This is a genomic window from Streptomyces sp. NPDC101191, assembly GCF_044767915.1.
Classification (GTDB): domain Bacteria; phylum Actinomycetota; class Actinomycetes; order Streptomycetales; family Streptomycetaceae; genus Streptomyces.
Map to the genome: position 1 here is coordinate 595,561 of NZ_JBIWOU010000006.1, position 55,534 is coordinate 651,094.

Here is a 55,534-nt window from a genome sequence, read left to right on the forward strand (position 1 = left end):
GTGGGGAATCCAGGCTGGGAGCATGGATTCCCTGGAGCCTTTGGGCGGAGCCGAGTTCGCCCCGACGTCGACCTACCTCAACACCTCCGCCTGCGGCCTGCTGCCCCGCCGCACGATCGAGGCGGTCGTCCTGCTCGCCGAGGAGACCGCGGCCGGCCGGGCCGAAGGCGCCGGCAGTTTCGGCGTCGTCGACGAGGCCCGGGCCGCCTTCGCCCGCCTCGCCCACGTCACCCCCGACCGGGTCGCGGTCGGCAGCTCGGTCTCCGTGCACGTCGGCATGGTGGCGCAGTCCATGCCGGCCGGCGCCGAGATCCTCTTCCCGGAGGGCGAGTTCTCCTCCGTCATCACCCCGTTCACCGTCCGCGGCGACCTGAAGATCCGTTTCGTGCCGCTGGAGCGGCTCGCGGAGTCCGTACGGCCCGGGACCGGGCTCGTCGCCTTCTCCGCGGTGCAGTCGTCCGACGGGCGCACGGCCGACTTCGCCGCGATCCGGGCCGCCGCGGCCGCGCACGGCGCCCGCACCCTGCTCGACGCGACCCAGTCGGCGGGCTGGCTGCCGTTGTACGCGGGGGACTGGGACTTCACCGTCTCCGGCGGCTACAAGTACCTGCTCTGCCCGCGCGGCGCGTCCTTCCTGACCGTCACGGGGGAGGCGCAGGACGCGCTGCTGCCCATCCACGCCGGCTGGGTCACCGGTGAGGAGCTGTGGGTCAACAGCTACGGCCCGGTGCGTGAACTGGCCCGCTCGGCGCGGCGATTCGACGAGCCCCCGGCCTTCCTGTCGTACCACGGCGCGGCCCGCTCGCTCGCCCTCCTGGAGGAGATCGGCATCGAGCGCATCGAGGCCCACAACAAGGCCCTCGCCGCCCGCTTCCGGGACGGGCTCCTCGCGCTCGGCCACACCCCGGTCGCGGACGACTCGACGGTCGTCGGCATCCCGGGCCTCGGCGGCCGCCGCGAGGCGCTCGGCGAGGCGGGGATCCTGCTCTCGGCCCGTGACGGCAACCTGCGGGCCTCGTTCCACCTCTACAACTCCTCGGCCGACGTGGACCGGGCCCTGGAGGTCCTGGCCGGCTGACCCACGGCACCTCCCCGGCCCCGCCCACGGCACCTCCCCGGCCCCGTCCACGGCACCTCCGCGGCCTCGGCCGGGGCAGGCGCCCCGGCTGCCCGCGGAGCCTCCGTCACCTGGGCCGGGCGGACTCGGCCTGGGCGGCCGCCTCGGCCGCCTAGCCTCCGTGGCTCCGGCCCGGGCGGATGCCTCGGCCGCCTAGCCTCCGCCGCTCCGGGGCCCGGGCGGCCGCCTACGGAGCCTCCGCCGCCCCGGCCCGGGCGGGCGCCTGGGCCGGCTCCGGTACGCACTCGCCCGCCTCATGGCAGAGGTTCTCCTCCAGGCGGGCGAGGAGCCGGCCGAGGTCCGCGCGTTCGCCGGGGGTGAGGCCGGTCAGCGAGTGCTCCTCCAGGTCGCGCCAGACGCCCTCGACGCGGGCGCGCAGCGTTTCGCCCTCCTCCGTCGCCTCGACGAGCACGGCCCGCCGGTCGGCCGGGTCGGGACGGCGGCGGACGTGCCCGCACTGCTCCAGGCGCTGGAGCATCTTCGTCACGGTCGAGGGGTCGAGCCCGAGCGACTGGATGAGGACGGACTGCCGCACCGGCCCGCAGTCCCAGAGCGCCATCATCAGGAACTCCTGGCCCGGATAGAGACCCAGCTCCTTCAGCCGCCGACCCGCCGCGATCCGGTGCAGCCGGGCCACCCGGGACAGCGCGTGGCTCACCGGCCCGCCGCGGGCGGCGGAGGGCAGATGGTCCACCGGGGTGGTGGTACAGAAGGGGTCGTTTCCAGACATCGCGGGCTCACTCCTCGGGCGCGGTCTCGTCGTGCGAGCTCTTTCACCAAGATTACCTTGGCTGGCCAAGTAAATGGGTTACAGTGGCTTCGCGGCCAGATAGTTGGCCGACCACATAATTCCTGAGGGGACAGCCATGACCACCGCCTTCGACCCCGTCGACCTCGCCGGCACGCGCCTCGTCAACCGCATCGCCATGGCCCCCATGACCCGGAGCCGGGCCGAGGCCGCCCGCCGTGTCCCCACCCGGCTGACCGCCGAGTACTACGCCCAGCGCGCCTCCGCCGGCCTGATCATCACCGAGGGCGTCCAGCCCACGGCCGTGGGCCAGGGCTACCCCGCCACCCCCGGACTGCACACCGCCGAGCAGATCGCCGCCTGGCGCGAGGTCACCGACGCCGTCCACGAGCGCGGTGGGAGGATCTTCGCCCAGCTGATGCACGCGGGCCGGATCAGTCACCCCGACGTCCTCGGCGAGGGCCTCCACCCGGTCGGCCCGTCCGCCGTCACCCCCGCGGGGCAGCTCTTCACCGGTACCGGGCTCACCGACTTCGTCGCCCCGCGCGAGCTCACGGCCGACGAGGTGCTCGAGACGATCGAGGGCTTCGCCGCCGCCGCCCGCAACGCGGTCGAGGCCGGCTTCGACGGGGTCGAGGTGCACGGCGCCAACGGCTACCTCGTCCACCAGTTCCTCGCCACCGGCTCCAACCACCGTACGGACGAGTGGGGCGGCCCGGTCGAGAACCGCATCCGGTTCGCCGTCGAGGTCGTCAAGGCCGTCGCCGACGCCATCGGCCCCGAGCGCACCGCGCTGCGCATCTCCCCGGCGAACCCGTACAACGACATCGCCGAGAGCGACACCGACGAGCTCTACGCGGCCCTCGTCACCGCGATCGACCCGGTCGGCATCGCCTACCTGCACCTCACCGAGGCGGTGCCCGGCATCCGGGAACTGACCGTCGACCTGCGCAAGCGGTTCTCCGGCACCTTCGTGCTCAACCCGCACACCGAGGGCCCCACCGGCCCCGAGGCCCTCACCCTGATCGAGGACGGCACCGCCGACATCCTGGCCTACGGCGCCCTCTTCCTCGCCAACCCGGACCTGCCGGCCCGGCTCCTGGCCGGCGGCCCGTACAACACGCCCGACAGCGCAGGCTTCTTCGGCGGCGACCACCGCGGCTACACCGACTACCCGTCGCTGTAGCCGCCGCCGGGGCGGTCGCGCGGGGCTACCAGGCCTCCGTGACCGCCCGGCTCGCGCCCTCCAGGTCCACCGAGCGGCCCGTCTCGGCGAGCGCCGAACCCAGCGCCGCCAGCGAGGACCGCACGGCGCCCGGGGCCGCGTCCACGCCGTAGTGGTTCACCCGGATCATCTCCTTGGACAGCGCCCCGCCGCCCGCGATCAGCGGCAGCGACGGGTCCGCCGCCAGCGCCTTCGCCACCAGTTCGGAGGCGTCCACGCCGGCCGGGACGCGCAGCGTCGTCGCGACCGGCGCCGCGTCCACCGCCCTGTGCACGTACGGCTCCAGCCCGCCGCCCAGCGCCAGCGCGCCCGCGCGGGTCGCCGCCGCGGCGGAGGCGTGACGGGCCATCAGGGCCGCCGGCCCCTCCGTCTCGATCCGCTCCAGGCAGGCCTCCAGGGCCAGCATCTCCAGCTGCGCCGGAGCGTGCAGCAGCGCCTTGCGGCCCCCGTCGATCCAGCGCTCCTTCCAGTCCAGGAGGGAGAGGTACGAGCGGCGCGGCGCGGCCGGGTTGGCGGCGAAGCGCTCCCAGGCCCGCGGGCTCACCGACACCGCGGAGACGCCCGCCGGGCCGCCCATCGCCTTCTGCGCGCCGATGATGCACATGTCGACGCCCCAGGCGTCCGGCAGCACCGGCTCGGCGCCGATCGACGCCACCGCGTCCAGGTAGAACAGCGCGTCGTGCGCCCGCACCACCTCACCGATCTCCGCGACCGGATTGGTGTTGCCCGTCGCCGCCTCCGCGTGCACCAGCGACACGAAGTCGATCTCCGGGTGCTCCTCGAAGGCCCGCGCCACCTGCTCGGCCGTCACCGCCGCGTGGAACGGCACCTCCAGGTCCACGACCGTGGCGCCGCAGTCCCGCAGCCAGTTGCCGAAGGTCTGCCCGTACGGACCGGTGACCACGTTCAGCGCCGTCGAGCCCGCCCGCGCGCCGCTGCGGATGCAGCCCTCCAGCGGCAGCAGCGCCTCGCCCTGGGTGATCACCACGTCCTGCTCGGTGGAGAGCAGCGCGGCGACCCGCCGCTCGATCGTCGCGAACTGCGCGGCGGTCAGCGGGGCCAGGTCCAGGAGCGGGTGTGTCACGGTCACGGCGGTGCCTTCTTCGGAGTCGAATGCGTGTTGCGTACATCGGGATCGAGCTGGTGCCAGCGTAAGGGCTCCGCCCGCCGCCGGGCGGGACGCCCCGACCGCCGCAGGCCGCGGGCCCGGACCGCCGCAGGCCGCGGACGCCGGGACGCCCCCGCCGTCACGGCGCCGTCCGGAACGTGTCACAGAGCGCGTACCGGCGGGCTCCGACGCTTCCCCCGGGGCTCCGCCGGTGGGATGTTGCGGTCCGGAGCGGACCCGCGGGGGGCCGCCCGGAGCGAACGGGGTGGACGCCATGGTGCGGAGCAACGGCAGAACCGGCAGAACCGACGGATCCCACGGTGCCGGCCGGACCGGCGCGAACGGCCGGCAGCGGGCGCGCCGGACGGCCCTGATCGCCGCTGCGCTCGCCGTCACCGCACCGCTGACCCTCGGCGCCGCGTGTGCCGCCGGAGCCGAGGGCGGACCGGGGACGGCCGCCGTTCCGACGGCGGTGCGGGCGGCCGCCGGGCCCGGCGTACCGCGGCCGGCCGTGGACCGCCCGATCGTCTTCGCCCGCTACAGCGCGGCGGCCTCCATCGAGGACCTGTACGCGATCGCCCCGACCGGCGGCGCGCCCGTCAAGCTCACCCACACCCCCACCGTCAGCGACGTGATGCCCAGCTGGTCCCCGGACGGCAAGCGGGTGGCTTTCCTCCGCTACGGGGCCGGCGGCGCGATCGACGGCATCTGGACGATGAAGAGCGCGGGCGGCGACCTGAAGCCCGTTCCCGGCACCGAGGGCGCCTCCGACCCCGCGTGGTCCCCGGACGGCAAGCGGATCGCCTACTCGCGGCCGGTCGGCACCCAGCGCGAGATCTACGTGGCCGACGTCGACGGCACCCCCGCCACCCGGCTCACCCACACCGCGGCGGACGAGTTCCACCCGACCTGGTCGCCGGACGGCGGGTACCTGGCGTACAGCCGCGCGGACGGGACCGGGAACAGCAGGCTGATGCGGATCCAGGTGTCCACCCTGGTGCAGACCCCGATCACCCTGGCCGGCTCCCACGACTGGACGCCCGACTGGTCGCGCGGCAACCGGATCGTCTTCAGCCGGGTCGACCCCACCGGTTTCGCCCACCTCTACGTCGTCCGCCCCGACGGCGGGGGAACGCACCGCATCACCTCGGCCCGCGCCAACGACAAGAACCCCTCCTGGTCGCCGGACGGCAGGCGTCTGGTCTTCACCCGCGGCGGCACCGACGACGCGGACCCCGAGCACCTCTTCCTGGTCCGGGCCGACGGCACCGCGCTCACCCAGCTCACCAAGGCGGACACGCACGACCTGCAGGCCGACTGGCGCCCGTAGGAGCCCCGGCCGGCCCCGTGCGAACGTGACGCACACCGCCGCCCGGGTCCCGGGCGGCGGCTCGTAGAGTGCGGGTATGAGCGATCACGTGGTGCTGCATGTGAAGGGGCGGGTGCTCGTCGGCCCGGAGGACGTCCGGGACGAACTGTGGTGCGTCGACGGGCGCGTCACCTTCGAGCGGCCCGCCGGCCCGGCCCGGGACGTCCTGACCGTCGAGGGCTGGGTGCTGCCGGGTCTCGTCGACGCCCACTGCCACGTCGGACTCGACCGGCACGGACCCGTCGACGAGGCCACCGCCGAGAAGCAGGCGCTCACCGACCGGGACGCCGGCACCCTGCTCATCCGCGACGCGGGCTCGCCCTCCGACACCCGCTGGATCGACGCGCGCGAGGACCTGCCGAAGATCATCCGGGCCGGCCGGCACATCGCCCGCACCCGCCGCTACATCCGCAACTACGCCCACGAGATCGAGCCGGACGAGCTCGTCGCCTTCGTCGGGCGCGAGGCGCGGCGCGGCGACGGCTGGGTCAAGCTGGTCGGCGACTGGATCGACCGCGACCTCGGCGACCTGGCCCCGTCCTGGCCGCGCGCCGAGGTCGAGGCGGCCATCGCCGAGGCGCACCGGCTCGGCGCCCGGGTCACCGCGCACTGCTTCGCCGAGGACTCGCTGCGCGACCTGGTCGAGGCGGGCATCGACTGCATCGAGCACGCGACGGGCCTCACCGAGGAGACCATCCCGCTCTTCGCCGAGCGCGGGGTGGCGATCGTCCCCACCCTCGTCAACATCGCGACCTTCCCGCACCTCGCGGACGGCGGCCAGGAGAAGTTCCCGCGCTGGTCCGCGCACATGCGCCGGCTCCACGAGCGCCGCTACGACACGGTCCGTGCCGCCTGGGACGCGGGCATCCCGGTCTTCGTCGGCACCGACGCGGGCGGCTCCCTCGCGCACGGCCTGGTCGCCGCGGAGGTCGAGGAGCTGACCAAGGCGGGCATCCCCGCCCTGGACGCCCTCGCGGCCACCGCCTGGCGCGCCCGCTCCTGGCTGGGCCGCCCGGGTCTGGAGGAGGGCGCCCCGGCAGACCTGGTCGTCTACGGCGAGGACCCGCGCGCCGACGTCCGCGTCCTCGCCGCGCCCCGGCGGGTGATCGTCAACGGCCGGGTGATCGGCTGAGCCCCACCCGGACCCGACCCGGAGCCCCACCCCCGGCCACCCCGGCCCCACCGGCCACCCGGAGCCCCGCCCGCCGGCCGGGGGGCGGCCCAGGCGGCGGGGGCGGTCCCGGGACGTGCGGCACCGGGCCGCGCGGCAGCGGCCGGGCTCAGGTCAGCCCCTGCTGTAGAAGGCCAGTCGCGCCTTCTTCGCCGGGATGAACACCTCCGGCAGGTCCACCTCCGGCAGCACGACCTCAGGGCCCAGCTCGAACCCGGCCCGCACGAGCCGGGCGATCGCCTTCTCGTTGGCGGCGTCCGGCTCGCCCACGATCCGGGTGCGCCCGGCCAGCGCGAAGTCGATCAGGGCCGTGAGCATCCCCTCCGTGAAGCCCGGCTCCGGGGCGGCCGAGGGCGCGACGAACAGGTGCACACCGATGTCGCCCGGCCGTGCCTCGTAGCACTCGGAGACCCGGTCCGCCTCGGGGTCGTAGGTCTGGAAGATCCCGACCGGCTCGTCGTCCCGGTGCACCAGGAAGCCGTGGTGGGTGGTGAGCGAGTCGAGGTGCGCGTAGATCTCCCGCACCTGCTCGACGGTCGTGCCGTTCATGCCCCAGAAGCGGGCGCGCTCCTCGTTCACCCAGCGGTGGACGAGTGCGGCGTGGCGTTCCGGGTCGATGCGGTCGACGCGGACGGTGCCGAAGCCCTCGACGGCCTGGACGTGCTCAGTTCTGCTCATGTTCTTCCTTCACGAGGTCGTTCCAGTCGGTGACGACGGGGGCGAGTTCGCCCCGCAGCCAGAGAGGCAGCTGGTCGCGGTGGTGCGGGTCGCCGGGCACCCCGGAGGCGCCGAACGGCACGACCCACAGGCTCCGTTCGCGGTCCGCCAGGTCCCACACGTAGCGGGCGGCGGACGCGCGGGCGCTGCGGTCGGTGAAGCCGGGGACGCTGGACGTCGACAGCACGCAGTCGTGGTCGCCGGCGAGGCCCGGCCACCGGGCGTCGTCCTCGTCCTCGTCCGGCAGCGCCTGCCAGGGCGCGAGCCGGTGCGTCACGCCCCACGCGGGCGGGGCGTCGGCGGCCCCGACCTCCTCCAGGGACTCGCGCACGATCCGGCGTACGTCCCCGGGCGGTACGGGCCCGGCGACGAGCAGCGTCTCCAGGGCGTACGCGACCCGCGCGCCGAGCGCCAGCCAGGGCCGGAACACCTCGGGGTACGGCTCCGGTTCGCGGAGCGCGACGAACGCCTCGTGCGCGGCGAGCCGGCGGACGACCGCTCCGCGCACCGCGGCGTAGAGACCGGCATCCGTGCTGTCGGCGTCCATCCGCCGGTCCCAGGCGAGCAGCGTGCCGCGCACCGCCCGGGCGCCGGCGGACAGCCCGTCCTCGGCGGTCTCCTCGACCGCCCGGAGCAGCCGGCGCGCGGACGGGACGTCGGTGTCGGTGTGGACGGCGGCCGTCGCGGCGGGCGTCCAGGACGCGGAGGCGTCCAGCAGGTCGGCGATCCGCCCGGCCCGGTGGGGCGGGGCGAACTCGACGCCCAGGGGCGCGGCGAGCCCCCGCTCGTTGGCCATCACCGCGTACCCCTCGACGTCGGCCCGGGGGGTCGGTGCGGGCCGCGGTGCCCACGCGTGGCCCGCCTCCCAGGCGGGCACGACGCGCAGGGAGTTGGCCCGGTCGCGCACGGGCACCCAGCCGGCGACCCGGTGCAGCAGCCCGCCGTCGGCATCGGCCGCCTGCACGACGTTGACGGGTTCGACCCACCGGTCCTGGGCCCGGTCCACGTCCGCCACCGAGCGCGCGGCGAGCAGCGCGGGCAGCACGGAGAACCCCAGTTCGCCGGTGACGCGCGGCGGGTGGCGCAGGCTGATCGCCTGCCACTCGACGATCTCGCCACCGGGCTCGCCGACGGCGCCACCGGTGTCGGGGCCCGGGCCGCCGCCCGCCGCCGTACCGTCGCCCCCGGCACCGATGATGACGGGCCCGCGCGCCGTCTCGACCACCTCGATCCGGACCGGCACGTCGGCGTCCTTCACGCGCACCGACTCGGTGTGCGTGGTGGCCGGTTCCCAGCCCTCCGGGCCGAGGGCCTCCACGCGGCCGTCGGGGTGGCGGCGGAGCCGCTCGCGGTAGAGGTCCTGGTAGTCGGCCATCGCGTTGGTGATGGCCCAGGCGACCCGGCCGGTGTGGCCGAAGTGGGCGAGGCCGGGGATGCCGGGGACGGCCAGGCCGAGGACGTCGTACTCGGGGCAGGCGAGCCGGATCTGCTGGTAGACGCCGGGCGCCTCGATGAAACGGTGCGGGTCGCCGGCCACGAGCGGCGCGCCGCTCGCCGTGCGGCTGCCGGAGACGACCCAGCCGTTGGAGCCGGCGGTGCCCGGGCCGTCCGTGGCGAAGAGCTCGGTCCACTCCTCGCCGAGCCGCCGCGTGACCTGCTCCCGCCACAGCTTGGTGGGGAATCCGGCGAAGAGGATGTGGGTGGACAGCCACACCGCGAGCGGGGTCCAGGGCTCCCAGCCGCCCGGTCGCAGACCGGTGCGGGCGAACTCGGGCGCGCGGGCGGCGCCGGCCGCCAGGCCCTCGTTGACGCCGTCCACGTACGCCCGGACCCACGCCGCCGTGTCCGGATCCAGCCGGTCGTGGCAGCGGCGCGCGGTGTCGGCCAGCCGGGCCTGGCGTACGAAGGTGTCCCAGCCGGTCTCCGTCTCGCCGAGGAACTCCGCCGTCGTGCCCTGGGCCCGGTGCCGCTCGACCTCCAGCTGCCAGGCCCGGTCCCGGGCGGTCACCAGGCCCTGGGCGCGGGCGAGTTCGCGCGGGTCGGCGGCGCGCAGATGCGGGACGCCCCAGGCGTCCCGGTGGACCTCGATGCTCACTGCGTACCGCCCGATCGGCTCATGGTTTCTTAGGTTAGGCTGACCTAAATTAATCTACAGGACCTCCGGGGGAGGGGAGCGCGGTGGTCGCACCGGTCACGGCTGGGAGGGCCTCGTCCTCGTCGAAGGAGCGGGTGCGTGTCCTCGGCTACTGGCGGCCGCCCCGCGAGGGCGCCGCGTCGCGTGCGTCGGGTTGACGGTCCGTTACCCCAGCCCGCCGCCCGTCGTTTCCCACTTCTCCCAGGTGGGCGCCCTGGCGGTCGGAGATGCCGCGACGTACGGGGCGTGCGGGAACGCCTGTGTCGTTAGATTCGAAAATGAGCACGGAAACCACCCTTTGGGGTGAACTCACGCCGGGTGTCTGTCAGTTCACCCACAGTGCGTAAAGATTCCGGTGTCTCAAGTCGCCGGCGCCGCGACGACCCACAGTCCCCGTGGCGAGCGGCCGGCGACGCCAATGTCTCTCGTGGGGGTTCCACGTCGTGAACAGCAACACCTTCCGCCTGCCCGCGCGCCGTACCGCCGCCGCGGCCGCCGTCGCCGCCCTCGCCGCGGGCCCCCTGGCCCTCGCGGCCCCGACCGCCCACGCCACGGGCGGCACCGGAGGCGAAGGCCACGCCACCGCGGTCGTCCTGCGCACCACCCTCGACGTCGACCTGCTCGACAAGACGGTCAACGTCCCCGTGCGCGCCTCCCTCAACGAGGTCGAGGCCCCGGCCAGCGCCGAGAAGACCGCGCTCAGCGTGAAGGTGAAGGGAGCGGAGGAAGGGCAGCCCGTCGACATCCTCACGGCGGACGTCGCCACCTCCGAGGCGACCGTCGGGGGGACCACCGCCAAGGGCTACGTCAACCTGGCCAAGGCCCGGATCCACGTCCCCGGACTCCCGCTGCTCTCCCTGATCGAGCTGGAGAAGGTCACCTCCCAGGCCGTCTGCGAGGCCGGCAAGCACCCGGTCGCCGAATCCAACCTGCTCGGCCACGTCACCGTCCTCGGCAAGAAGACCACCCTCTCGACCGGCGGGCAGACCAAGGTGGCCGTGCCCGGCGTCGGAGAGGTCGTCCTCGACCTCTCCCGTACCTCCACCACCTCCCGCACCGCCGCCGCCACCGCGCTCGAACTGTCGGTGGAGGTCAATCCGCTCAAGCTCAACGTCGCCGAGGTCAAGGGCAAGGTCACCCTCGCCGAGGCCACCTGCACGACCCCGGCCGGGAACAGGCCGACCCAGCGGCCCAGCGAGCAGCCCTCGCAGCAGCCGTCCGAGCAGCCCACGACGCGGCCCAGCCACGCCACCGGCGTGACCACGAACAACGGAGGCACCACCCCCACCGAGAACCTCGCCGCGACCGGCGGCAGCTCCATGACCCCGTACCTGGCCGGCGGCGCGATCGTGCTGCTCGGCGTGGGCGGCGGCGCCCTCGTTCTGGCCCGCGGCCGGGCCCGCGCCCGCGGCTGACCGGCCCGAGGGGACAGCAGGACCAGGGGGACCAAGGGGAACGGCAGAGGGGCGGCGCCGTACGGCACCGCCCCTCGTCCCCGCCGGCGACCTCCGGTCAGCCCAGCAGCAACAGCGCCTGGTCCAGTGCCTGCAGGAACCGGTTCGTCGTCACCCGGTCCCGCACCGCCAGCCGCAGCCAGTTCCGGTCGAGCCCCGGGAACGTGTCCCCGCGCCGCGCCGCGAAGCCCAGCGACCGCAGCCGCTCCCGCACCGCGTCCGCGCCCTCGATCCGGACCAGCACGAACGGCGCCTCGGCCGCCGCCACCACCCGCACCTCGTCGAACTCCGCGAGGCCGGCGAGCAGGTGCGCCCGCTCCACACCGATCCGGTGCGCCGCCTCCTCCGCCTCCATCAGCGCCAGCGGCGCCATGCAGGCCTCCGCCGCCACCAGCGCCGGCGTCGACACCGGCCACAGCGGCTGGACGCGCTCCAATGCGGCGATCGTCTCCGGCTCGGCCAGTACGTAGCCGATCCGCAGCCCCGCGAGGCCCCAGGTCTTCGTCAGGCTGCGCAGCACCACCAGGCCCGGCACGTCCGTCCGCGAGGCCAGCGACTCCCGCTCGCCCGGCACCGCGTCCATGAAGGCCTCGTCGACCACCAGCCACCGCCCGGGCCGGGCGAGCGACGCGATCGCGGCCGCCGGGTGCAGCACGGAGGTCGGGTTGGTCGGATTGCCGATCACCACGAGATCCGCGTCCTCCGGCACCGCCGCCGGATCCAGCCGGAAGCCGTCCTCCTCGCACAGCAGCACCCGCTCCACCTCGTGCCCGGCGTCCCGCAGCGCGGCCTCCGGCTCGGTGAACTGCGGATGCACCACGACCGGCCGCCGCACCGGCAGCGCCCGCGCGAGCAGCACGAACGCCTCCGCTGCGCCCGCCGTGAGCAGCACCCGGCGGGCCGGCAGATCGTGCCGCTCGGCCACGGCCGCCCGCGCCGCCCGGCCGTCCGGATAGGCCGCGAGGCCCGTGAGGGAGTCGGCGATGCGCTCCCGCAGCCACTCCGGCGGTGTGTTCGTCCGCACGTTCACCGCGAGGTCGATCAGCTTCTCGTCCCGGACCTCGGCGTCGCCGTGGTGTCTGAGATCGTGCGCGTCAGCAGAAGTGTGGGTGTCCATGGCCGCCGTCGTGTGGGGGGTGGGGATGGGGATGGCGCGTGTGGGGGATGTCTGGCGCTCGCCACCGATGTACCCGTGAGTATCGGGCAACAACCGTGCGGTTGGGGAGACTTCGTTCGGACGAAGTGGTACGGATCGGGCAATGGCGCAGGTCACACGCCTGCTCTTCCGCTTCGGCACCAGCAGCACCGCACCCGGCCCGGCCCCGCGCAGCGCCGCGGCCTCCGCCACCGACGCCGTGCCCGTCGCCGCCAGCGACCGCCCGGACGGATGCGGCACGTCCACCGCCGCCAGCTCCGCGCTCCCGAACGCCCGCACCGGCACCCCGAGCCGGGCCGCCGCCCCGGCGATCCCCGGCTCCGCCGCCCGCGCGTCGAGCGTCGCGAGCGCCTTCACGTCACCGGCGGTCACCCCCGCCTCCCGCAGCGCCGCCCCGACGAGGTCGAGGACCTCGGCCGCGGCCACCCCCGACCGGGCCCCGACGCCGACCACGACCGGCGCTGCGAGGTGCGCGGGAGAGGCGCCATCCGATAGCAAAGGCCCATGGCTGTAGTCGTCGCGCTCGGCGCGTTCCTCATGACGCTGTTCGGCGGCTGGACGGCCCAGCGCGTCACCGACCGCCGCCACCTCGTCCTCGGCCTGGCCGGCGGACTCATGCTGGGAGTCGTGGGCCTCGACCTGCTCCCCGAGGCCCTGGAGGCCGCCGGCGGGACGCTCTTCGGCGTCCCCGAGGCCCTGCTGCTCTTCGTCGGCGGCTTCCTCTTCGCCCATGTGGTGGAGCGGCTCCTCGCCGTCCGCCGCGCGGCCCACGGCGTCGAGGCCGGGGACCGGGTCCCCCAGGTGGGCCTCACGGCGGCGGCCGCCATGGTGCTCCACAGCCTCATGGACGGCGTCGCGCTCGGCGCGGCCTTCCAGGTCAGCGGTGGCATGGGCGTCACCGTCGCGCTCGCCGTCATCACCCACGACTTCGCCGACGGCTTCAACACGTACACGATCACGACGCTCTACGGGAACGCCCGCCGCAAGGCCGTCGCCATGCTCGTCGCCGACGCCGTCGCCCCGGTCGTCGGCGCCGGCCTCGCCACCCTGTTCACCCTTCCGGAGGAACTGCTCGGCGCCTATCTCGGCTTCTTCGGCGGTGCCCTGCTCTACCTCGCCGCCGCGGAGATCCTCCCCGAGGCCCACCACGAACACCCCGCCCGCACCACCCTGCTGTGCACGGTGGCGGGCGTGGCCTTCATCTGGCTCGTGGTGGGTCTGTCCGGCGGCTGAGCTCACCCGCAGCGCTCCACGAAGCGCGCGGCGGCCGCCGGCGCTCCCGCCCAGTGGGTGTGCACGTAACTGGCGTGCACCCCGCCCTGGACGAAGCCCTCGACCCTCGGCTCCGGCTGCCGCAGCCCCCACGCCGGCTGCGCCCCGGCGCCCGGCTCGATCACGGTGCGGTGGAACTCGTGCCCCCGCATCAGCGTCCCGGCGACCGCCAGCACGCCGTCGCTCACGGCGACCGCGTCGCGGTACCCGAGCGTCAGCCGCGAGGACATCCGGGCGTCCGCGTCGAGCACCCCGCACATCGGGCGCCCGTCCAGCGACCGCGCCAGGTAGAGCAGCCCGGCGCACTCGGCGGCGACGGGCGCGCCGGACGCGGCGAGGTCGGCGACCGCCTTGCGCAGCGCCTCGTTGGCGGACAGCTCCTCGCCGTACACCTCGGGGAAACCGCCGCCTATGACGAGCCCGCGCGTCCCTTCCGGAAGGGCCTCGTCCCGGAGCGGGTCGAAGGCGACGACCTCGGCGCCCGCGGCGGTGAGCAACTCCGTGTGCTCGGCGTACGAGAACGTGAAAGCGGCCCCGCCGGCGACGGCGACGACGGGCCTGCGGCCCGGCCCGTCCGCCGTCCGCGGCGCGGTGGGCGCGTGGTGCCCACCCTCCTCCGGACTCCGTCCGGGGAGACCGCCGCCCTGCGGAACGCCTGCCACCGACGCGGCGGCGTCCCACGGTTCGGCGTGCAGCTCCGGGGCGCTCCGCGCAAGCGCCAGCAGCCCCTCCAGGTCGCAGCCCCGCCGCACCTGCTCCGCCTGCGCGGCCACCGCCTCGACCGCGGCCGCCTGCCGCTCGGCGACGGGCACCAGACCGAGGTGCCGCGACGGCGTGGCGACGGCGGGCGCGCGCCGCAGGACGCCGAGCACCGGCACCCCGGACTCCTCCAGCGCCTCCCGCAGCAGCGCCTCGTGCCGGTCGGTGGCGACCTTGTTGAGGATCACCCCGCCCAGCCGCACCCCCGGGTCCCAGGACGCGAAGCCGTGCACGAGCGCGGCGACCGACCGGGACTGCGAGGAGGCGTCCACGACGAGCACCACCGGCGCCCGCAGCAGCTTCGCGACCTGGGCCGTGGAGGCCAGTTCGCCCTGGCCCGCGGCACCGTCGTACAGGCCCATCACGCCCTCGACGACCGCCAGGTCGCAGCCCCGCGCGCCGTGCGCGAAGAGCGGCGCGATCCGGTCCGTGCCGCACATGTACGCGTCGAGGTTCCGGCCCGGGCGGCCGGTGGCGAGCGCGTGGTAGCCCGGGTCGATGTAGTCCGGGCCGACCTTGTGCGGCGAGACCGCCAGACCACGGCCGGCGAACGCGGCCATCAGGCCGGTCGCGACCGTGGTCTTGCCCGCGCCCGAGGAAGGGGCGGCGATGACCAGACGTGCTACCACTCGATGCCCCGCTGGCCCTTCTGACCCGCGTCCATCGGGTGCTTCACCTTCGACATGTCGGTCACCAGGTCCGCGAAGTCCAGCAGCTCCTGGGGGGCGTTGCGGCCGGTGATGACGACGTGCTGCCGACCCGGGCGGTCCCGCAGCACCTCGACCACCTCCTTGGTGTCGATCCAGCCCCAGTGCAGCAGGTAGGCGAACTCGTCGAGGACGTAGAACGTGTACTTCTCCTCGGCGAGGTCCCGCTTGACCTGCTCCCAGCCCTCGCGCGCCTTCTCCTCGTGCGACTGCTCGCCCTCGGCGACCTCGCGCTGGATCCAAGACCAGCCCTCGCCCATCTTGTTCCAGACGACCGTGCCGCCCTTGCCGGTCTCGCCGAGCGCCTTCAGCGCGTTCTCCTCGCCGACCCGCCACTTGGCGGACTTGACGAACTGGAACACCCCGATCGGCCAGCCCTGGTTCCAGGCGCGCAGCGCCATCCCGAAGGCGGCGGTGGACTTCCCCTTGCCGACGCCCGTGTGCACCATCACCAGCGCACGATTGCGACGCTGACGGGTGGTCAGTCCGTCGTCCGGAACGACGGTCGGCTGTCCCTTAGGCATTACGCGGCCCTCCTGGCAGAGTGATTGCCCTGTACGTCCCTGACGAGCCCGGCGATCGAGTCGGCGCGCAGCTCGTCCAGGGTGACGGCGGTGCCGTCCAGTTCACGGGCGAGGTTCCCGGCGAGGCCGAGCCGCACCGGTCCCGTCTCGCAGTCCACGACCACCGCGGCCGTGCCGTCGGCGGCGTGCAGGCGGGCCGCCCGCGCGGCCAGCGCCACCGGGTCGGCTCCGCCGCCGGTCGCCCGGCCGTCGGTCACGACGACGAGCAGCGGGCGCCGGGAGGGGTCGCGCAGCCGCTCCACGCGCAGCACGTCGTGCGCCTTGAGCAGGCCGGCGGAGAGCGGCGTACGGCCCCCGGTGGGGAGCTGTTCGAGCCGGGCCGCGGCCGCGTCCACGGACGAGGTGGGCGGCAGGGCGACCTCCGCGGTCCGGCCGCGGAAGGTGACCAGGCCGACCTTGTCGCGCCGCTGGTAGGCGTCGAGCAGCAGGGACAGGACCGCGCCCTTGACGGCGCTCATCCGCTGCCGCGCCGCCATGGAGCCGGAGGCGTCGACGACGAACAGGACCAGATTGCCCTCGCGGCCCTCCCGGGTCGCCTGCCGCAGGTCGTCCCGGCGCACCACCAGGCCCGGGCCCGAGCGCCCGCGGGCCCGCTGGTGCGGCGCCGCTGCCTGCACGGTCGCGGCGAGGTGCAGCTTCGTCAGCGCGCCCCTGGGGCGGATCGCACCGGTGGTCCGGCCGTGCTCCGTACGGGCCCGGGACCGGCGCCCGGCCGCGCCTTCGCCGAGTCCGGGCACGCTGAGCATCTTCGTACGGAAGGGCTCGGCGGCCTTGACGGCGGCGCGCTCCCCGGCCTCGGCGGCGTCGTTCCGGGGCGTGGGTGCGGGGGTGTTCCCGGGAGCGTTCCCGGGGACGTCGGAGGCGTCCTCGGGAGCGGGCCCGTCCCCCTGCGGCGGAATGCCACCGCCGCCGCCGGGACCCCCGTCGCCCGGGCCCTGCGGGTCCGGGTCGTCGTCGGGCTCGTCGTCGCCCGTGAACTGCTCCAGGGTCTCGTCGAGCTTGTCCTGGTCGAGGCCTGGCGCGTCGAAGGGGTTGCGCCGGCGTCGGTGGGGGAGGGCCAGCAGGGCGGCCTGGCGCACGTCCTCGGAGGTGACCTCCGTGCGTCCCGCCCAGGCCGCGAGCGCGGTCGCCGTCCGGGCCATCACGATGTCGGCGCGCATGCCGTCCACCTCGAAGGCGGCGCAGGTCGCCGCGATCTGCAGCAGCACCGCGTCCCCGAGCGTCACCTCCGGCAGCAGCGTCCGCGCGGCGGCGATCCGCTCGCGCAGCGCGGCCTCCTCCTCGGCCCACCGGGCGGCGAAGGCGGCCGGGTCGTCGTCGAACGCGAGCCGCCGGCGCACGACCTCCACCCGCTGCTCGGGCTCCCGGGAGGCCGCGACCTCCACGGTCAGCCCGAAGCGGTCGAGCAGCTGCGGCCGCAGCTCGCCCTCCTCGGGGTTCATCGTGCCGACCAGCAGGAAGCGGGCGGCGTGACGTACGGAGACGCCCTCGCGCTCGACGTACGAGGAGCCCATGGCGGCGGCGTCGAGCAGCAGGTCGACGAGGTGGTCGTGCAGCAGGTTGACCTCGTCGACGTACAGGATGCCCCGGTGCGCGTCGGCGAGGAGTCCCGGCTCGAAGGCCTTCACGCCCTCCGCGAGCGCCCGCTCGATGTCCAGCGCGCCGACCAGCCGGTCCTCGGACGCGCCCACCGGCAGCTCCACCATGCGCGCGGGCCGCGCCTCCCGCGCCCCCTCGCCGTGCGGGCCGTCCGGGCAGCCGGGGTCGGGCGAGGCCGGGTCGCAGCTGAAGCGGCAGCCCGCGACCACCGCGACCTCCGGCAGCAGCTCCGCGAGCGCGCGGACCGCCGTGGACTTGGCGGTCCCCTTCTCACCGCGGACCAGCACACCGCCCACCGCGGGGCTGACGGCGTTCAGCAGCAGCGCGAGCCGCAGGTCGTCCATGCCGACGACGGCGGTGAACGGATAGCGGGTACTCATCGGGTGGTCACTCCTTCGAGTCGTACGGGGATCGGGGCGGGCGGTGCGAGCGGGGCGGTCACGGCGCCCCCGGCGGCACGAACGGCAGCCCCTGCGGTGCGCCCCGCTCGATCAGGCGGAGCAGCGCGTCCGTGTCGGCGTGCTCCTCGATCAGGTCGCCGAGGCGGTCGAGCTGCTCCTCGCGGAGGGTGCCGAAGGAGGTGTCGGGAGCCGGGACGAAGCGGCGCCCGGCGGCCGCCGCGACCTCGCGGAGGAAGGCGCGGCGGAAGGCGTCGCTCTCCAGGGAGCCGTGCCAGTGGGTGCCCCAGACCGCCCCGACGCGGCAGCCGTCCAGGAACGGCTCGCCGCCCAGGACCTCGGCCACGCCGTGGTGGATCTCGTAGCCCTCGACCCGCTCGCCGAGTGCCTCGCCCACCGGCCGGGCCAGGGTCTTCTCCTGCGCGAAACGGACCCGCACGGGCAGCAGCCCGAGGCCGTCGACAGTGCCCGCCCTCGACTCGACCTCGTCGTCGATGCGCTCGCCGAGGGCCTGGAAGCCGCCGCAGATGCCGAGCACCGGGCGCCCTTCGGCGGCCCGCCGGGCGAGCGCGTCGGCGAGACCCCGCTCGCGCAGCCAGGCGAGCGCCTTGACGGTGCCCCGGGTCCCCGGCACGACGACCAGGTCCGCGTCGACGAGTTCCTCGGGCCGGTCCACGAAGCGGACGACGACGCCCGGTTCGGCGGCGAGCGCGTCCACGTCGGTGAAGTTGGACATCAGCGGCACGGCGCAGACCGCGACCCGCAGCACGTCCTCGCCCAGCGGCGGCGCCACGACCGACTCGCGCACGGCGCCCCGCAGCGAGACCCGCAGGCCGTCCTCCTCGTCGATGCCGAGACCGTGCGCGTACGGCAGGACGCCGAAGGTCCGGCGCCCGGTGAGGCCGTGCAGCATGTCGAGCCCGGGTTCGAGCAGGGTCACGTCACCGCGGAACTTGTTCACGAGATAGCCCGCGACGAGCTCCTGGTCCTCGGGTGAGAGCAGCGCCGTCGTCCCGAAGAACTGGGCGAACACCCCGCCCCGGTCGATGTCGCCGACCACCACGACGGGCAGCCGCGCGGCCCGCGCGATGCCCATGTTCACGATGTCCGTGCGCCGCAGGTTGATCTCGGCCGGACTGCCCGCCCCTTCGCAGATCACGGCGTCGTACGTGCCCCGCAGTTCCTCCAGGCATGCGAGGACCGGCTCGAACAGCTCCTCCCGCCGTCCTCCGGCCAGGCCCTTCCCGGAGGACGACCCTGCGGACTTCCCGAAGAACCCGCGCGCGCTGAGCTCGCCGACCGGCTTGCCCATGAGCACGACCTGGCTGGAGCGGTCGCTGCCGGGCTTCAGCAGCACCGGGTTCATCAGCGCGCTGGGCTCGACCCGCGCCGCCTGCGCCTGCATGGCCTGCGCGCGCCCGATCTCCGCGCCGTCCCGCGTGACGAAGGAGTTGAGGGACATGTTCTGCCCCTTGAACGGCGCGACCTTCACGCCCCGCCGGACCAGCCACCGGCAGATGCCGGCCGTGACGACGCTCTTGCCCGCGTCGGACGTGGTTCCGGCGACGAGCAGCCCCCCACCCCTCATACGTTCCTCCGCTTCCTCAGCGCACTCGCGATCATGCGGCCGCCCGCACAGGCGGCCAGGGTCAGCCAGGTCACCCGGCGGGACAGCGCGACGGCCCGGTCGATGTCGGCCACCTCGACGGCCCGCCCGGTCCCGTTGAGCACGGGCCGGTGCTCGACCCGCCCGCCGTACGACAGGGTCCCGCCGAGCCGTACGCCCAGGGCACCGGCGAACGAGGCCTCCACCGGCCCCGCGTTCGGGCTCGGATGCCTCCCGGCGTCCTCGCGCCAGGCCCTCACCGCCCCGCGCGGGTCGCCGCCGGCGACGGTGGTGAGGACGGCGGTGAGCCGGGCCCCCGGCCAGCCGGCGAGGTCGTCGAGCCGGGCCGAGGCCCAGCCGAAGCGCCGGTACCGGGCGGACCGGTGGCCGACCATGGCGTCCAGGGTGTTCACCGCCCGGAAGCCGAGCAGGCCGGGCACGCCCGCGACCGCGCCCCAGAAGAGGGCGCCCACGACGGCGTCGGAGGTGTTCTCGGCGACGGACTCGACGACCGCGCGGGCCATCGCGGGCCCGTCGAGCGCCTGCGGGTCGCGGCCGACCAGGTGCGGCATCCGCTCCCGGGCCACCTCCAGGTCACCGGCCCGGAGCGCCCCGCCGATCGCGCGGGCCTCCCGCCCCAGGGTCGTACCGCCGACGACGGCCCACACGGAGGCGGCGGTCAGGGCGACGGAGGCGGCGCGGCTGCCCCGCGCGGTACGGGCGGCGAGGACGCCGAGCGCCACGGTGCCGCCCGCGCAGACGGCGGTGTGCAGGGCGCCCCGGCCGCGGTCGTCGCGCCACAGCACGCGTTCGACGGCGCCGGCCGCCCGGCCGAACGCGGCGACGGGATGGCCACGGCGCGGATCGCCCACGAGCAGGTCGACGACGAGGCCGGCCGCCGCTCCGTACGCGAAGACGCGCGTGGCGGGGGCGGGCATGCGGGCACGGGAAGGTCGGGGGCCGCGGCCGGGCATGGCACTGTGTCCTCACTCAGGGTCCGCGCCCTGGCTCGACGTGACCGGCGGCGAGAGTTCCTGACTCCCGGCCCCTCGGGACCGGTCACAGTGGCGGGACCGTGCCGGATTCGCACCGGACTTCCTCTGCTTGCCGCCGTAATGGCCTCGGCAGTCCACCACGCCCCGCGAACAACCGTCAACTCACCCTTGACCTGCGTCGCGTCACTGTGCGAAGCACCACAAACACGGCGGCCGGGCGGCCCCGCACCCGAAGGTGGGGACCGCCCGGCCGGACGGTGCGCCGAGCGTCAGATGACGATCAGGTAGATGCCGTACGCCACGGCCGCCGCGCACAGGGCGAAGCAGAGGTAGGCGCCGGTGCGGGCCAGGGTGGCGGAGCCGCCGTTCGCCGCGGCCTCCTCCTGCTTGCCGAGGCCGACGACGCCGAGGGTGAAGAGGCCCACGAGCGCGACGGTGGCCACGAGGCTGACTCCGAAGACGGAGCCGAGAGCTGCCCAGTCGATCTTCATGCTTGGTTCCAGTTCCTTAGACCGCGGCGGCGGGGGCCGGGGGAGCGGCGGGGTCCGTCGGGCCCGGGGCGGGGATGGTGGTCTTCAGGTCCTCGTCCGCGACGGCGGCGACGGAGCCGGCCGGCGGCGGGGTGACGGCCGCGATGGCGGTGGTGACGACACCCGCGGGCTCGGTGTCCAGGTCGTCCGCGGTCACGTTGTGGTGGTCGACCGGCTTGCGGCGGGACAGCGACCAGATGACGCCGGAGCCCGCGACCAGGAGGACCGCGACGGCGGCGATGCCCCAGGTGCCCTGCTTGGTGAGGAACTCGGCGGCGGCGCCGACCAGGCCCGCGGCGGGCAGGGTCAGACCCCAGGCGACGAACATCCGGGTGGCGGTCGACCAGCGGACGACACCGCCCTTGCGGCCGAGGCCCGCGCCCATCACGGCACCCGAGCAGGACTGGGTGGTGGAGAGGGAGAAGCCCAGGTGGGACGAGGCCAGGATGACCGTCGCGGCGCTGGTCTGGGCGGCGAAGCCCTGCTGCGGCTGGAGGTCGGTGAGGCCCTTGCCCATGGTGCGGATGATGCGCCAGCCGCCGAGGTAGGTGCCGAGCGCGATCGCCATGCCGGCGGACACGATGACCCACATCGGGGGGTTGGAGCCGGGGGCGAGGACGCCGCCGGTGACCAGGGCCAGGGTGATGATGCCCATCGTCTTCTGGGCGTCGTTGGTGCCGTGGGCGAGGGAGACGAGACCGGCGGAGGCGATCTGGCCGGCCCGGAAGCCCTTGGCCGTGGCCTTCACACCGGGCTTGGCGCCGATGCGGTACGTCAGCTTGGTGGCGGCGGCCGCGGCGAGACCGGCGACGATCGGGGCGGCGACCGCGGGGATGAGGACCTTGGTGACGATGGTCGATCCGTTGACGGCCGACCAGCCGGCCGACATCACGGCGGCGCCGATGAGGCCGCCGAAGAGCGCGTGGGAGGAGCTCGACGGGAGGCCGAGCAGCCAGGTCAGGAGATTCCACAGGATGGCGCCGACGAGCGCCGCGAAGATCACTTCGGTGCGAATGCCCTCTTCGTTGATGATGCCGCCGGAGATCGTCTTGGCGACCTCCACGGAGAGGAACGCACCGACGAGGTTCAGCACGGCGGACATGGCCACCGCCGTCTTGGGCTTGAGAGCACCGGTCGAGATGGTCGTCGCCATCGCGTTGGCGGTGTCGTGGAAACCGTTCGTGAAATCGAACACGAGAGCTGTCACGACCACAATGGCGAGCAGCAGCGTGATGTGTTCCATTTACCCAGGCAATCGTTTGACGTCAGTGGCACGTTGAACGTAGGCAACCTGGGTGAACGGAAGGTGAACTGGGTCGGGCGACGTGGTGTCCCGAACCAGGTTCCGGAGATTCCGCTTACGGGTCGGGCGGACGCGCTGTCCACGATGTGGTCGCCTGCGACCCCGGGTAAACCGTGCCGTTCCGGGCCTCACGCAACGCGCGTAGCTTCCTCCCCTCTCGCCCCGTATCGCCCCGTGGACCACTTCAGCCGCACGGAGGACCCGGAAACGAGACCCACGTCACTCGAAGGATCCCCCGCCCGGTGGCGCGTCGCGGGCGGGCTGCCGACACTGGGAGCGTGCGCCCGGCTACAGCGACGGCAGTGGCCGTCACCACGGTGATCGGTCTCGGCGCGGCCGCGGTTGCGGCCGGCCGGTACGCCAGCGACGTCGCCCTCGGGGTGCCCTCGGGGCGCCCCTTCCCCGGCGATCCCAAGCTCACCGTGCACAGCACGGGACCGGGCCGGATCACCCTGACCCGCAGCCTGGCCTCGCTGCGCCCCGGCACGTACGGCATCGAGGCCGACGGTCTGCACGCGGTCGTCGGACCGGTCCTCGACCGCGTCCCGCACACCGCCGACACCGTCGTACGCCGCCTCGAACGCGTCGAGCTCGGCACCCTCGGCCCCGGCGTCCGGGTCCGCTTCACCCCCCAGCTGCACGTCGGAACCCCCGGGACCGCCCTCGGCCTCTCCTACGAGGACGTGGAGATCCCCGGCGAGCTCGGGGCCCTGCCCGCCTGGCTCGTCCCCGGGGCCCGCTCCACCTGGGTGATCGCCCTGCACGGCCTCGGCACCACCCGCGAGCAGCCACTGAACCTGCTCCCCTTCCTCCAGCGCCGGCAGATCCCCGTCCTCCTCCCCGCCTACCGGGGCGACGCCGGGGCGCCCGCCGCCCCCGACGGGCTCGGCCACCTCGGCGACTCCGAGTGGCGCGACGTCGACGCCGCCATCCGCTACGCCGTCCGGCGCGGCGCCGCCCAGGTCGTCCTGCACGGCTGGGGCTCCGGCGCCGCCATGGCCCTGCACGCCGCCGCGAGCTCCGGCGTCCGCGACCGCATCCGCGGTCTCGTCCTCGACTCCCCGGTCCTCGACTGGGAGGCCACCCTGCGCAACCTGGCCGCCGCCCACCGCGTGCCCGGCCCGCTGCTCCCGCTCGCGGTCCGCGCCGCCCAGGGCCGGACCGGATTCCACGGCGACCGCCTCCAGGAGGCCGCCGCCCCCGGCGCGCTGCGCGTGCCCACCCTGCTCTTCCACGGTCCCGACGACACCATCGCCCCCTGGGGCCCCTCGCAGCACCTCGCCGAGCTCCGCCCGGACCTCGTCACCCTCACCTCGGTCCGCGACGCCCCCCACGCCGCCATGTGGAACGCGGACCCCCTCCGCTACGAGGAGGCCGTCCGCCGCTTCCTCACCCCGCTCCTGTAGCGCACGGCCCCGAGAGGCGCCCCGGAGGCCGGGAGGGCTCCGTTCCGCCCGTCCTGGGCCCCCCGCCGGGGGCGAAGCCCCGGCCGTGCGGCGGCGTTGCGGATTCCGATTGGGCTTTCGGGCCGTCAGCGGGAAGACTGCCCCCGTGACGTCTCGAAAGCCCGATGAACCATTGGCGCGCAACTCCAGACTCCGACTCGTCCGTCCGCGGGCCCTCGCCACCGCGCGAAAGGCCGTGACGACCCGGCGTACCCGCCCGGCGCCCCGGCCGCCGGAGGGGACGCCGCCCCGCGCGGAACTGGCCCTCCAGGCGCGGGCCGTGCTCGCAGACGCGGTCCGGATCGCCCGCTGGGCGGCCGTCGACCGGCAGGCCGAGACCGCACCCCCGGACGGGGAACGGGCAGCCGCCGCACTGGATCTGACGCCCGGGCAGGTCAGGGCCGGCTGGGACCGGGCCCGGCTCGCCGGACTCGTCGAGCTGCACGGCGACACCGCCCGCCCCGGCTGGCGGCTGCAGGCCTGGGACCGGGACGACTCCGCCGTGCTGCGCGGCTGGGTCGCACTGTTCGACGCCTGGTCCCTGGTCCACCCGGCGCCCGAGGACGTGGCGCCGGGCGCCGTCGCCGAGGTCGTCGAGGCCGTCCCCCAGGTCCTCTCGCTGCTCCAGCTCTCCGCCGGGCCCGTGGCGGTGCCGAGCCTGCTCGACCTGCTCCGGCAGCGCGTCGACGAGCTGCGCGAGGAGCGCTGCGAGGTCCCGGTCCCCGACGCCGCCGTCGAGCCGGCCCCGGCCGCCGAGGGCCTGCCTCCGCTGCTCGACTGGGCCCTGGAAGGCCTCGCCGCCGTCGGCGCCCTGACCCTCGGCGCGACCCCGGAGGGCGGCCGGCAGGCCACCCTGACCCCGCTCGGCAACTGGGCGGTCTGGGTCAAGCTGGAACAGATCTGCGTCGCCGCCCAGAGCCCGGCCGGCAACATCGAGCAGTCCGCCGAGGACATGCTCCGCGGCTGCGCCCGGCTGACCCCGGGCCCGGCCCGCGACGAGTACCGCGCCTGGCTCGCCGCCCGCACGCTCTCCAGCGCGGTCGCCGAACTGCTGGCCGTCGCCCGCGGCGAGGACGCCCTGCTGCGCGGCCTCGCCTTCGAGGCCCTGCGGGTCGTCGGCGCCCCGGCCGAGCCCGAGGTCCGCGCCGCCGTCGCCGAGCCGTCCCTCCGCCCGTACGCGCTGCTGTGGCTCGCCGAGTACGAGGGCACCGACCCGGACGACGCCCCCGAGGTGCTGACCCGCGAGGAGGCCACCTGGCTCTGGGTGGACACCGCGGCGGCCGTCGCCGACCACGGCGAGAGTGCCCTGCTGGTGCGGCACCTGGACTCCGCCGTGCAGGGCACCGTGCCCGCCCTCCTCGACGAGGTCCGGGCCGTCGGCCATCCGCGCACCGTCCAGGTCCTGGTCGCCCTCGCCGCCGCCCACCCCGACCCGTCCCTCGCGAAGGCGGTCCGCCGGGCCGCCTTCCAGGTCCACACGGGCGGCGCCTGAGCCGCCCGGGGCCGTGAGCGGCCGGAGCTACCCCGGGGCGCCGGGGGCGTACGTCCCGAAACTCCAGACGTTGCCCTCGGCGTCGCGGGCCATGTAGTCCCGCGAGCCGTAGTCCTGATCGGTCGGCGGCATCACGATCTCCGCGCCCTGGGCGACCGCGCGGGCGTGGTGCTCGTCGACGTCGGTGACGCGGACGTAGACCCCGGCCGGCCCCGCGCCCCTCATCAGCTGGTCGAACCGGCTGCCCGTCCCCTTGCTGCCGAGCATCACCTTCCCGTTCCCGTAGGACAGCTCCGCGTGCATCACGCGCCCGTCCTCCCCCTCGTACACGGCGTCGGCGGTGAAGCCGAAGCCCTCGGTGAGCAGCCGGATCGCGGCCTTCGCGTCGTCGTACGTCAGCGTCGGACAGATGTCGGGGGACTCGCCCATCCCGATCACTTTCCTCTCTCCCGCGGGTGGTCCCGCGATGTGTCTGGCGTGCCTGGGGTGTGCTGGGGGTGTGCCGGGGGTCTGCTCCGGGTGCGCGCGGCAGGTGCCCCGCACCGGCGGCCCCCGCCGGCGGCGCGCCCGCGGGTCAGCGGAAGGTGTCGCAGCGCGCCATGTCGCCCGTGGTGTAGCCGGTGCGGAACCACTGTTGGCGCTGCGCCGCCGAACCGTGCGTCCAGCTCTCCGGGGTCACCCGGCCCTGGAACCGTTCCTGGATCCGGTCGTCGCCGACCGCGGCCGCCGCGTCCAGGCCGTCGCGGATGTCGTCGTCGGTGAGCCGGACGAGCAGCGGGCGGCCGGTCCTGTCGTCGGGCGCCGTGGTCGCGTGCCGGGCCCAGACGCCCGCGTAGCAGTCGGCCTGGAGCTCGACCCTCACGGCGTCGGAGTTCGCGCCGGTGCGCCCGTCCCGGGCGCGGGCCAGCGTCCCCGTCATGTTCTGCACGTGGTGGCCGTACTCGTGCGCCACCACGTACGCCTGCGCGAAGGGCCCGCCGGTCGCGCCGAACTTCGTGCGCAGCTCGTCGAAGAAGCCCAGGTCCACATAGACCCGCCGGTCGCCGGGGCAGTAGAACGGGCCGACCGCCGAGGTCGCCGAGCCGCAGGCGGTCGGGACCTGCCGGCTGAACAGCACCGTCGTGGCGTCGCCGTACCGCCCGCCGCGGCGCGCGTACTCGGCCCGCCAGAAGTCCTGCACGCTGTTGACGACCGCGACGATCCGGCAGTCCTCGCGGGTGTTCGCGTCGGAGCCGGTGCGGCAGCTCCGGTTCACCTGGGCGGCCGAGGAGGAGGTCGCGGCCGGCTCCTCGCCCCCGGGGGACAGGCCCAGCTGCTCGGGGCCCACCCCGAAGAGCAGGCCGAGGACCAGGGCGATGACGCCGATGATCCCGCCGCCGACAGTGGCCCTGCCGCCCGGGATGCGGCTGCCCCGGACGTCCTCGACCTCCGAGGTGTCCAGGTCGGCGTCGTCGTCGAACTGCATGGCCACCGCCCTCCGCGTCTCTGCCGAGTATTGATCGGCCCGGGGCGATCCACCCCTTTTGCGGGGCACGCGAGGTATGCGATGAGAGCGGCTGATGTCGGCAAAGGTGTGAGATGCGGCACCTGTGATCTGTGGCCTAAAAGCAGTTGCAGCGGCCCGTTAGACTGGCCGCATGGCCATTCTCCCCGTGCATTAGCGGCGTCGAAGCCCCGCTCAGCCGTCCTTCCGCCGTTACCCATCGCCCTGGAGTCTGTCCGTGATCACCGCCTCCGGCATCGAGCTGCGCGCCGGTGCCCGTGTCCTCATCGAGTCCGCTTCCTTCCGTGTCGCCAAGGGCGACCGCATCGGCCTGGTCGGCCGTAACGGAGCGGGCAAGACCACCCTCACCAAGTGCCTCGCGGGCGAGGGGCAGCCGGCCGGCGGCACCATCGCCCGCTCCGGCGAGGTCGGGTACCTCCCGCAGGACCCGCGCACCGGCGACCTCGACGTGCTCGCCCGCGACCGCATCCTCTCCGCCCGCGGCCTCGACGTGCTCATCCGCAAGATGCGCCAGAACGAGGAGCGCATCGCCACCGGCGCCGGCGCCACCCGCGAGAAGGCGCTGCGGCAGTACGAGCGCCAGGAGACCGAGTTCCTCACCAAGGGCGGCTACGCGGCGGAGGCCGAGGCCTCCACCATCGCCGCCGCCCTCGGTCTGCCCGACCGGGTCCTCGGCCAGCCGCTGCACACCCTGTCCGGTGGTCAGCGCCGCCGTATCGAGCTGGCCCGCATCCTCTTCTCCGACGCGGACACCCTGCTCCTCGACGAGCCCACCAACCACCTCGACGCCGACTCGATCATCTGGCTGCGGGACTACCTGAAGACGTACCGCGGCGGGTTCATCGTGATCTCCCACGACGTCGACCTCGTGGAGACCGTGGTCAACAAGGTGTTCTACCTGGACGCCAACCGCTCCACGATCGACGTCTACAACATGGGCTGGAAGCTCTACCAGCAGCAGCGCGAGGCCGACGAGAAGCGCCGCAGGCGCGAGCGCCAGAACGCCGAGAAGAAGGCCGCCGCGCTCAACTCGCAGGCCGACAAGATGCGCGCCAAGGCCACCAAGACCGTGGCCGCGCAGAACATGGCCAAGCGGGCCGAGCGCCTGCTGTCCGGCCTGGAGGCGGTCCGCGTCTCCGACAAGGTCGCCAAGCTCCGCTTCCCGGAGCCCGCGCCCTGCGGCAAGACCCCGCTCACGGCCGAGGGTCTCTCCAAGTCGTACGGTTCCCTCGAAATCTTCACCGATGTGAACCTCGCGATCGACAAGGGCTCGCGCGTGGTCATCCTCGGCCTCAACGGCGCGGGCAAGACCACCCTGCTCCGGCTGCTCGGCGGCGTCGAGGACCCCGACACCGGCGAGGTCACGCCCGGCCACGGTCTCAAGCTCGGCTACTACGCCCAGGAGCACGAGACCCTGGACCCCGAGCGCACGGTCCTGGAGAACATGCGCTCGGCCGCCCCCGACCTCGATCTCGTCGAGGTCCGCAAGGTGCTCGGTTCCTTCCTGTTCTCCGGCGACGACGTCGACAAGCCGGCCGGCGTCCTCTCCGGCGGCGAGAAGACCCGTCTCGCGCTCGCGACCCTGGTCGTCTCCTCCGCGAACGTGCTGCTCCTCGACGAGCCGACCAACAACCTGGACCCGGCCAGCCGCGAGGAGATCCTCGGCGCGCTGCGCACGTACAAGGGCGCCGTCGTGCTGGTCACCCACGACGAGGGCGCCGTCGAGGCGCTCGCCCCGGAGCGGATCATCCTGCTCCCGGACGGCGTGGAGGACCTGTGGGGCGCCGACTACGCGGACCTGGTCGCCCTGGCCTGAGTCCGGCGAGCGGGTCGGGTGATCACCTCGGGCTGGATCATTCGGCTCATGGGTGATCCTTCATCTGAGTGAGTGCGTCTCGTACCTCCGGCGCGGGGTCTGCGGAATCCTTCCGTCAGGCCCCGCGCCGTACTTGTGTTCGCAGAAGGGCGCTGACCTGGCACTTCCCGCTGGATCGGGGGGAGGAGCGGGATTCCGGCCTTGCGGAACGATCAATTCCGGTCGTGGCGGTCCGCGGCGCTCGGCCCAAGCGAATGGCACGGACCTTGTCGAATGGGTGGCCAGGACGTCCGGGAGGGGTGATCATGAGAAGTCCAGAGCGCACTTCCCATGAGGAGGCACGGGTGGCCGAGACTCTGAAGAAGGGCAGCCGGGTGACCGGCGCCGCGCGCGACAAGCTCGCGGCAGACCTGAAGAAGAAGTACGACTCCGGTGCGAGCATCCGGGCGCTGGCCGAGGAAACCGGCCGCTCCTACGGATTCGTCCACCGGATGCTCAGCGAGTCCGGAGTCACGCTGCGCGGACGCGGCGGAGCGACACGGGGCAAGAAGGCAGCCTCGGCCTGACATCGGGGCGGTTCGTCCGGTCCACCGGGTCTCTCGGTGGCCACCCGGTCGGTCGTGTGGTCGACCGGGTGGTTACTGTGCAGTCACTTAGCATCGGATGCAGTGCTGCACCGGAACCGGAGGCGCCCCATGACTTCGCTCCACGACTCTGAGCACGAAGAGCTCGTTTTCGACAAGGACGGTGTACGGCTCACCGTCGAGGACGCCGTTGCCACGGTGACCCTGACCCGACCGGCGAAGCGCAACGCCCAGTCTCCCGCTCTGTGGCGGGCGTTGACGGAGGCCGGCCGGTCACTGCCGGGCAGCGTGCGGATCGTGGTCCTGCGCGGTGAGGGCAAGTCCTTCTCCGCGGGCCTCGACCGGCAGGCCTTCACGCCCGAGGGCTTCGACGGAGAGCCGTCCTTCCTCGACCTCGCGCGCGGTTCCGACGCGGACCTCGACGCGGTCATCTCCGAGTACCAGGAAGCGTTCACCTGGTGGCGTCGCAGCGACATCGTGTCGATCGCGGCCGTCCAGGGGCACGCCATCGGCGCGGGCTTCCAGCTCGCGCTCGCCTGCGACCTGCGGGTCGTCGCCGACGACGTGCAGTTCGCCATGCGCGAGACCAGCCTGGGCCTCGTCCCGGACCTGACCGGGACGCACCCGCTCGTCTCCCTGGTGGGCTACGCGCGCGCCCTGGAGATCTGCGCCACCGGGCGGTTCGTGCACGCCGAGGAGGCCGAGCGCATCGGCCTGGCCAACCTCGCCGTGCCCGCCGCCGAACTCGACGGCGCCGTACGGGACCTGGGCGCCGCCCTGCTCGCGGCCCCGCGCTCGGCGGTCATCGAGACCAAGGCCCTGCTCCAGGGCGTCTCCGGGCGTTCGTACGAGGAGCAGCGCGTCGCCGAGCGGGCCGCGCAGGCCCGGCGGCTCCGCGATCTGGCCGGCCTCGGCGACTGAGCCGTACCGGACCCGTCAGCGCAGCTCCGACACCAGCACCGTGACCGCCGTCGCCTCCGGGGCCGCGGCGGTCAGCGCCGTCCGGACCGTGCGGACGACGTCCAGCGGGCGACGGCCCCCGGTGACCGCCAGCTCGACCCGGAGCCGGCCGCCGTCCCGCTGCAGGGGGGCGCCGTAGACATCGGTCAGGGCCGCGACGCCCGGGACCGCCAGGGCGGCGAGCGCCGCGGGGGAGTCGGGGACGGGCGGCGTCGTTCGCCCGGGTGGCGGAACGGGGGGTGCCGGATCCGGGGCGGCGTCCAGCAGCTCCGTCACGCGCAGGTTCACCGCCTCGAGGGGGAGCCCGAGCGCGCCCTCGGCCCCCTCCAGCAGCGCGGCCCGGAGCCGTTCCGCCAGCACGGGCAGCGGGCGGCCCGGCACCGCCGCGAAGTCCAGCGAGACCTCCAGCGCCCCGGGCGGAAGACCGCCCGGCGGTACGGGCAGCGGCGTCCCGGCCGCCCGCGCGAGCCGGAACCGGGGGCGCCCCGGCACCACGCCCCGCACCCCTGCCGCCACCGACAGGAGCAGGTCCCGTACCGCCCACTCCGCGATCCACGCGCCGTCCGCCGCCTCGCCGAGCGGCAGCAGTCGGTCCGTCGTGCGCCACACCTCAGCCGTCGTCATTGCTCCAGCCTGCCGCATTCCCCACGCGAGATGGGGTAACTCGCCTTAATGTGAGCGAATCAGACGAAAGCGGAGAGAAGGGATGGCTGGCGATGGCCGACAATCCGCGTTCCGAGCAGCAGAACCCCACCCCCGTGACCAAGCGCGGTGGCGGTGACCCCGCGGCCCGGGGGCGCACCACGATCGCCGACGGCGTCGTGGAGAAGATCGCGGGCATGGCCGCCCGCGACGTCGTCGGCGTCCATGCCATGGGCAGCGGGCTTTCCCGCACCCTCGGCGCGGTCCGCGACCGGGTCCCCGGCGGCGGCACGAAGTCCGGCGTCACCCGGGGCGTCAAGGCGGAGGTCGGCGAGCTGCAGACCGCGCTCGACCTGGAGATCGTCGTCGACTACGGCGTGTCGATCTCCGAGGTGGCCGGCGCCGTCCGGGAGAACGTCATCGCCGCCGTCGAGCGCATGACCGGCCTGGAGGTCGTCGAGGTCAACATCGCCGTCAGCGACGTCAAGCTGCCGGAGGAAGAGGAAGAGGAGTCGGAGAGCCGACTCCAGTAGACGGCGGTCCCACGGCGGAAAGGGCTCAGCATGAGCATGGCGGTGGTCGGCCTGGTGGCCGGCATGGCGCTCGGCTTCGCCGGGTACTTCGGAGGCTTCGGCGCGTTCGTCCTGGTCGCGGCCCTCGGAGCGATCGGCTTCGTGGTCGGGCGGTTCCTGGAGGGCGACCTGGAGTTCGGCGATCTGTTCCGGGGCCGCGAACGCGGCGACCGGCGGCGGTGACGGCCGGTGGCGGACCTGGTGAAGGACCGGGTGGGAGCGGCGACCCGGGGAGCGACGACGATCGCCGACCGGGTCGTCGCGAAGATCGCCGCCCAGGCGGCGCGCGAGGCGCTCGACGCGGTGCCCAAGGAGGGTTCCGCGCCGCACGCCACGGTCGTCGTGCACCGTGACGTCGCCCGGGTCGCGGTCAGTCTCGAACTCGACTACCCCGCCGACATCGGGCGCCAGTGCGGCGCCGTGCGCGGCCGGGTCCGGCAGCGGGTGGAGACCCTGGCGGGCATCGAGGTGCACGAGGTGTCCGTCCACGTCGAGCGGCTGCACTCCGTGCAGACCGCCCACGACCACAAGCGGGGGCGCCTGAAATGACCACCGACACCGACACCGTCCCCGTCCTCCAGGACGACCCACCGCCCCCCGCGCCCGCCCCGCGGCGCTTCTGGGCCGTGCGGCGGATCCCCGCCGCGATCCTCGCCGTCGTCCTGCTCGGCGGCGCGGGGCTCCTGCTGTACGACGTGGCCGCCGTCCGGGCGGAGCACACCGCTATGGCCTGGCGCAGCTCCCTCGCCCACGACCTCGCCACCCGGCCCCTCGACGACACCTGGGTGCTCGCCGGCGCGGCGCTCGCCGTGGCACTCGGACTGTGGCTGCTCGTCCTGGCGGCCACCCCGGGCCTGCGGGCCGTGCTGCCCATGCGGCGCGAGCACGCCGACGTACGGGCCGGGCTGGACCGCAAGGCCGCCGCGCTGGCCCTGCGCGACCGGGCCATGGAGGTGTCCGGCGTGCAGTCGGTGCAGGTCAGGATGGGCCGGGCCAAGGTGGGCGTGCGGGCCGTCTCCCACTTCCGCGAGCTCGACGTGGTCCGCGCCGACCTGGAGACCGTCCTCGGCGGCGGCATCGACGAACTGGGGCTGGCCCACCCGCCGGCCCTGACCGTGCGGGTGGCCCGCCCGCCCAGGAAGGGGTGAGGCCGTGACCCTCGTGCTCCGGCGCGTCAACCGGATCGTGCTGGCCCTCGTCGGCCTGCTGCTCGTGGTGGGCGGCGGCGCCGTCCTGGCGGCCGGCTTCGATCTGCCCGTGCCCTCCTGGTGGCCCTGGTCCGGGCCGGACGACGTGTTGCTCAGCCGTTCCGAGCGCCAGCACTGGCGCGACGAGAGCTGGTGGTGGCCGGTGGTCATCGCCGTGCTCGCGGTCCTGGTGCTGCTCTCCCTGTGGTGGCTGATCGCCCAGTTCCGGCGGGCCCGGCTCCGCGAGGTGCTCGTCGACAGCGGCGACGGCGAGGAGGCCGTGGTGCACGGCCGGGCCCTGGAGGCCGTCCTGGAGGCCGACGCGGCCGCGCAGGAAGGGGTGGCCCGGGCCCGGGTCGCGCTCACCGGCCGGCGCGCCGCGCCCCGGACCCGGGTGGCCCTGCAACTGGAGCCGTACGCCTCCCCGGCCGACGCCCTGACCGCACTGTCCGCGCAGGCCCTGGGCCATGCCCGGACGTCCACGGGGATTCCCGCCCTGCCCACCGAGGCCCGGCTGCGCGCCGTCAAGCACCGGGCCCGGCGGGTGACTTAGGCCTATTCTTCCGGATCGCTCCGGCCCCGCGGTGTCCGGTGCCGGCACCCGGGCCCGGTCCGGGCCCTGATGCGGGGCAGAGCCCGCCCTAGGGTGCCCGTCGGCCCCGAGGCGCCGGTGGCTCGCCTCAGTGGCCGCCGGTCGGTCCGGGGCCCCGCTCGGGCCCCGGACGTCAGAAGCCGCTCCGCGCCCCGCCGTCCACCGGGAGCATCACGCCCGTCAGGTACGAGGCGGCGGGGGAGAGCAGGAACGCGGCCGTGCGCCCGAACTCCTCCGGAGTGCCGTAGCGGCGCAGCGGGATCTGCGCCTCGTTCGCCACGCGCGTCGCGTCCGCGTCCCCGGACAGCCCGTCGAGGTAGCGCACGCGGTCGGTGTCGATACGGCTCGGCAGCAGGCCCACGACCCGGATGCCGCGCGGGCCGACGTCGTTGGAGAGGGACTTGGCGAAGCCCGCCAGACCGGGGCGCAGGCCGTTGGAGATGGCGAGGCCCTGGATCGGCTCGTGCACCGAGCCGGACAGCACGAGGCCGATGACCCCGCCCTCGGTCAGGGTGTCGGCCGCCGCGCGGGCCAGCCGTACGGCGCCCAGGAAGACGGTGTCGAAGGCGGTCGCCCACTCGGCGTCGGTGTTGTCGGCGCCGAAGCCCGGCGGCGGGCCGCCCACGCTGATCAGGATGCCGTCGAAGCCGCCGAACCGGGACCGAGCCTCCGCGATCAGCCGGGCCGGGGTCTCCGGGTCGGCGTTGTCGGCGGCCACGCCCGCCGCGTTCGGGCCGAGTTCGGCCGCCGCCTCGGCGACGGTCTTCTCCTCGCGCCCGGTGAGCAGCACCTTCGCGCCCTCGGCGAGCAGCGCCTCCGCCGAGGCCCGGCCGAGCCCTCGGGTCGCGCCGGTCACCACGTACACACGGTCCTTCAGCCCAAGATCCATGGCCCGATTCTAGGTTGCCGCCCCCGGGCCCGCCGGTGACACCCGTACGGTGTGCGGCATGAGTGACATCACCGACCACTGGTCCTCGCCGCCCGATCGTACGGTGCACGGCGGGTTCGGCCGCTGTGACATCACGATCCTGCTGCCCCCGTTCGACGTGGACGCCCGGAGCCTCCCGGGCAACGACCCCTTGAGGGCAAGAGAGTTGGTCCGGTCCTTCGGCACCGTGGAGGACGTCGTCGAGGAGCTGGGGGCGAGGGGCGCGAACGAGGTGCCGTATCCGGTCGAGCGGACGGACCTCGACGTGGTCCTTGCCGGGGCGTGGGGGAACGTCCTGGGCATCAGCGACCCCGCGCTCGCCGACGACGGCAACGACGAGCCGCTGCGGCGCGAGGTGGGGAGGCTCCGCGAGCGGTTCCCCGACGCGCGGATCTTCGGCCGGGTGGCGTTCGACTGCGGCGACTCCCACACCGAGGACCTCGTGTCGCTGCCGGACGGGCCGCTGTTCCACGCCTCCGGCTGGCCGGGGACGGACCCGTGGGAGGTGACCGGAGATCCGCACGAGATCGCCGCCGCTCTCGGGATCACGGGCCGGATGCTGGCGGACGCCGAGGTGGACCTGGACGCCGAGCCGGAGGAGGTGGAGTGGGGGGCCTTCGTCTCCCTGGCCCTGGGGGACGCCGACCCGTGGGCGTGGGCGGAGTCCCGGGTCGGCGCCTTCCGGGTCCGGCACACCGAGGCGTACACGCGCCGCATGGAGGAGCTCTTCCTTCCGGATGTGTGACAACTCGGCTGTTTCTTCGCCGGATTGACACGCCGGTACGGGCATGACCCTGTCATTTCTGTCGGCGGGGCGGTCTAGGGTGAAGCGGGGGCGGCGCTCACGTCACGGGGGCCATGCGCCGCCCCTCACCCCTCACGCCCCCTCGACGAGGGAAGACACGACATAGTGAACAGGGCGATACGCATACCGAACCGGTGGCGGTTGGTCGCGCGCTTCGCGGCCGCTCTCGGCCTGGCCGGGGCCGTCACGCTCACCGGACTGCCCGGTGTCCCGGTCGAGCACTCCGAAGCCGCGCCCGTCACGGCCAAGTTGCGGCCGGGCACCGGCAAGCGGTGCGACTCCAAGCACCTGGGAAAGTCCTACGACACCACGCCGCGGAACTCCGGCTTCCCCACGACCCCGGGAACCAACTTCGACGCGTGGAAGGGTGATCCGAAGAACTTCAACTACCCCCTGCCCAGCAAGGCGTTCGACGGACTGAAGGCGCCGACGGCGGCGGAGGAGGCCAAGGCACTCTCCAAGGTCCCGGGAGACCGGACGAAGAACGTCGAGGCCTGGAAGAAGCAGGCCGCGGCTTCGGGTGACCCCGCCGACCGGGCGATGGAGATCTACGCCCGCTACCTGGAGAAGCCGCGCCCCAAGGGCTTCGACAACTTCTTCAGGGGTCTCGTCACCAACGAGAGCAACCGGACCAAGGGAGACGCGTTCGAGCGTCAGGTGGTCAGGGACTTCCGGCTGATCGGCCCGGACTGGCTGTGCGAGGTCTACGTCGACCTCTTCGACGCGGACGGGAAGCCGGCCGGGTACCGGAAGTACGACGCGTACAACCAGCGCAGCAAGGAGTTCAGCGAGTTCAAGTCCAACAGCAAGCCCGAGCTGTCGCAGCTGCGCAAGGACCGGGTCATCGCGAAGTCGATGCCCGACCACACCTTCCGCTTCGTCGGCGCGAAGAACTTCGAGGCCAAGCACCGCAAGCTGGTCGACGACTTCAACCGTGACGTCGAGCGGATGCGGCCCGGCAAGACCAACCAGGTCCGCGGCTTCCAGCGGCAGTACAACCTGATCCCGCAGACCAAGCCGATCCCCGGCTACTCGCGCTACGACACCTGGTTCGCGCCCGGTTGCCAGGGCGGCCCGGCCGGTCAGCCGCGGCTCGCGGCCGCCGCTGCCGGCACCTGCGGCAGCAGGGGGCCGCTCAACGACCGGGTCAACGGCTCCGGCCGCACCCTGAACGATGCCAAGCAGATCCAGGCCGAGGCCCGCCGCCTCGACACCCGCGGCACCATGCCGCGCGGCGGCCCGGGCGGCATCGACTTCACCACCCTCGAACTGCGCTACGTCGGCGGCCTCGCCAAGGGCAAGGGCATGCAGTACTCGATGAAGGCCGACATGATGCCCGACCCGGACGAGAACCCGGGCTTCGGCGGCCAGGAGAAGGTGCAGCTCGCCTCCGACGCACTGTTCACGTGGCTGGCGCTCACGCCCGACAAGTTCTGGGTCAACCTGAATCCCGACGAGCCGAACCGCGTCATGGACGCCAAGTTCGCCTCCACGGACGCGGGCCGGGTGCTGCTGGAGGCCGACCTCCAGATGAAGCACGACTTCTTCAAGGCCATGGACCCCAAGACGGACCTCGGCAAGCGGTACTGGGCGGCCCTCCCCAAGCAGAACGGCAACCCGTGCTTCCCGGGCCTGCGGAACTGGATCGAGCCCAAGGCCGCCCAGGTGCGCGAGCAGGACGGCGGCATCTACATCCTGGACGCTCCGCTGGCCCTGAAGTCCACCGCGCAGAAGTTCGCCACCCCCGGTAACGGGGAGCCGATCTGCGACCCGGGCGACGCGGAGATCAAGGCCGCGCAGAAGGTCATCGACTCGATGATCGTCCCCGAGGTCGAGAAGATCATCAACACCGCGCCGCAGTACGCCGACCTGCGCCGCGTCTACACCTCCCGGGTCGCCGCCGAGTGGATCCGGCAGCAGGACGCGAAGCAGGAGAGCGACTTCCGGAAGATCATCAACAGCGATGACGTGAAGCGCTGGCCGCTGCGCGCGCCCAACGAGAACTGGGACAAGGACGAGCTCTTCAAGCGCTACCGGAAGATCTTCATCAACGGCGAGTTCACCTACGACGTGGACACCGACCACGGCGTCCGGGTCTACATCGTCGGTGGCGTCGACTTCTCGAAGCAGCCGAAGAAGAACATCAGCAAGGTCCGCTTCACCACCGAGAACCGCACGCTCGACACGACCACCACGACGTCGATGCAGTCGGACGACACCTCCTACCGGGACACCGACATCCTCTACATCGGCGGTGACTCCTCAGGCGACACCAGCGGCGGCAACCCGACGCCCACCCCGTCGCCGAAGCCGACGACGCCGAAGCCGACCGGGGAGCCCACCGGGACCCCGACGGCCCAGCCCTCGCACACGCCGGCCCCCACCGACGGTCCGAAGCGTCCGGGCGGCGACCTCGCCCACACCGGCTCCGACACGCCGATCGGCACCATCGCGGGCGTGGCCGCCGCGGTGATCGCCGTCGGCGGGGCCCTCGTGTGGTGGATGCGCCGCCGCCGGTCCACTACGGGCTGATCCCTGGACCTTCCGGTTCACAGGGCCCCGCTCTCATGCGTACGTGAGAGCGGGGCCTTCCCCGTTGCCGCGGGGGCGCCCGGGGGCACGCGTGGGCATACGGGGACGGGGGAACGCGGGGGAGCCGCCCGGGCCCGGCTCACGCCTCCTCTGCGGCCAGTTCGACCGCGGTGCCCACGAGACCGATGTGGCTGAAGGCCTGCGGGAAGTTGCCGAGCTGCCGCCGCGCCGCCGGGTCGTACTCCTCGGCCAGCAGCCCCACGTCGCTGCACAACCCGACGAGCCGCTCGAACAGCTCGCGCGCCTCCTTCACCCGGCCGGTCATCCGCAGGGCGTCCGCCAGCCAGAACGAGCAGACCAGGAAGGTTCCCTCCTGCCCCGGCAGGCCGTCGACCGAGGCGCCCTCCGTCGAGTAGCGTCGGACGAGTCCGTGCTGCGTCAGCTCCGCCCGCACCGCGTCGACCGTGCCCACCACCCGGGGGTCGTCCGGCGGCAGGAAGCCCACCCGCGGGATCAGCAGGGTCGCCGCGTCCAGCTCGGTGGAACCGTAGGCCTGGGTGAAGGTGTTCCGCACCGGGTCGTAGCCCTTCGCGCACACCTCCGCGTGGATCTCGTCGCGCAGCGTCCGCCAGCGCACCGGGTCGCCCGGCAGCGAGGGATCGTCCTCCAGGGTGCGCACCGCCCGGTCGGCCGCCACCCACGCCATCACCTTGGAGTGCACGAAGTGCCGGCGTGGCCCGCGCACCTCCCACAGCCCCTCGTCGGGCTCGCGCCAGGTCGACTCCAGGAAGCCGAGCAGGCTCAACTGCAGGTTCCAGGCGTGCCGCTGCGCCGGGATCCCGGCCTGCCGCGCGCGGAAGAGCGAGTCGATCACCTCGCCGTACACGTCCAGCTGGAACTGCTGCACCGCCGCGTTCCCGATGCGTACGGGCGCCGAGTCCGCGTAGCCGCGCAGCCAGGGCAGGGTCGTCTCGGGCAGCCGGCGCTCCCCGGCCGGGCCGTACATGATCTGCAGGTCGGCCGGGTCGCCGGCCACCGCGCGCAGCAGCCAGTCGCGCCAGGCCCCGGCCTCCTCGACGTATCCGGCGGACAGCAGCGCGTTGAGCGTGAGGGAGGAGTCGCGCAGCCAGCAGGCGCGGTAGTCCCAGTTGCGCACGCCGCCGAGCTCCTCCGGCAGGGAGGTGGTGGGCGCGGCGACGATCCCGCCGGTCGGGGCGTAGGTGAGCGCCTTCAGGGTGATCAGGGAGCGCATCACCGCCTCGCGGAAGGGGCCCTCGTACGTGCAGCGGGCCGCCCACGCCCGCCAGTCGGCGAGCGAGTGTTCCAGGGCCTCGAAGGGATCGACGAGAGCGGGGCGCGGCTCGTGGGAGGGGTGCCAGGTGAGGACGAAGGCCACCTTCTCGCCGGCGGTGACGGTGAACGCCGAGCAGGTCGCGAACTGCTGGCCCCAGGTCTTCACCGGGGGCTCGCTGCGCAGCCACACCGAGTCGGGTCCGGCGATCGCCACCCGGTGTCCGTCGGAGCGGCGCACCCACGGCACGACCGAGCCGTAGTCCATGCGCAGTCGCAGCACCGAACTCATCTCCACGCGGCCGCTGACGCCCTCGACGATCCGGATGACGTCGGGCGCCCTGTCGCGCTGCGGCATGAAGTCGACGACCTTGACCGTGCCGGTACGCGTCTCCCACACGGTCTCCAGGACCAGACTGTCCTCGGCGTAGCGCCGGCTCGTGCAGGTCGTGGCGCCCTCGGGGGCGATCCGCCAGTGGCCGTTGTTCTCGTCGCCGAGGAGGGCGGCGAAACACGCCGCCGAGTCGAAGCGGGGCAGACACAGCCAGTCGATCGACCCGTCGCGGCCGACGAGCGCGGCGGTCTGGAGATCGCCGATGAGGGCGTAGTCGTCGATACGTTGCGTCACGCTTTGGGCTGTTCCCGCAAGTGGCGGTGGTCAATCAACCGCGGGCGGCGGACCGGCCGGGTTCAGGCGGTCGCCCCGGCGGGCTCGGGGGTCCCCTCGGACGCTTCGGCCTCTCCGGCCGCCGCCTCCCGGTCGCGCTTCTCGCGCCGGACGAGGATCACCCAGCCGACCGGAACGCCGGACGAGAAGAGCCACCACTGCACGGCGTACGCCATGTGCGAGCCGATCGAGTCGTGGTCGGGATCGGGGATCGGCTCGGGGCTGCCACCGGCCGGCTCGGGGGCCGTCTGCTCCAGATAGCCGCCGAGGACGGGGCGGCCGATGAGCAGGGTCTGCTGGGCGCTGGAGATCAGCATGACCTGACGGTCCGGCAGCCCCTTGAGGTCCTTGATGCCGCTGGCGCCGGTGGTCTCGTCGGCCATCAGCCGGCCGGTGACGGTGACCTCGCCCCTGGGGGCCGGCGGCACCTTGGGGTAGGCGCGCTGGTCGTCCGCCGCCTCGATCCAGCCGCGGTTCACCAGGACGACCTTGCCGTCCTTCAGGACCAGCGGGGTCAGCACGTGCACACCGACCCGCTCGTCGGACGAGACGCGGCGGCGCACGACGACCTCGTGCGCGGTGTCGAAGGTGCCGGTGGCGGTCACGTGGCGCCAGTAGTCGGTGCGGGGGACGGTGTGCCCGGGGGAGGTGAGCTCCTCGACCGGGACGGGCTTCGTCGCGAGGTTGTCCGCGATCAGGGTGTTCTGGGCCACCCGGCGTTCGTGCCGGTGGAACTGCCAGAAGCCCAGCTCGATCATCACGGGGATGAGGACGAGGGCCAGGAGGGTGAGGATCACCCACTGCCGGGACAACAGGAAGCGGTACACCCCACGACCGTACATCCGAGGCTGTGGGGTGACCGCACGGGGGTTCCGGTCCCCGGGGCGGGCGACCAGAGGATCGTTTCGTCACACCTTGTCGACGATGCCCACCTTCCCCTCCGCGCGGGCGCAGTGGCCGCCGCAGTACCAGGCGCCCCCGACCTCGACGCCCTGTCCGATGATCTGGACCCGGCAGTGTTCGCAGATGGGCGCCATGCGGTGGACGGCGCAGGCGAAGCAGTCGAAGACGTGCACCGCGCCCTGCGCGTGCACCTCGAAGGACATGCCGTAATCGTTTCCGCAGACCTCACAACGTGCCATGCGCCACAGGGTGCGGCCGCGCGCGGGCGAAGGCCGGGCGGCGCGCCCGGCCGTCACCCGTCTGCCGCCGTCAGGCGTCGGCGGGCGCCACGTCGCGCAGCAGCTGTGTGTAGGCGGCCTCGTCGACGACCGGGGTGCCGAAGGTCTTCGCCTTGACGGTCTTGGAGGTGGCGGAGTCCGGGTCGTTGGTGACGAGCAGGCTGGTGAGCCGCGACACACTCGTCGCCACGTGCAGCCCGGCCTCGACCGTCCGGTCCTCCAGGAGTTCACGGTCGACGGAGGTGTCACCGGAGAACGCCACCCGCATGCCCTGCTTGAGCGGTTTGTCCGACTCGTAACGTCCGGGGTTCGGGTACGGGCACGCCGGCCGCTTGCGCGAGGGGCGCCAGCCGTTCGTCCGGTACGAGGCCTGGTAGCCGATCCGCGGCTGCGCCGGCGCCGAGGCCCACTCGGTCAGCGGGCGGCACTCCAGCAGCGGCAGCCGCACCTGGCGCTCGGCGGCCGCGTGCAGGCTCGGCCGGAACGCCTCCGCGAGCACCCGGGCGTCGTCGAGCGCGTTGTGCGCCCGCTGTTGCACCACGCCGAAGTGCGCGGCGAGCGACTCCAGCTTGTGGTTGGGCAGCGGCAGCGACAGCTCCTTGGACAGCGCGATCGTGCACAGCCGCTGCCGCACGGGCGCGGCGCTCTCGGCCCGCGCGTACTCGCGGGCGATCATCTGCCAGTCGAACATCGCGTTGTGCGCGACGAGCACCCGGCCGTCGAGGCGCGCGGAGAACTCCTCGGCGATCTCCGGGAACAGCGGCGCCCCCGCGAGCACGTCGCTCGTCAGCCCGTGGATCCACACCGGTCCGGGATCCCGCTCGGGATTGACCAGCGTGTACCAGTGGTCCTCGACGTTCCCCTGCGCGTCCAGCCGGTAGACGGCAGCCGACACTATCCGGTCGTCGCGGGCGAGTCCGGTGGTCTCCACGTCGACGACCGCGTACCCCTGCGGGTAGGCGGCCGGCCACGTCGCTGCTGTCGTACGGTCGTCGAGCATGGTCACTGAGAATACGGGGCCCCGCCGACAGCCGGACGTCCGGTGCCCGATCGGTGACCGGAACCGGTCATCCCGTTGACGCGGCGAAAGCCGCCGGACCGGCGAGCAGCCCCGTCACCAGCGCCCGCGCGGAGGCGCGGAAGAGCGCCTCCGTGTCGATCGCCGCCGCCAGGGCGTGGGCCAGGGCCGGGTCCGCCGCCGCCGTCTCGGCGGCGGCTTCCGTGGCCCACAGTTCCGTCTCCGCCGGCGACTGGGCCGGGGCGCGCTCGCGGTTGCGTTCGACGAGGACGTGGCCGACGACGTGGAACTGGACGGCGCGGACCAGTTCGGCGGCGCGGGGGCCGCGCAGGCCGGCCTCGTGGGCCTCGTGGACCAGGGCGCGCTGGGCGGGCAGGAACATGCGTTCCGTGAGGCCGCGTTCGTGAACCATCGCGACGAGGTGCGGGCGCTCGCGCAGGGCGCGGCGGAGCAGCAGGGCGACGGAGACGATCCGTTCGGCGGGGCCGGCGCCGCGGGGGCGGAGGGTGCCGAGGTCGGCGACGGTGCGTTCGACGAGGGCGTCGAGGAGCGACTCGCGGTTTCCGACGTGCCAGTAGATCGAGGTGACGGCGGTGCCGAGTTCGGCCGCGAGCCGGCGCATGGTGAGGGCCGCCGGGCCGTGCTCCCTGACCAGGGCGGCGGCGGTGTCCAGGACCTCGTCGCGGGTCAGCGCGGTGCGTGCCATCGGATCGATCCCCCAACTCGCTTGTCCGTCATGCCTCTTTACCCTTCCGGGCCGTCGGTGTAACTGTGTTACAGGCCGATACGTTCCCGGAAGGCGGTACGTCATGGCACGAGTACGGTACGGGGCGCGCACCGAGGCGGAGCTCGCCGCGACCCGTGAGAAGAGCGCCGGAATCCCCGACATCTGGTCCACCGGAGTGGTCGCCGTCTGGGAGACCGATCCCGACGTCGTGGCGGCCGTCCTGCCGCCCCCGCTCAAGCCCACCGGGCGCCCGCTCGTCCGGGTCAACATCAGCAAGGTCGACCTCCCCGGCTATCCGCTCGGCGCCGGCTCCGTGGCCGTCGCCGCCGCCCACGGCGACCGCGAGGGCTGGTATCCGCTGGTCATGCCGATGACCCACGAGCGCGCGCTGACCGGGGGGCGCGAGGTCTTCGGCGAGCCGAAGAAGCTCGGCGAGGTGCTCGTCGAGCGGGACGGTCTCGTCGTGTCCGCCTCCCTCGCGCGGCACGGCATCGCCTTCGTCGAGGTGCGCGGCGCCGTCTCGGAGCCGCTGCCGCTGCCCGGACCCACCGAGAAGACCGACTTCTACTTCAAGTTCCTTCCCGCCGTCGACGGTTCGGGCTTCGACGGCGACCCCGTCCTGGTCCACTGCGTGCGCAACGAGAAGGTGCGCAAGCTGGAGCGGATCACCGGCGACGTCGTCCTGCGCGAGTCGATGTACGACCCGGTCGCCGACCTCCCGGTCCGCCGGCTCGTCGAGATCACCATCGGCGAGAAGAGCACCGACCAGAAGGGCCGGGTCGTCGAACGGGTCGGTGCCCAGGACCTCCTGCCCTACCTGCACCAGCGCTACGACGACCCGCAACAGGCACTCGACGCCCCGCCGGAAGGGAGCCACTCCTGATGGAACTGCGTGAGGGACAGGTCGCCGTCGTCACCGGCGCCGCGAGCGGCATCGGCCTCGCCATGGCCCGCCGCTTCGCCGACGAGGGCCTCGCCGTCGTCATGGGCGACGTCGAGGAGGGCCCGCTCGCCGAGGCGGCCGAGGAGCTGATGGAGGGCGGGGCGCAGGTCCTCGCCCGGATCGTCGACGTCAGCGAGCCCGACTCCGTCCGGGCCTTCGCCGACTCCGCGTACGAGACCTTCGGCGCCGTCCACGTGCTGTGCAACAACGCCGGAGTCGGCTCCGGTGCCGAGGGCCGCATGTGGGAGCACGAGCCCAACGACTGGAAGTGGGCGTTCGCGGTCAACGTGTGGGGCGTCTTCCACGGCATCCAGGCCTTCGTGCCCCGGATGATCGCGGGCGGCGAGCCCGGCCACGTGGTCAACACCTCCTCCGGCGACGGGGGCATCGCCCCGCTTCCCACGGCCTCCGTGTACGCCGTCACCAAGTCCGCCGTCGTCACCATGACCGAGTCGCTGTACGCGCACCTGAAGGCGGACCGGGCGCGGGTCGGCGCCTCCGTGCTGTTCCCCGGGCCGCACATGCTGCGCACCGGCCTGTGGGAGTCGCACCGCAACCGGCCCGAGCGCTACGCCAAGGAGCGCCCCCGCAAGACCCCGTACCGCAGCCTCGACCAGTGGGAGGCCGCGATGAAGGAGGCCGGGCACGAGGTCGCCTTCACCCCGGTCGAGGAGGTCGCCGAGCACGTCGTCGACGGCATCAGGGCCGACCGGTTCTGGATGCTCCCGGCGAGCGAGCACAGCGACCGGCAGATCAGGGCGCGTTCGCAGTCGATGCTCGACCGCGCCGACCCGTCGTACCTGGAGAGCTTCATCCTCGACTGACCGGCCTGAGGGGGCTGCACGCACCATGAGCCATGACGACCCGTATCTGATCATCTCCTCCGACTGTCACGCCGGGCTGCCCACCGAGGAGTACCGGCCCTATCTGGAGTCCCGCTTCCACCGTGCCTTCGACGAGTTCCTCGCCGGGCGGGAGGCCCGCCGCGAGGCCATGACCCGGCTCGGGGTGCGCAACGAGGACTTCGCGAACAAGTGGTTCAGCGACAACGAGGAAGGACTGCGGGGCGGCTGGGACGCCGCCCAGCGGATCAAGGAGCTCGACGGCGACGGGGTGGCCGCCGAGGTGGTCTTCCCCGACGCGGACGCCGTCGACAGCCAGACCGCCGCGCCCTTCGGCGTCGGCCTGGGGCTCTCCGGCGACCAGGACCCCGAGCTCGGCATGGCGGGCGCGAAGGCGCACAACCGCTGGCTCGCCGAGTTCGTCGGCCGGCACCCCGAACGCCACTGCGGGGTCGCCCTGCTGCCCGTCACCGCCGAGCCGGCCGAGGTCGTCGCCGAGATCCACCGCGCCAGGGAGTCGGGGCTGGGCGCGCTGATGATCCCGTCCATGTGGGTGGACAAGGAGCCGTACCACGACCGGCGTTACGACCCGGTGTGGGCGGCGGCCGCCGAGACCGGGATGCCGGTGGTCACGCACTCCGGTGCGGCGCCGCGCCAGGAGTACGGCGACCACCTCGGGATCTACGTCTCCGAGGTCACCTGGTGGCCGGCCCGGCCGCTGTGGTTCCTGCTGTGGTCCGGGGTCTTCGAGCGCCACCCGGGACTGCGCTTCGGCGTCGCCGAGTCCGGCTGCTGGTGGCTGCCGAACCTGCTGTGGTTCATGGACCGGCTCTACCTCGGCGCGCACGGCGGCAAGAAGCTCTCCCCGTTCGCGGAGCTGAAGCGCCCGCCGAGCGAGTACCTGGACCGGCAGGTGTTCGTCTGCGCCACCAACACCAAGCGGCGGGAGCTCGCCCAGCGCTACGAGATCGGCGTCGACAACATCCTGTGGGGCTCCGACTTCCCGCACCCGGAGGGCACCTGGCCCCGTACGCGCTCCTGGCTGCGGAACACCTTCCACGACATCCCGGTGGCGGAGACCCGGCGGATGCTGGGCCTGGCGGCCGCGGAGGTCTTCGGATTCGACGTCCGGAAACTGGACCCGATCGCCCGGCGGATCGGCCCCACCCCCGCCGAACTCGGCCAGCCCGCCGACCAGGCGTCCGTCGAGGCCTCCTGGGCCCGCTCGCGCGAGGTCGGGCGTCACTGGCTCACCGAGCACGACTTCCCGGTCCTGGGGGTGAACCCGTGACCGACCGCTACACGGTCGTCTCGGCCGACTGCCACGCCGGTGCCGACCTCCTCGACTACCGCCCCTATCTGGAGAAGAAGCACCACGACGACTTCGACGCCTGGGCGGCCGGCTACGTCAACCCGTACGAGGACCTGCTGGCCGACACCGCCGACCGCAACTGGAACTCGGGGCGCCGGCTGAGCGAGCTGGAGGCGGACGGCATCGTCGCCGAGGTCGTCTTCCCCAACACCATCCCGCCGTTCTTCCCCAAGGCCTCGCTGATGGCCCAGCCACCGAGCCGGGCCGAGTACGAGCAGCGCTGGGCCGGGCTGCAGGCGCACAACCGCTGGCTCGCCGACTTCTGCGCGGACGCGCCGGGCCGCCGGGCGGGCGTGGCGCAGATCCTGCTCAACGACGTGGACGCGGCGGTCGCGGAGATCCGCCGCGCCCGCGAGGCCGGTCTCACCGGCGGCATCCTGCTGCCCGGCGTCCCGCCGGGCTCGCCGGTCCCCGAGCTGTACGCGGAGGCGTACGACCCGATCTGGGCGGTCTGCGCCGAGCTCGACGTACCGGTCAACCACCACGGCGGCTCGGCCTCGCCGCCGCTCGGCGACGAACCGGCCGCCCGGGCGGTGTTCATGGTGGAGACCACCTGGTTCTCGCACCGGGCGTTGTGGCACCTGATCTTCGGTGGTGCCTTCCGGCGCCACCCGGGGCTCAAGCTGGTCCTCACCGAGCAGGGCTCGGGCTGGATCCCGGGCGTGCTCGACATGCTGGACTACTACCACGGACGGCTGGTCTCGGCCGCGACGAAGGCCGCCACGGCCGAGTCCAAGTTCGGCGCGGGGCTCGCCGAGGCCATGGGCAAGGGCCCGCGCGAGGTCTGGCGGGAGAACTGCTTCGTCGGCGCGAGCTTCATGCGCCCGCACGAGGTGCCGCTGCGCGAGCGGATCGGCCTCGACAAGATCATGTGGGGCAGCGACTACCCCCATGACGAGGGCACGACCCCGTTCTCCCGCGAAGGCCTCCGCATCGCCTACGCGGGCCTGCCCCGGGAGGAGGTCGCCGCGATGGTGGGCGGCAACGCCGCCCGGGTGTACGGCTTCGACCTCGGGTACCTCGACACCCTGGCCGCCGTGCACGGCCCGAGCGTCGAGGAGATCGCCGAACCGCTGAAGGAGGTGCCGGCGGGCGCGACGAGTCCCGCGTTCGCGCCGGGCGGGTCGGTCCGCGTGTGGTGACGCAGCGGGTGCGACCCTCCTGGGGTGACTGAAGTCCCGGAACACGACGAGGCCCACGGCAGCGGCCTCGGCTCCCGGCTCAACTGGCTCCGGGCCGCCGTGCTCGGAGCCAACGACGGAGTCGTCTCCACCGCGGGCCTCGTCGTCGGCGTCGCCGGCGCCTCCGACTCCCGGTCCGCCCTGCTCACCGCGGGCCTCGCCGGCCTGCTCGCCGGCTCGATGTCGATGGCTGCGGGGGAGTACGTCTCCGTCTCCACCCAGCGCGACTCCGAGCAGGCCGCGCTCGCCCAGGAACGCCGCGAACTGCGCGAGCAGCCCGAGGTCGAACTCGCCGAACTCACCGAGCTCCTCGCCCGCCGCGGCCTCAGCCCCGACGTGGCCGGTGAGGCCGCCGTCCAGCTCACCGAACGCGACGCCCTGCGCGCCCACGCGCGCGTGGAGCTCGGCATCGACCCGGACGACCTGACCAACCCCTGGCACGCCGCGGGCGCCAGCTTCGTCGCCTTCACCGTCGGCGCCCTGCTCCCGCTCCTCGCGATCGTCCTGCCCCCGGCCTCGTACCGCCTGTGGATCACCGTCCTGTCGGTGCTCGCCGCCCTCGCCTTCACCGGCTGGTGGTCCGCCCGCCTCGGCGCCGCCCCGCCCGCCCGCGCCGTCGTGCGCAACGTCGGCGGCGGCGCCCTCGCGATGGCGGTGACGTACGCGGCGGGGTCGTTGCTGGGGGCGGCGGGCGTCTGAGGCCCGTCTGACCGGCGACGTCTTCCCCTCCCCCGACGCCGACGCGGCCTCCCTCGTCGGCATGGGCTGCTTCGCCGCGGGTCACGTCTGCGACCCGGCGGCCTGCGGGCGGCGCCGTACGTCCCTCCCCCTGGGCGTCCTCCACGCCCTCGTGCCCGGCGTCGTGATCGCCGCGCTGTGGCCCGGCCTGCCCGCCGGGCTGCGGATCCCCGTCGCCTGCTACGCGCCGCTGCTCACCGCGACGGCCTACCGGTCGAGCGCCCTGGGCGCGCTCGCCGGGACCGGCGGCGCCCTGCTCCTGCTGTCCGACACCCTCACCGCCACCGGCGTGACTGGCCCCGGCTGCCCGCGTCCGACTTCTGGGTCATGCTGAGCTACGTCGCGGCGCAGTACCTGCTGACCGAGGGGACCCTGCGTTCGATGTACGGTGAACGTCGTACAACCCTCTGAGCGCCGCTCAGCACAGCACAGCGAGGACCCATGCGCGCCACCACCATCCACGCCCCCTTCGACATGCGCGTGGAGGACGTTCCCGACCCCGCGGTCCAGCAGCCCACGGACGTCGTCGTCCGCGTGCTCCGCGCCTGCATCTGCGGCAGTGACCTGTGGGCCTACCGCGGCGAGTCCGCCCGACAGCCCGGTCAGCGCATCGGCCACGAGTTCCTCGGCATCGTGGAGGAGGCGGGCGCCGACGTCCGCGGCTTCCGCGCGGGCGACCTCGTCGTCGCGCCCTTCGTCTGGTCCGACGGCAGCTGCGACTACTGCGCCGAGGGCCTCCAGACCTCCTGCCCCAACGGCGGCTTCTGGGGCTCCGTCGGCTCCGACGGCGGCCAGGGCGAGGCCGTCCGCGTCCCTTACGCCGACGGCACCCTCGTCAAGCTGCCCGCCGCGGCCGCCGGCGACGACCGCCTGCTCACCGCGCTGCTCGCGCTCTCCGACGTCATGGGCACCGGCCACCACGCCGCCCTCGGCGCGGGCGTGACCAAGGGCTCCACCGTCGCCGTGGTCGGCGACGGCGCCGTCGGCCTGTGCGGCGTCCTCGCCGCCAAGCGGCTGGGCGCCGAGCGGATCATCGCGCTCGGCCGGCACACCGCCCGCACCGACATCGCCCGCGCCTTCGGCGCCACCGATGTCGTCGCCGAGCGCGGCGAGGCCGCCGAGGCCGCCGTGCGCGAGCTCACCGGCGGCCAGGGCGCCCACGCCGTCATCGAGGCCGTCGGCACCGAGCAGTCCATGCGCACCGCCGTGAACATCACCCGCGACGGCGGCTCCATCGGCTACGTCGGCGTCCCGCACGGCAGCGGCACCGGCCTCGACCTGTCCGTCATGTTCGACCGGAACATCGCCCTGCGCGGCGGCGTCGCCCCCGTCCGCGCCTACATCCCCGAACTGCTCCCGGACGTCCTCGACGGGACGATCGACCCGTCCCCGGTCTTCGACCTGACCGTCGGCCTGGACGGCGTCCCCGGCGGCTACCGGGCGATGGACGAGCGCACCGCCCTGAAGGTCCTCGTCACGCCGTGAGCCAGGCGGGGGCGTCGGCCCCCGCGACGCCCGGCGGGCGCGACCAGTCCGCCGGGCCGCCCTCGTACGACACGGGGGAGAGGGCGTACCGCAGCCGGCCCAGCGGACCGTCCGACTCCCGCACGTACCGCTCCGGCTCGTGGCGCGGGAGGGTGTGCGTCAGCCAGTGCCCGGTCTGCGCGAGTGCGAGCCGGACGAGGCGGCTGCCGCCGTCCCGGTCCTGCTCGGTCAGCGACCGCAGGACGGCCGCCGCCAGCAGGTAGCCGGTGCCGTGGTCGAGGGCCTGCGCCGGCAGCGCGCCCGGCTCCGCCGCCGAACCCTCCACGGCCGCGATCCCCGTCGCCACCTGCACCAGGCTGTCGAAGCCGCGCCGCTCCCCCCAGGGGCCGTAGTCGCCCCAGGCCGACAGCCGGGCGGTCACCAGTCCGGGCCGGTGCAGCTCGAAGCGGTCCAGGGCGCCCGGCCGGTAGCCGGTCACCAGCACGTCGGCCGCGTCGAGGAGTTCGCCGAAGGTGCGCCGGTCGGAGGGGCTGTCCAGGTCAAGCGCCGCCGTCCGCTTCCCGACGTCCGTGTCGGCGTGCTGGTCCGGCAGCTCCGGGTTGCCCGGCGGGTCGATCCGGAGCACGTCCGCGCCGAGCAGCGCGAGCGTCCGGGTGGCGACCGGTCCCGCGATCACCCGGGTCAGGTCCAGGACCCGCAAGGGGCCGCCCGAACGCCGCCGCGGCGCCGTCTCGTCGAGTCGTTCCCGGGTCAGCAGCGGGCGTGCCGCGACCTCCCGGCCCTGCTCGTGGGCCGCCCAGTCCCCGGGCGTGCGCAGGGCGACCGCCAGGCCCCCGGCCGCGTACACCGCCGTCTCGACCTCGACCGCCCCGCGTTCGGCGATCGCCGCCCCCGCGGCGGTCACCGTGTCCTCCGGACGCGACGGCGTCTCCGCGACGCCCAGGGCGTCCAGCAACGCCTTCCGGTGGTGCGGGTAGTTGGCGTGCGTACGGACCCAGCCGTCGGCGGCCCGCCAGAAGCGCGACAGGGGCGCGAAGTTCACCGGTGCCCGGCCGTCCACCCGCAGATGCCGCTCGCTCACGAAGGCGGTGGCCACCGCCCCGTCGTCCACCCGGACCGGACCCGCGGAACCCGCCCGCTCCACCGCGGCGAGACCCGCCACGGCGACCGTGGCCCGCGCCAGGTCCATCACCGGCAGCCGGGCGGGCAGCAGCCCCGAGACCCCGCCGTACGCCACCCGGTCGATCAGGGCGGGATCGCCGCCCAGCGCCGACCACAACAACTCCGTACCCGTTCGCACTGTGGTGTCCATGGGAGAACTATGAACCGCCCGTGGCACCGAGTGCCACGGGCGGTTCACCTGACCGCCGGTGCGGTTACCTGCGGACCGCGGCGAGCGCGTCCACGATGCCGGCCCCGTAGAAGCCGTTCTTGTTCTTGCCGCCCACGCACACGGCGTCGACCTTGCCGTCCCCGTTGATGTCGTACGGGTCGGTGCACGCGTGGTCGTCCGCCTGGGCGTAGAGCAGCGCCTTCAGGGCCGCCGGGCTCGCCTTCGGGTGGGTCGACTTGAGCAGCGCGAGGACGCCCGCCACGTGCGGCGAGGCCATCGAGGTGCCGGCCTTGTAGTTGTAGCCGCCGTTGACCGTGGTCGACAGGATGCGGCCGTTGACCGCCGGGGCGTCCGGGGTCTGGTACTCGGTGCGGTCGCCGCCGGGCGCCGCCACGTCGATGACGCCGTCACCGTAGTTGGAGTACGACGACTTCAGGCCCTTGGCGCCGGTCGCGGAGACCGTCACCACGCCCGGCAGCATGCCCGGGTAGTCGAAGCACTGCTTCGGGTCGATCACCCGGTCGCCCGGAGTGGTGTCGTTCGGGCTGCTGTTGTCGAGGATCGACTCGGCCGCCAGGTCGAACGAGGAGTTGCCGGCCGCCGCCACGTTGACCGTGCCCTTGCGCTCCGCGTAGCGGGTGGCACGGGTGACCGCCTCGATGAGGGCCTTCTGGTCCTCGTCGTTCTTGCAGGCGAACATCCACGGGTCGGTGTAGTAGCTGTTGTTGGTGACGTCGACACCGTGCTCGGCCGCCCACACGAAGCCGCAGACCACGGCCTCGGTGTAGAAGAAGCCGTCCGGGGTCGAGACCTTGATGCCGGCGAGCTTCACGCCCGGCGCGACGCCGGTGACGCCGATGCCGTTCTTGGCCGCGCCGATGGTGCCCGCCACGTGCGTGCCGTGGTCGCTCTCGCCCGCCTTGGGGCGCCACGAGCCGGGGGTCGTGTCGGCCTTGCCGCTCACACAGTTGGCGGACGCGGCGGCGTCGAAGTTCGGCGCGAGGTCCGGGTGGGTGTCGTCCACACCGGTGTCGATGATGCCGACGGTCACGCGCTTGCTGCCGAGCGTCTTCTGGTGGGCCTTGTCGGCCTTGATCGCCGGGAGGTCCCACTGCAGGGGCTCCAGCGGGTCCTGCTCGTCCGAGGCGGCGGCCGCGGCGGCCTTGATCTCGGCCGGCGTCAGCGCCTGGGCGCTCTCGCCGACGGAGTCGTCGGACTGCACGGTCAGCGGGGCCGTGCGGGTCGCGCCGGCCGAGATCACCCCGCGCGCCTGGCGGATCGTCTTCGCGAAGTCCGGGTTCTGCGAGTGGACGACGATGACGCCTATCTGGTCGTAGGACACGACCACCTCGCCGCCGGCGGCGGCTATCGCCTTCTTCACCGACTTGGCCGTCCAGTGGCCGTTGTCGATGTTGACGACGTAGGACAGCTTCGGGCCGTCGGCGACCACGGTCGCCGTCGGGGCATCGCTCAGCTCCGCGGCGGAGGCGGCGCCGGAGGGAAGGAATCCGAGCGAGGCCGTGAGCGCGAGACCAGCCGGCAGAGCGAGTACTCGGCCGCGCCTCGATCCCAGATGAGCCATGGGTTCTCCACATCATCCGTATGTACTGTCCGCACGCCGATTGCGCGTGGACAGGTGCATGACGAGTGAAGCTATCGCCGATCTTCCCCGGTCATCAATGAGTTGAGAAGACTTCATGAAGATCCGGGTAAAGAAAACCACCCGCGTGAACCGCTTCGCCGTGCTCTCCGTGCCGTTGTGCAGGGGAGGAGCTCCGTACCGGGCTCCGTTTCCCGCACCCCTGGTGAGGCCCCCTTGACCCAGCCGTCCGCCCCCGCGTCACGAGGAGAGTCCGTGGCTACCGAAGCACCGCCGCCGCCGAGAAACGGAGCGGAGACCGCCCCCGGTCCCGTCCAGCCCACGACGGAGCAGTTCGTCGATGTCCAGGAAAGCGAGGAATTCGGCGAACTGCGGCGTACATACCGTTCCTTCGCCTTTCCGCTGACGATCGCCTTCATCGCCTGGTACCTGCTGTACGTGCTGCTCTCCAACTACGCGGGCGACTTCATGGGGACCAAGCTGTTCGGCAACGTCAACGTGGCGTTCGTCCTCGGCCTCGGCCAGTTCGCCACCACCTTCCTCATCGCCTGGCTCTACTCGCGGCACGCCGCCGCGAAGCTCGACCCGCGGTCCGAGGCCATCAAGTCCCGTATGGAGGCCGACGCATGAGCAGCCCGGCACCCCTCGCGCACACCGTGCTCGCCGCCTCCTCCACCGAGCACCGGCCCCTGATCATCACCCTGTTCGCGGTGTTCGTCGCCGCGACCCTCGGCATCACCGTGTGGGCCGGCCGGCAGACCAGGAGCGCCTCCGACTTCTACGCGGGCGGACGCCAGTTCACCGCGTTCCAGAACGGTCTCGCGGTCTCCGGCGACTACATGTCCGCCGCCTCCTTCCTCGGCATCGCGGGCGCCATCGCCCTCTTCGGCTACGACGGCTTCCTGTACTCGATCGGCTTCCTCGTCGCCTGGCTGGTCGCGCTGCTGCTCGTCGCCGAGCCGCTGCGCAACTCAGGCCGCTACACGATGGGAGACGTCCTCGCGTACCGGATGAGGCAGCGCCCCGTCCGCACCGCCGCCGGCACCTCCACCATCGTCGTGTCGATCTTCTACCTGCTGGCACAGATGGCCGGCGCCGGCGTCCTCGTCTCGCTGCTGCTCGGGATCACCAGCGACGCCGGCAAGATCCTCATCGTCGCGCTGGTCGGCGTGCTGATGATCGTCTACGTGACCATCGGCGGCATGAAGGGCACCACCTGGGTCCAGATGGTCAAGGCGGTGCTGCTCATCGCGGGCGCGCTGCTGATGACCTTCCTGGTGCTCCTCAAGTTCGACTTCAACATCTCCGACCTGCTCGGCGCCGCCGCCGACCGGAGCACCAAGGGCGCGGCCTTCCTGGAGCCCGGCCTCAAGTACGGCGCCAGCGGCACCTCCAAGCTGGACTTCATCTCGCTCGGCATCGCGCTGGTGCTCGGCACGGCGGGCCTGCCGCACATCCTGATCCGCTTCTACACGGTGCCGACCGCCAAGGCCGCCCGTAAGTCCGTGAACTGGGCGATCGGCATCATCGGCGCCTTCTACCTGATGACGATCGCGCTCGGGTTCGGTGCCGCCGCCCTGGTCGGCCCGGCCGCGATCAAGGCCCAGAACCCGGCCGGCAACACGGCCGCCCCGCAGCTCGCCGAGTACCTCGGCGGCGGGGTCGGCACCACCGGAGGCGCGATCCTGCTCGCGGTCATCTCGGCGGTCGCCTTCGCCACCATCCTCGCCGTCGTCGCGGGCCTCACCCTCGCCTCCTCGTCCTCCTTCGCGCACGACATCTACGCCAACGTCATCCGCAAGGGGAAGGCCACGGAGAAGGAGGAGATGAGGGCCGCCCGCTGGGCCACCGTGTTCATCGGCGCCGTCGCCATCGTCCTCGGCGCCTTCGCCCGCGACATGAACGTGGCCGGACTCGTGGCCCTCGCCTTCGCGGTCGCCGCCTCCGCGAACCTCCCGACGATCCTCTACAGCCTCTTCTGGAAGCGCTTCACGACCACCGGCGCCCTCTGGTCGATCTACGGAGGCCTGGCCGCCTCCGTCTTCCTCGTGCTGTTCTCGCCCGTGGTCTCCGGCAACCCGAAGACCTCCATGTTCAAGGGCGTCGACTTCCACTGGTTCCCGCTGGAGAACCCCGGCCTGATCTCCATCCCGCTCGGCTTCCTGCTCGGCTGGCTCGGCACCCTCCTGTCCAAGGAGGACGCGGACAAGGGCAAGTACGCGGAGCTGGAGGTGAAGTCCCTCACCGGAGTCGGAGCGCACTGAGTCGTATACGTTCCGCAGCGAACCACCGGCCGCGTCGTAGAGTTCTACGACGCGGCCGGTCCGGTCCTCGTGACAATCGGCCCGTGCCCGTGTCCGAGCGGTCACGTAGGCTCGAACACGAAGCGAACCGGAACAAGGGGAGGGGGCCACGTGCTCATCGACACCTACGGCCGGGTGGCCACGGACCTGCGGGTCTCCCTGACCGACCGGTGCAACCTGCGCTGCACCTACTGCATGCCGGAAGAAGGCCTGCAGTGGCTGGCCAAGCCCGACCTGCTCACCGACGACGAGATCGTCCGCCTGGTGCGGGTCGCCGTCACCGACCTCGGCGTCACCGAGGTCCGCTTCACCGGCGGCGAGCCGCTGCTCCGCCCCGGCCTCGTCGGCATCGTCGAGCGCTGCGCCGCCCTGACGCCGCGCCCCCGGATGTCCCTGACGACCAACGGCATCGGGCTCAAGCGCACCGCCGCCGCACTGAAGGCGGCCGGCCTGGACCGGGTCAACGTCTCCCTCGACACCCTGCGCCCCGAGGTCTTCAAGACCCTCACCCGCCGCGACCGGCACCGGGACGTGCTCGACGGCATGGCCGCCGCCCGCGAGGCCGGCCTCACCCCGGTCAAGGTCAACGCGGTCCTGATGCCCGGGCTCAACGAGGACGAGGCCCCCGACCTGCTCGCCTGGGCGGTCGAGGAGGGCTACGAACTCCGCTTCATCGAGCAGATGCCGCTCGACGCCCAGCACGGCTGGAAGCGCGAGGGCATGATCACCGCCGGCGACATCCTGGCCTCGCTGCGCACCCGCTTCGAGCTGACCCCCGAGGGCTCCGAGGAGCGCGGCTCCGCCCCCGCCGAGCGCTGGGTCGTCGACGGCGGCCCGCACACGGTCGGTGTCATCGCCTCGGTCACCCGTCCCTTCTGCCGGGCCTGCGACCGCACCCGGCTCACGGCCGACGGCCAGGTGCGGACCTGCCTCTTCGCCACCGAGGAGACGGACCTGCGGGCGGCGCTCCGCTCCGAGGCCTCGGACGCGGAGGTCGCCGACATCTGGAAGAAGGCCATGTGGGGCAAGAAGGCCGGCTCGGGCCTGGACGACCCGAGCTTCCTCCAGCCCGAGCGCCCGATGTCGGCGATCGGCGGCTGACTCCCGTCCGGCCGGACGGGGCCCCTCGGCTCAGGCCGGGTCCCACTCGCTCAGCAGGACGACGTCCTTCAGGAAACCCCGTACGCCCAGGAACTGGGAGAGGTGCTCGCGGTGTTCCTCGCACGCGAGCCAGGTCTTGCGACGCTCGGGCGTGTGCAGCTTGGGGTTGTTCCAGGCGAGGACCCAGACGGCGTCGGCCCGGCACCCCTTCGCGGAACAGATCGGCTTCTCGTCACTCACCTGATCATTGTCCAGCAAGGGCGATGCCGAGCAGCCACGGGGGGAGCTGCCCGGCATCGGTCCGTCGCTCCGACGGGGGATGCGGAGCGCGTAGGCAGTATGTCACGGGGGATGGGGTGCGGTGCACCGGAACTTCATGATTGATCTGAGCATTTCTTGAGCTTCACGCTCACGCTGCGTGATCGTTTTTCCGGTCCTGGCGTTCCGTATCGGCTTCCAGTGCAGGGCGCTCCGGAGGGGGCAGGAAGCTGGAGGGAAGGGACGGCGCGGACTCACGGCCCGCGTTGGCGATCACCACCGCGATGTAGGGCAGCACCGCCCCGACCACGAGCGCCACGATGGCCACGTGCCGCTCCACGTTCCACAACGAGGCGGCGGCGATCACGGAGAGCGTGCGGATCGTCATCGACACGACGTACCGCCGCTGCCGGCCGCGGACGTCCTCGGCCAGGCTCTGCCGGGCACCCGTGATCCGGAAGACCTCGGTTCCGCCATGCTTCCG

53 protein-coding genes and 1 riboswitch (1 of these 54 cut by a window edge) are annotated in these 55,534 nt (G+C 73.5%); of the genes, 28 read left to right on the forward strand and 25 right to left on the reverse strand.

Annotation, left to right across the window (positions count from 1 at the left end; genetic code table 11):
• The first annotated feature begins 22 nt into the window (after positions 1-22).
• Positions 23-1,078, forward strand: coding sequence for an aminotransferase class V-fold PLP-dependent enzyme (locus ACIRQF_RS25755; protein WP_389754356.1), 1,056 nt, complete (start codon positions 23-25; stop codon positions 1,076-1,078).
• A gap of 226 nt (positions 1,079-1,304) precedes the next feature.
• Here ACIRQF_RS25755 and ACIRQF_RS25760 read toward each other — a convergent pair whose 3' ends face one another.
• A complete protein-coding gene (locus ACIRQF_RS25760) occupies positions 1,305-1,847 on the reverse strand; it encodes a MarR family winged helix-turn-helix transcriptional regulator (RefSeq protein WP_404095360.1) in 543 nt (180 codons plus the stop codon).
• A 136-nt stretch (positions 1,848-1,983) separates the two neighbouring features.
• Here ACIRQF_RS25760 and ACIRQF_RS25765 point away from each other — a divergent pair, with 136 nt between their 5' ends.
• Positions 1,984-3,051 carry an alkene reductase gene (locus ACIRQF_RS25765; RefSeq protein WP_382480645.1) on the forward strand — a complete coding sequence of 356 codons (1,068 nt, stop codon included), beginning with the start codon at positions 1,984-1,986 and terminating at the stop codon, positions 3,049-3,051.
• 25 nt (positions 3,052-3,076) lie between these two features.
• Here the strand turns inward: ACIRQF_RS25765 and ACIRQF_RS25770 are convergent, their stop codons facing one another.
• Positions 3,077-4,174: a pyridoxal-phosphate-dependent aminotransferase family protein gene (locus tag ACIRQF_RS25770; RefSeq protein ID WP_404095499.1), complete on the reverse strand. Its 1,098-nt coding sequence runs from the start codon at positions 4,172-4,174 to the stop codon at positions 3,077-3,079.
• Positions 4,175-4,472: 298 nt separating this feature from the next.
• Here ACIRQF_RS25770 and ACIRQF_RS25775 point away from each other — a divergent pair, with 298 nt between their 5' ends.
• A complete protein-coding gene (locus ACIRQF_RS25775; RefSeq protein ID WP_382480643.1) occupies positions 4,473-5,528 on the forward strand; it encodes a hypothetical protein in 1,056 nt (351 codons plus the stop codon).
• 76 nt (positions 5,529-5,604) lie between these two features.
• On the forward strand, positions 5,605-6,699 hold the full coding sequence (locus ACIRQF_RS25780; RefSeq protein WP_376629795.1) for an amidohydrolase family protein: 1,095 nt from the start codon (positions 5,605-5,607) through the stop codon (positions 6,697-6,699).
• A 153-nt stretch (positions 6,700-6,852) separates the two neighbouring features.
• On the opposite strand, the gene ACIRQF_RS25785 is transcribed toward ACIRQF_RS25780, so the two are convergent.
• Positions 6,853-7,416 (reverse strand): GNAT family N-acetyltransferase, encoded by a 564-nt coding sequence (locus tag ACIRQF_RS25785; RefSeq protein WP_389754346.1) that lies wholly within the window; start codon positions 7,414-7,416, stop codon positions 6,853-6,855.
• Positions 7,403-9,550, reverse strand: coding sequence for a penicillin acylase family protein (locus tag ACIRQF_RS25790; protein ID WP_404095364.1), 2,148 nt, complete (start codon positions 9,548-9,550; stop codon positions 7,403-7,405). The genes ACIRQF_RS25785 and ACIRQF_RS25790 overlap by 14 nt, the downstream gene beginning before the upstream one ends.
• A 482-nt stretch (positions 9,551-10,032) precedes the next feature.
• On the opposite strand from ACIRQF_RS25790, the gene ACIRQF_RS25795 reads away from it, so the two are divergent.
• Positions 10,033-11,004, forward strand: a complete 972-nt coding sequence (locus tag ACIRQF_RS25795; RefSeq protein ID WP_404095366.1) for an SCO1860 family LAETG-anchored protein — start codon at positions 10,033-10,035, stop codon at positions 11,002-11,004.
• Positions 11,005-11,101: 97 nt separating this feature from the next.
• Here the strand turns inward: ACIRQF_RS25795 and cobC are convergent, their stop codons facing one another.
• Positions 11,102-12,625 carry an Rv2231c family pyridoxal phosphate-dependent protein CobC gene (cobC, locus tag ACIRQF_RS25800; RefSeq protein WP_404095369.1) on the reverse strand — a complete coding sequence of 508 codons (1,524 nt, stop codon included), beginning with the start codon at positions 12,623-12,625 and terminating at the stop codon, positions 11,102-11,104.
• Between the two features lie 78 nt (positions 12,626-12,703).
• On the opposite strand from cobC, the gene ACIRQF_RS25805 reads away from it, so the two are divergent.
• Positions 12,704-13,432: a ZIP family metal transporter gene (locus tag ACIRQF_RS25805; protein ID WP_404095372.1), complete on the forward strand. Its 729-nt coding sequence runs from the start codon at positions 12,704-12,706 to the stop codon at positions 13,430-13,432.
• A 2-nt stretch (positions 13,433-13,434) separates the two neighbouring features.
• On the opposite strand, the gene ACIRQF_RS25810 is transcribed toward ACIRQF_RS25805, so the two are convergent.
• The 7 genes from ACIRQF_RS25810 to ACIRQF_RS25840 all read right to left on the reverse strand — a co-directional run bounded on the left by ACIRQF_RS25810 (position 13,435) and on the right by ACIRQF_RS25840 (position 21,892).
• Positions 13,435-14,859, reverse strand: coding sequence for a cobyrinate a,c-diamide synthase (locus ACIRQF_RS25810; protein ID WP_404095374.1), 1,425 nt, complete (start codon positions 14,857-14,859; stop codon positions 13,435-13,437).
• A complete protein-coding gene (gene cobO, locus ACIRQF_RS25815) occupies positions 14,853-15,461 on the reverse strand; it encodes a cob(I)yrinic acid a,c-diamide adenosyltransferase (protein ID WP_376629808.1) in 609 nt (202 codons plus the stop codon). Before cobO ends, ACIRQF_RS25810 begins: the two co-directional genes overlap by 7 nt.
• On the reverse strand, positions 15,461-17,500 hold the full coding sequence (locus ACIRQF_RS25820) for a putative cobaltochelatase (protein ID WP_404095376.1): 2,040 nt from the start codon (positions 17,498-17,500) through the stop codon (positions 15,461-15,463). The genes cobO and ACIRQF_RS25820 overlap by 1 nt, the downstream gene beginning before the upstream one ends.
• 58 nt (positions 17,501-17,558) lie before the next feature.
• Entirely contained in the window at positions 17,559-19,106 is a 1,548-nt protein-coding gene (locus ACIRQF_RS25825; protein ID WP_382480634.1) for a cobyric acid synthase, read from the reverse strand.
• Complete coding sequence (locus tag ACIRQF_RS25830) at positions 19,103-20,062, reverse strand: cobalamin biosynthesis protein (protein ID WP_382480632.1); 960 nt, start codon at positions 20,060-20,062, stop codon at positions 19,103-19,105. The genes ACIRQF_RS25825 and ACIRQF_RS25830 overlap by 4 nt, the downstream gene beginning before the upstream one ends.
• A gap of 67 nt (positions 20,063-20,129) precedes the next feature.
• A riboswitch (cobalamin riboswitch) is annotated at positions 20,130-20,273 on the reverse strand.
• 115 nt (positions 20,274-20,388) lie between these two features.
• Positions 20,389-20,610, reverse strand: coding sequence for a hypothetical protein (locus tag ACIRQF_RS25835; RefSeq protein ID WP_376629816.1), 222 nt, complete (start codon positions 20,608-20,610; stop codon positions 20,389-20,391).
• Positions 20,611-20,626: 16 nt separating this feature from the next.
• Positions 20,627-21,892 carry an anion permease gene (locus ACIRQF_RS25840; RefSeq protein ID WP_376629818.1) on the reverse strand — a complete coding sequence of 422 codons (1,266 nt, stop codon included), beginning with the start codon at positions 21,890-21,892 and terminating at the stop codon, positions 20,627-20,629.
• Between the two features lie 338 nt (positions 21,893-22,230).
• Here ACIRQF_RS25840 and ACIRQF_RS25845 point away from each other — a divergent pair, with 338 nt between their 5' ends.
• Positions 22,231-23,358, forward strand: coding sequence for an alpha/beta hydrolase (locus tag ACIRQF_RS25845; protein ID WP_404095379.1), 1,128 nt, complete (start codon positions 22,231-22,233; stop codon positions 23,356-23,358).
• 145 nt (positions 23,359-23,503) lie between these two features.
• Positions 23,504-24,889, forward strand: a complete 1,386-nt coding sequence (locus ACIRQF_RS25850) for a hypothetical protein (RefSeq protein ID WP_376629822.1) — start codon at positions 23,504-23,506, stop codon at positions 24,887-24,889.
• Positions 24,890-24,916: 27 nt separating this feature from the next.
• Here ACIRQF_RS25850 and ACIRQF_RS25855 read toward each other — a convergent pair whose 3' ends face one another.
• Both ACIRQF_RS25855 and ACIRQF_RS25860 read right to left on the reverse strand, forming a co-directional pair.
• Complete coding sequence (locus ACIRQF_RS25855) at positions 24,917-25,318, reverse strand: VOC family protein (RefSeq protein WP_404095382.1); 402 nt, start codon at positions 25,316-25,318, stop codon at positions 24,917-24,919.
• 145 nt (positions 25,319-25,463) lie between these two features.
• On the reverse strand, positions 25,464-26,354 hold the full coding sequence (locus tag ACIRQF_RS25860) for a neutral zinc metallopeptidase (RefSeq protein WP_404095385.1): 891 nt from the start codon (positions 26,352-26,354) through the stop codon (positions 25,464-25,466).
• Between the two features lie 256 nt (positions 26,355-26,610).
• On the opposite strand from ACIRQF_RS25860, the gene abc-f reads away from it, so the two are divergent.
• The 3 genes from abc-f (at position 26,611) to ACIRQF_RS25875 (ending at position 29,714) form a co-directional block, all read left to right on the forward strand.
• Complete coding sequence (gene abc-f / locus ACIRQF_RS25865) at positions 26,611-28,209, forward strand: ribosomal protection-like ABC-F family protein (protein WP_376629827.1); 1,599 nt, start codon at positions 26,611-26,613, stop codon at positions 28,207-28,209.
• Between the two features lie 344 nt (positions 28,210-28,553).
• The gene (locus tag ACIRQF_RS25870) at positions 28,554-28,775 is read left to right on the forward strand and encodes a helix-turn-helix domain-containing protein (protein WP_006123601.1); all 222 of its coding nucleotides are present in this window, start codon (positions 28,554-28,556) and stop codon (positions 28,773-28,775) included.
• A 129-nt stretch (positions 28,776-28,904) separates the two neighbouring features.
• Positions 28,905-29,714 carry an enoyl-CoA hydratase/isomerase family protein gene (locus ACIRQF_RS25875; protein ID WP_376629829.1) on the forward strand — a complete coding sequence of 270 codons (810 nt, stop codon included), beginning with the start codon at positions 28,905-28,907 and terminating at the stop codon, positions 29,712-29,714.
• Between the two features lie 15 nt (positions 29,715-29,729).
• Here ACIRQF_RS25875 and ACIRQF_RS25880 read toward each other — a convergent pair whose 3' ends face one another.
• Positions 29,730-30,377, reverse strand: a complete 648-nt coding sequence (locus ACIRQF_RS25880; RefSeq protein ID WP_404095388.1) for a hypothetical protein — start codon at positions 30,375-30,377, stop codon at positions 29,730-29,732.
• A gap of 92 nt (positions 30,378-30,469) precedes the next feature.
• Here ACIRQF_RS25880 and ACIRQF_RS25885 point away from each other — a divergent pair, with 92 nt between their 5' ends.
• From ACIRQF_RS25885 to amaP, 5 genes are read left to right on the forward strand one after another with little or no spacing between them, the layout of a single operon-like run.
• Positions 30,470-30,928: an Asp23/Gls24 family envelope stress response protein gene (locus tag ACIRQF_RS25885; RefSeq protein WP_376629832.1), complete on the forward strand. Its 459-nt coding sequence runs from the start codon at positions 30,470-30,472 to the stop codon at positions 30,926-30,928.
• Positions 30,929-30,958: 30 nt separating this feature from the next.
• Positions 30,959-31,150, forward strand: coding sequence for a hypothetical protein (locus ACIRQF_RS25890; protein WP_376629834.1), 192 nt, complete (start codon positions 30,959-30,961; stop codon positions 31,148-31,150).
• 15 nt (positions 31,151-31,165) lie between these two features.
• The gene (locus tag ACIRQF_RS25895) at positions 31,166-31,516 is read left to right on the forward strand and encodes an Asp23/Gls24 family envelope stress response protein (RefSeq protein ID WP_404095502.1); all 351 of its coding nucleotides are present in this window, start codon (positions 31,166-31,168) and stop codon (positions 31,514-31,516) included.
• Entirely contained in the window at positions 31,513-32,115 is a 603-nt protein-coding gene (locus ACIRQF_RS25900) for a DUF6286 domain-containing protein (protein WP_404095391.1), read from the forward strand. Before ACIRQF_RS25895 ends, ACIRQF_RS25900 begins: the two co-directional genes overlap by 4 nt.
• Positions 32,116-32,119: 4 nt before the next feature.
• Entirely contained in the window at positions 32,120-32,707 is a 588-nt protein-coding gene (gene amaP, locus ACIRQF_RS25905; RefSeq protein WP_382480612.1) for an alkaline shock response membrane anchor protein AmaP, read from the forward strand.
• A gap of 172 nt (positions 32,708-32,879) precedes the next feature.
• Here amaP and ACIRQF_RS25910 read toward each other — a convergent pair whose 3' ends face one another.
• Positions 32,880-33,635 (reverse strand): SDR family oxidoreductase, encoded by a 756-nt coding sequence (locus ACIRQF_RS25910; RefSeq protein WP_376629840.1) that lies wholly within the window; start codon positions 33,633-33,635, stop codon positions 32,880-32,882.
• 58 nt (positions 33,636-33,693) lie between these two features.
• On the opposite strand from ACIRQF_RS25910, the gene ACIRQF_RS25915 reads away from it, so the two are divergent.
• Entirely contained in the window at positions 33,694-34,419 is a 726-nt protein-coding gene (locus ACIRQF_RS25915) for a DUF6333 family protein (protein WP_376629842.1), read from the forward strand.
• Between the two features lie 165 nt (positions 34,420-34,584).
• The gene (locus tag ACIRQF_RS25920; protein WP_376629844.1) at positions 34,585-37,011 is read left to right on the forward strand and encodes an LAETG motif-containing sortase-dependent surface protein; all 2,427 of its coding nucleotides are present in this window, start codon (positions 34,585-34,587) and stop codon (positions 37,009-37,011) included.
• A gap of 139 nt (positions 37,012-37,150) precedes the next feature.
• Here ACIRQF_RS25920 and ACIRQF_RS25925 read toward each other — a convergent pair whose 3' ends face one another.
• The 5 genes from ACIRQF_RS25925 to ACIRQF_RS25945 form a co-directional block, all read right to left on the reverse strand.
• Positions 37,151-38,929: a glycoside hydrolase family 15 protein gene (locus ACIRQF_RS25925; RefSeq protein WP_404095395.1), complete on the reverse strand. Its 1,779-nt coding sequence runs from the start codon at positions 38,927-38,929 to the stop codon at positions 37,151-37,153.
• A gap of 62 nt (positions 38,930-38,991) precedes the next feature.
• Complete coding sequence (locus tag ACIRQF_RS25930) at positions 38,992-39,795, reverse strand: SURF1 family protein (RefSeq protein WP_404095397.1); 804 nt, start codon at positions 39,793-39,795, stop codon at positions 38,992-38,994.
• Between the two features lie 81 nt (positions 39,796-39,876).
• Positions 39,877-40,110 (reverse strand): hypothetical protein, encoded by a 234-nt coding sequence (locus ACIRQF_RS25935; protein ID WP_404095400.1) that lies wholly within the window; start codon positions 40,108-40,110, stop codon positions 39,877-39,879.
• A gap of 70 nt (positions 40,111-40,180) precedes the next feature.
• Positions 40,181-41,155 (reverse strand): DEDDh family exonuclease, encoded by a 975-nt coding sequence (locus ACIRQF_RS25940; RefSeq protein ID WP_389754299.1) that lies wholly within the window; start codon positions 41,153-41,155, stop codon positions 40,181-40,183.
• A 61-nt stretch (positions 41,156-41,216) separates the two neighbouring features.
• On the reverse strand, positions 41,217-41,873 hold the full coding sequence (locus ACIRQF_RS25945; protein ID WP_404095402.1) for a TetR/AcrR family transcriptional regulator: 657 nt from the start codon (positions 41,871-41,873) through the stop codon (positions 41,217-41,219).
• Positions 41,874-41,976: 103 nt separating this feature from the next.
• Between ACIRQF_RS25945 and ACIRQF_RS25950 the strand changes: the two genes are divergently transcribed.
• The 7 genes from ACIRQF_RS25950 (at position 41,977) to ACIRQF_RS25980 (ending at position 48,455) form a co-directional block, all read left to right on the forward strand.
• Positions 41,977-42,777, forward strand: coding sequence for an acetoacetate decarboxylase family protein (locus ACIRQF_RS25950; RefSeq protein WP_382480603.1), 801 nt, complete (start codon positions 41,977-41,979; stop codon positions 42,775-42,777).
• Complete coding sequence (locus ACIRQF_RS25955) at positions 42,777-43,661, forward strand: SDR family NAD(P)-dependent oxidoreductase (protein WP_404095405.1); 885 nt, start codon at positions 42,777-42,779, stop codon at positions 43,659-43,661. The genes ACIRQF_RS25950 and ACIRQF_RS25955 overlap by 1 nt, the downstream gene beginning before the upstream one ends.
• A 25-nt stretch (positions 43,662-43,686) precedes the next feature.
• Complete coding sequence (locus tag ACIRQF_RS25960) at positions 43,687-44,970, forward strand: amidohydrolase family protein (protein WP_404095408.1); 1,284 nt, start codon at positions 43,687-43,689, stop codon at positions 44,968-44,970.
• On the forward strand, positions 44,967-46,193 hold the full coding sequence (locus ACIRQF_RS25965; protein WP_376629860.1) for an amidohydrolase family protein: 1,227 nt from the start codon (positions 44,967-44,969) through the stop codon (positions 46,191-46,193). Before ACIRQF_RS25960 ends, ACIRQF_RS25965 begins: the two co-directional genes overlap by 4 nt.
• A gap of 24 nt (positions 46,194-46,217) precedes the next feature.
• Positions 46,218-46,931: a VIT family protein gene (locus ACIRQF_RS25970; RefSeq protein ID WP_404095412.1), complete on the forward strand. Its 714-nt coding sequence runs from the start codon at positions 46,218-46,220 to the stop codon at positions 46,929-46,931.
• Positions 46,932-46,992: 61 nt separating this feature from the next.
• The gene (locus ACIRQF_RS25975) at positions 46,993-47,304 is read left to right on the forward strand and encodes a lysoplasmalogenase family protein (RefSeq protein WP_404095414.1); all 312 of its coding nucleotides are present in this window, start codon (positions 46,993-46,995) and stop codon (positions 47,302-47,304) included.
• A gap of 107 nt (positions 47,305-47,411) precedes the next feature.
• A complete protein-coding gene (locus ACIRQF_RS25980) occupies positions 47,412-48,455 on the forward strand; it encodes a zinc-dependent alcohol dehydrogenase family protein (protein WP_376629864.1) in 1,044 nt (347 codons plus the stop codon).
• Here the strand turns inward: ACIRQF_RS25980 and ACIRQF_RS25985 are convergent.
• Entirely contained in the window at positions 48,445-49,767 is a 1,323-nt protein-coding gene (locus ACIRQF_RS25985; protein ID WP_404095418.1) for a CoA transferase, read from the reverse strand. The genes ACIRQF_RS25980 and ACIRQF_RS25985 overlap by 11 nt on opposite strands.
• Positions 49,768-49,831: 64 nt before the next feature.
• A complete protein-coding gene (locus ACIRQF_RS25990) occupies positions 49,832-51,370 on the reverse strand; it encodes a S8 family serine peptidase (protein WP_376629868.1) in 1,539 nt (512 codons plus the stop codon).
• Positions 51,371-51,643: 273 nt separating this feature from the next.
• Here ACIRQF_RS25990 and ACIRQF_RS25995 point away from each other — a divergent pair, with 273 nt between their 5' ends.
• The 3 genes from ACIRQF_RS25995 (at position 51,644) to moaA (ending at position 54,792) form a co-directional block, all read left to right on the forward strand.
• Positions 51,644-52,018 (forward strand): DUF485 domain-containing protein, encoded by a 375-nt coding sequence (locus tag ACIRQF_RS25995; protein WP_376629870.1) that lies wholly within the window; start codon positions 51,644-51,646, stop codon positions 52,016-52,018.
• Positions 52,015-53,652 carry a cation acetate symporter gene (locus ACIRQF_RS26000; RefSeq protein WP_376629872.1) on the forward strand — a complete coding sequence of 546 codons (1,638 nt, stop codon included), beginning with the start codon at positions 52,015-52,017 and terminating at the stop codon, positions 53,650-53,652. Before ACIRQF_RS25995 ends, ACIRQF_RS26000 begins: the two co-directional genes overlap by 4 nt.
• Positions 53,653-53,802: 150 nt before the next feature.
• Complete coding sequence (moaA, locus tag ACIRQF_RS26005; RefSeq protein ID WP_404095422.1) at positions 53,803-54,792, forward strand: GTP 3',8-cyclase MoaA; 990 nt, start codon at positions 53,803-53,805, stop codon at positions 54,790-54,792.
• Between the two features lie 30 nt (positions 54,793-54,822).
• On the opposite strand, the gene ACIRQF_RS26010 is transcribed toward moaA, so the two are convergent.
• On the reverse strand, positions 54,823-55,089 hold the full coding sequence (locus ACIRQF_RS26010) for a hypothetical protein (RefSeq protein ID WP_382480588.1): 267 nt from the start codon (positions 55,087-55,089) through the stop codon (positions 54,823-54,825).
• A gap of 112 nt (positions 55,090-55,201) precedes the next feature.
• Positions 55,202-55,534 carry the 3' portion of a DUF3099 domain-containing protein gene (locus ACIRQF_RS26015; protein ID WP_389754281.1) on the reverse strand. 3 nt of this gene lie beyond the right edge of the window, so only the last 333 of its 336 coding nucleotides appear in the window; the start codon falls outside the window, past its right edge; it ends in the stop codon at positions 55,202-55,204.

Excerpts from the sequence above, each read along its gene's own strand:
- ACIRQF_RS25835 (WP_376629816.1), bottom strand. The coding sequence starts at position 20,610 with ATGAAGATCGACTGGGCAGCTCTCGGCTCCGTCTTCGGAGTCAGCCTC.
- ACIRQF_RS25915 (WP_376629842.1), top strand. The coding sequence starts at position 33,694 with ATGAGTGACATCACCGACCACTGGTCCTCGCCGCCCGATCGTACGGTG.
- ACIRQF_RS25830 (WP_382480632.1), bottom strand. The coding sequence starts at position 20,062 with ATGCCCGCCCCCGCCACGCGCGTCTTCGCGTACGGAGCGGCGGCCGGC.
- ACIRQF_RS25805 (WP_404095372.1), top strand. The coding sequence starts at position 12,704 with ATGGCTGTAGTCGTCGCGCTCGGCGCGTTCCTCATGACGCTGTTCGGC.
- ACIRQF_RS25820 (WP_404095376.1), bottom strand. The coding sequence starts at position 17,500 with ATGAGTACCCGCTATCCGTTCACCGCCGTCGTCGGCATGGACGACCTG.
- ACIRQF_RS25885 (WP_376629832.1), top strand. The coding sequence starts at position 30,470 with ATGGCCGACAATCCGCGTTCCGAGCAGCAGAACCCCACCCCCGTGACC.
- ACIRQF_RS25985 (WP_404095418.1), bottom strand. The coding sequence starts at position 49,767 with ATGGACACCACAGTGCGAACGGGTACGGAGTTGTTGTGGTCGGCGCTG.
- ACIRQF_RS25935 (WP_404095400.1), bottom strand. The coding sequence starts at position 40,110 with ATGGCACGTTGTGAGGTCTGCGGAAACGATTACGGCATGTCCTTCGAG.
- ACIRQF_RS25910 (WP_376629840.1), bottom strand. The coding sequence starts at position 33,635 with ATGGATCTTGGGCTGAAGGACCGTGTGTACGTGGTGACCGGCGCGACC.
- ACIRQF_RS25855 (WP_404095382.1), bottom strand. The coding sequence starts at position 25,318 with ATGGGCGAGTCCCCCGACATCTGTCCGACGCTGACGTACGACGACGCG.
- ACIRQF_RS25900 (WP_404095391.1), top strand. The coding sequence starts at position 31,513 with ATGACCACCGACACCGACACCGTCCCCGTCCTCCAGGACGACCCACCG.
- ACIRQF_RS25825 (WP_382480634.1), bottom strand. The coding sequence starts at position 19,106 with ATGAGGGGTGGGGGGCTGCTCGTCGCCGGAACCACGTCCGACGCGGGC.
- ACIRQF_RS25880 (WP_404095388.1), bottom strand. The coding sequence starts at position 30,377 with ATGACGACGGCTGAGGTGTGGCGCACGACGGACCGACTGCTGCCGCTC.
- ACIRQF_RS25760 (WP_404095360.1), bottom strand. The coding sequence starts at position 1,847 with ATGTCTGGAAACGACCCCTTCTGTACCACCACCCCGGTGGACCATCTG.
- ACIRQF_RS25955 (WP_404095405.1), top strand. The coding sequence starts at position 42,777 with ATGGAACTGCGTGAGGGACAGGTCGCCGTCGTCACCGGCGCCGCGAGC.
- ACIRQF_RS25945 (WP_404095402.1), bottom strand. The coding sequence starts at position 41,873 with ATGGCACGCACCGCGCTGACCCGCGACGAGGTCCTGGACACCGCCGCC.
- ACIRQF_RS25775 (WP_382480643.1), top strand. The coding sequence starts at position 4,473 with ATGGTGCGGAGCAACGGCAGAACCGGCAGAACCGACGGATCCCACGGT.
- cobO (WP_376629808.1), bottom strand. The coding sequence starts at position 15,461 with ATGCCTAAGGGACAGCCGACCGTCGTTCCGGACGACGGACTGACCACC.
- ACIRQF_RS25765 (WP_382480645.1), top strand. The coding sequence starts at position 1,984 with ATGACCACCGCCTTCGACCCCGTCGACCTCGCCGGCACGCGCCTCGTC.
- ACIRQF_RS26010 (WP_382480588.1), bottom strand. The coding sequence starts at position 55,089 with ATGCCGGGCAGCTCCCCCCGTGGCTGCTCGGCATCGCCCTTGCTGGAC.
- ACIRQF_RS25840 (WP_376629818.1), bottom strand. The coding sequence starts at position 21,892 with ATGGAACACATCACGCTGCTGCTCGCCATTGTGGTCGTGACAGCTCTC.
- ACIRQF_RS25890 (WP_376629834.1), top strand. The coding sequence starts at position 30,959 with ATGAGCATGGCGGTGGTCGGCCTGGTGGCCGGCATGGCGCTCGGCTTC.
- ACIRQF_RS25875 (WP_376629829.1), top strand. The coding sequence starts at position 28,905 with ATGACTTCGCTCCACGACTCTGAGCACGAAGAGCTCGTTTTCGACAAG.
- ACIRQF_RS25755 (WP_389754356.1), top strand. The coding sequence starts at position 23 with ATGGATTCCCTGGAGCCTTTGGGCGGAGCCGAGTTCGCCCCGACGTCG.
- ACIRQF_RS25860 (WP_404095385.1), bottom strand. The coding sequence starts at position 26,354 with ATGCAGTTCGACGACGACGCCGACCTGGACACCTCGGAGGTCGAGGAC.
- ACIRQF_RS25975 (WP_404095414.1), top strand. The coding sequence starts at position 46,993 with ATGGGCTGCTTCGCCGCGGGTCACGTCTGCGACCCGGCGGCCTGCGGG.
- ACIRQF_RS25950 (WP_382480603.1), top strand. The coding sequence starts at position 41,977 with ATGGCACGAGTACGGTACGGGGCGCGCACCGAGGCGGAGCTCGCCGCG.
- ACIRQF_RS25990 (WP_376629868.1), bottom strand. The coding sequence starts at position 51,370 with ATGGCTCATCTGGGATCGAGGCGCGGCCGAGTACTCGCTCTGCCGGCT.
- ACIRQF_RS25780 (WP_376629795.1), top strand. The coding sequence starts at position 5,605 with ATGAGCGATCACGTGGTGCTGCATGTGAAGGGGCGGGTGCTCGTCGGC.
- ACIRQF_RS25960 (WP_404095408.1), top strand. The coding sequence starts at position 43,687 with ATGAGCCATGACGACCCGTATCTGATCATCTCCTCCGACTGTCACGCC.
- ACIRQF_RS26000 (WP_376629872.1), top strand. The coding sequence starts at position 52,015 with ATGAGCAGCCCGGCACCCCTCGCGCACACCGTGCTCGCCGCCTCCTCC.
- ACIRQF_RS25980 (WP_376629864.1), top strand. The coding sequence starts at position 47,412 with ATGCGCGCCACCACCATCCACGCCCCCTTCGACATGCGCGTGGAGGAC.
- ACIRQF_RS25785 (WP_389754346.1), bottom strand. The coding sequence starts at position 7,416 with ATGAGCAGAACTGAGCACGTCCAGGCCGTCGAGGGCTTCGGCACCGTC.